Annotated in this window: 54 protein-coding genes (2 of these 54 cut by a window edge); 26 read left to right on the plus strand and 28 right to left on the minus strand. The window is 64.6% G+C overall.

Translation table 11 applies throughout. The features are described from left to right. The 5 genes from EP28_RS07385 to EP28_RS07405 form a co-directional block, all read right to left on the minus strand. On the minus strand, window positions 1-961 hold the 5' portion of the coding sequence (locus EP28_RS07385; RefSeq protein WP_049983346.1) for an ATP-NAD kinase family protein. Its footprint begins 182 nt before the window's first position; only the first 961 of its 1,143 coding nucleotides appear in the window; it begins with the start codon at window positions 959-961; the stop codon falls past the left edge of the window. A gap of 306 nt (window positions 962-1,267) precedes the next feature. Continuing rightward, complete coding sequence (locus EP28_RS07390; protein WP_049983347.1) at window positions 1,268-1,960, minus strand: competence/damage-inducible protein A; 693 nt, start codon at window positions 1,958-1,960, stop codon at window positions 1,268-1,270. Between the two features lie 94 nt (window positions 1,961-2,054). Beyond that, a complete protein-coding gene (locus EP28_RS07395; protein ID WP_049983348.1) occupies window positions 2,055-2,819 on the minus strand; it encodes a DUF5803 family protein in 765 nt (254 codons plus the stop codon). 14 nt (window positions 2,820-2,833) lie between these two features. After that, on the minus strand, window positions 2,834-3,529 hold the full coding sequence (locus EP28_RS07400) for a DUF2110 family protein (protein ID WP_049983349.1): 696 nt from the start codon (window positions 3,527-3,529) through the stop codon (window positions 2,834-2,836). Further along, window positions 3,529-4,053, minus strand: coding sequence for a transcription factor (locus tag EP28_RS07405; RefSeq protein ID WP_049983350.1), 525 nt, complete (start codon window positions 4,051-4,053; stop codon window positions 3,529-3,531). Before EP28_RS07405 ends, EP28_RS07400 begins: the two co-directional genes overlap by 1 nt. A gap of 202 nt (window positions 4,054-4,255) precedes the next feature. On the opposite strand from EP28_RS07405, the gene EP28_RS07410 reads away from it, so the two are divergent. Next, entirely contained in the window at window positions 4,256-5,233 is a 978-nt protein-coding gene (locus EP28_RS07410; RefSeq protein WP_049983351.1) for a hypothetical protein, read from the plus strand. Window positions 5,234-5,248: 15 nt separating this feature from the next. Here the strand turns inward: EP28_RS07410 and EP28_RS07415 are convergent, their stop codons facing one another. Continuing rightward, complete coding sequence (locus EP28_RS07415) at window positions 5,249-6,817, minus strand: PAS domain-containing protein (RefSeq protein WP_080506083.1); 1,569 nt, start codon at window positions 6,815-6,817, stop codon at window positions 5,249-5,251. Window positions 6,818-6,946: 129 nt separating this feature from the next. Next, window positions 6,947-7,582, minus strand: coding sequence for a tRNA (cytidine(56)-2'-O)-methyltransferase (locus tag EP28_RS07420; RefSeq protein ID WP_049983633.1), 636 nt, complete (start codon window positions 7,580-7,582; stop codon window positions 6,947-6,949). 206 nt (window positions 7,583-7,788) lie between these two features. On the opposite strand from EP28_RS07420, the gene EP28_RS07425 reads away from it, so the two are divergent. Continuing rightward, a complete protein-coding gene (locus EP28_RS07425) occupies window positions 7,789-8,880 on the plus strand; it encodes a phosphoribosylaminoimidazolesuccinocarboxamide synthase (RefSeq protein ID WP_049983352.1) in 1,092 nt (363 codons plus the stop codon). Window positions 8,881-8,899: 19 nt separating this feature from the next. On the opposite strand, the gene EP28_RS07430 is transcribed toward EP28_RS07425, so the two are convergent. After that, window positions 8,900-11,617, minus strand: a complete 2,718-nt coding sequence (locus tag EP28_RS07430; RefSeq protein WP_049983634.1) for an AAA domain-containing protein — start codon at window positions 11,615-11,617, stop codon at window positions 8,900-8,902. Between the two features lie 155 nt (window positions 11,618-11,772). Between EP28_RS07430 and EP28_RS07435 the strand changes: the two genes are divergently transcribed. Then, window positions 11,773-12,123, plus strand: coding sequence for a hypothetical protein (locus tag EP28_RS07435; protein ID WP_049983353.1), 351 nt, complete (start codon window positions 11,773-11,775; stop codon window positions 12,121-12,123). Between the two features lie 57 nt (window positions 12,124-12,180). On the opposite strand, the gene EP28_RS07440 is transcribed toward EP28_RS07435, so the two are convergent. Then, window positions 12,181-13,092: a 1,4-dihydroxy-2-naphthoyl-CoA synthase gene (locus tag EP28_RS07440; RefSeq protein WP_049983354.1), complete on the minus strand. Its 912-nt coding sequence runs from the start codon at window positions 13,090-13,092 to the stop codon at window positions 12,181-12,183. 227 nt (window positions 13,093-13,319) lie between these two features. Here EP28_RS07440 and EP28_RS07445 point away from each other — a divergent pair, with 227 nt between their 5' ends. The 3 genes from EP28_RS07445 to EP28_RS07455 are packed head-to-tail and all read left to right on the plus strand — an operon-like array spanning window position 13,320 to window position 16,020. Then, complete coding sequence (locus EP28_RS07445) at window positions 13,320-14,345, plus strand: ABC transporter substrate-binding protein (RefSeq protein WP_049983355.1); 1,026 nt, start codon at window positions 13,320-13,322, stop codon at window positions 14,343-14,345. Further along, a complete protein-coding gene (locus tag EP28_RS07450) occupies window positions 14,345-15,172 on the plus strand; it encodes an ABC transporter permease (protein ID WP_049983356.1) in 828 nt (275 codons plus the stop codon). Before EP28_RS07445 ends, EP28_RS07450 begins: the two co-directional genes overlap by 1 nt. Then, entirely contained in the window at window positions 15,160-16,020 is an 861-nt protein-coding gene (locus tag EP28_RS07455) for an ABC transporter ATP-binding protein (protein WP_049983357.1), read from the plus strand. Before EP28_RS07450 ends, EP28_RS07455 begins: the two co-directional genes overlap by 13 nt. A 65-nt stretch (window positions 16,021-16,085) precedes the next feature. On the opposite strand, the gene EP28_RS07460 is transcribed toward EP28_RS07455, so the two are convergent. Continuing rightward, complete coding sequence (locus tag EP28_RS07460) at window positions 16,086-16,268, minus strand: hypothetical protein (RefSeq protein ID WP_049983358.1); 183 nt, start codon at window positions 16,266-16,268, stop codon at window positions 16,086-16,088. 127 nt (window positions 16,269-16,395) lie between these two features. On the opposite strand from EP28_RS07460, the gene EP28_RS07465 reads away from it, so the two are divergent. From EP28_RS07465 to EP28_RS07500, 7 genes are all read left to right on the plus strand, one after another. Next, complete coding sequence (locus EP28_RS07465; RefSeq protein ID WP_080506096.1) at window positions 16,396-17,292, plus strand: universal stress protein; 897 nt, start codon at window positions 16,396-16,398, stop codon at window positions 17,290-17,292. Window positions 17,293-17,480: 188 nt separating this feature from the next. Continuing rightward, complete coding sequence (locus EP28_RS07470; protein WP_049983359.1) at window positions 17,481-17,879, plus strand: helix-turn-helix domain-containing protein; 399 nt, start codon at window positions 17,481-17,483, stop codon at window positions 17,877-17,879. A gap of 94 nt (window positions 17,880-17,973) precedes the next feature. Continuing rightward, entirely contained in the window at window positions 17,974-18,402 is a 429-nt protein-coding gene (locus tag EP28_RS07475; RefSeq protein WP_049983360.1) for a desampylase, read from the plus strand. A gap of 564 nt (window positions 18,403-18,966) precedes the next feature. Continuing rightward, window positions 18,967-19,266 (plus strand): sulfurtransferase TusA family protein, encoded by a 300-nt coding sequence (locus tag EP28_RS07485; RefSeq protein WP_049983362.1) that lies wholly within the window; start codon window positions 18,967-18,969, stop codon window positions 19,264-19,266. 2 nt (window positions 19,267-19,268) lie between these two features. Then, window positions 19,269-19,604 carry a rhodanese-like domain-containing protein gene (locus EP28_RS07490; protein ID WP_049983363.1) on the plus strand — a complete coding sequence of 112 codons (336 nt, stop codon included), beginning with the start codon at window positions 19,269-19,271 and terminating at the stop codon, window positions 19,602-19,604. Window positions 19,605-19,975: 371 nt separating this feature from the next. Continuing rightward, window positions 19,976-20,152 carry a hypothetical protein gene (locus EP28_RS14550; RefSeq protein WP_230455270.1) on the plus strand — a complete coding sequence of 59 codons (177 nt, stop codon included), beginning with the start codon at window positions 19,976-19,978 and terminating at the stop codon, window positions 20,150-20,152. 3 nt (window positions 20,153-20,155) lie between these two features. Next, window positions 20,156-20,677: a winged helix-turn-helix transcriptional regulator gene (locus EP28_RS07500; protein WP_049983365.1), complete on the plus strand. Its 522-nt coding sequence runs from the start codon at window positions 20,156-20,158 to the stop codon at window positions 20,675-20,677. On the opposite strand, the gene EP28_RS07505 is transcribed toward EP28_RS07500, so the two are convergent. The 6 genes from EP28_RS07505 to EP28_RS13695 all read right to left on the minus strand — a co-directional run bounded on the left by EP28_RS07505 (window position 20,674) and on the right by EP28_RS13695 (window position 26,864). After that, complete coding sequence (locus EP28_RS07505; protein WP_049983366.1) at window positions 20,674-21,216, minus strand: hypothetical protein; 543 nt, start codon at window positions 21,214-21,216, stop codon at window positions 20,674-20,676. The two genes, EP28_RS07500 and EP28_RS07505, sit on opposite strands and share 4 nt — an antisense overlap. Further along, window positions 21,216-21,503 (minus strand): hypothetical protein, encoded by a 288-nt coding sequence (locus tag EP28_RS07510; RefSeq protein WP_049983367.1) that lies wholly within the window; start codon window positions 21,501-21,503, stop codon window positions 21,216-21,218. The genes EP28_RS07505 and EP28_RS07510 overlap by 1 nt, the downstream gene beginning before the upstream one ends. Further along, on the minus strand, window positions 21,487-22,356 hold the full coding sequence (locus EP28_RS07515) for an FAD:protein FMN transferase (protein WP_049983636.1): 870 nt from the start codon (window positions 22,354-22,356) through the stop codon (window positions 21,487-21,489). The genes EP28_RS07510 and EP28_RS07515 overlap by 17 nt, the downstream gene beginning before the upstream one ends. A 5-nt stretch (window positions 22,357-22,361) precedes the next feature. After that, window positions 22,362-22,769: a hypothetical protein gene (locus tag EP28_RS07520; protein ID WP_049983368.1), complete on the minus strand. Its 408-nt coding sequence runs from the start codon at window positions 22,767-22,769 to the stop codon at window positions 22,362-22,364. Between the two features lie 273 nt (window positions 22,770-23,042). Then, window positions 23,043-25,544 (minus strand): heavy metal translocating P-type ATPase, encoded by a 2,502-nt coding sequence (locus EP28_RS07525; RefSeq protein WP_049983369.1) that lies wholly within the window; start codon window positions 25,542-25,544, stop codon window positions 23,043-23,045. 759 nt (window positions 25,545-26,303) lie between these two features. After that, complete coding sequence (locus EP28_RS13695; protein ID WP_080506084.1) at window positions 26,304-26,864, minus strand: DUF2703 domain-containing protein; 561 nt, start codon at window positions 26,862-26,864, stop codon at window positions 26,304-26,306. 134 nt (window positions 26,865-26,998) lie between these two features. Here EP28_RS13695 and EP28_RS07530 point away from each other — a divergent pair, with 134 nt between their 5' ends. Both EP28_RS07530 and EP28_RS14555 read left to right on the plus strand, forming a co-directional pair. Continuing rightward, entirely contained in the window at window positions 26,999-27,406 is a 408-nt protein-coding gene (locus EP28_RS07530; RefSeq protein ID WP_049983370.1) for a winged helix-turn-helix transcriptional regulator, read from the plus strand. Further along, window positions 27,382-27,606, plus strand: a complete 225-nt coding sequence (locus tag EP28_RS14555; RefSeq protein ID WP_230455273.1) for an enolase C-terminal domain-like protein — start codon at window positions 27,382-27,384, stop codon at window positions 27,604-27,606. Before EP28_RS07530 ends, EP28_RS14555 begins: the two co-directional genes overlap by 25 nt. A 314-nt stretch (window positions 27,607-27,920) precedes the next feature. On the opposite strand, the gene EP28_RS13700 is transcribed toward EP28_RS14555, so the two are convergent. Further along, a complete protein-coding gene (locus EP28_RS13700; RefSeq protein ID WP_080506085.1) occupies window positions 27,921-28,427 on the minus strand; it encodes a universal stress protein in 507 nt (168 codons plus the stop codon). Between the two features lie 185 nt (window positions 28,428-28,612). Here EP28_RS13700 and EP28_RS07540 point away from each other — a divergent pair, with 185 nt between their 5' ends. The 3 genes from EP28_RS07540 (at window position 28,613) to queC (ending at window position 30,652) form a co-directional block, all read left to right on the plus strand. Then, window positions 28,613-29,074, plus strand: a complete 462-nt coding sequence (locus EP28_RS07540) for a 6-pyruvoyl trahydropterin synthase family protein (RefSeq protein WP_049983371.1) — start codon at window positions 28,613-28,615, stop codon at window positions 29,072-29,074. Beyond that, the gene (locus tag EP28_RS07545) at window positions 29,074-29,850 is read left to right on the plus strand and encodes a 7-carboxy-7-deazaguanine synthase QueE (RefSeq protein ID WP_049983372.1); all 777 of its coding nucleotides are present in this window, start codon (window positions 29,074-29,076) and stop codon (window positions 29,848-29,850) included. Before EP28_RS07540 ends, EP28_RS07545 begins: the two co-directional genes overlap by 1 nt. A 112-nt stretch (window positions 29,851-29,962) precedes the next feature. Next, window positions 29,963-30,652: a 7-cyano-7-deazaguanine synthase QueC gene (gene queC / locus EP28_RS07550; protein ID WP_049983373.1), complete on the plus strand. Its 690-nt coding sequence runs from the start codon at window positions 29,963-29,965 to the stop codon at window positions 30,650-30,652. Window positions 30,653-30,799: 147 nt separating this feature from the next. On the opposite strand, the gene EP28_RS07555 is transcribed toward queC, so the two are convergent. Then, window positions 30,800-31,669 (minus strand): hypothetical protein, encoded by an 870-nt coding sequence (locus tag EP28_RS07555; RefSeq protein ID WP_230455274.1) that lies wholly within the window; start codon window positions 31,667-31,669, stop codon window positions 30,800-30,802. A gap of 184 nt (window positions 31,670-31,853) precedes the next feature. Between EP28_RS07555 and EP28_RS07560 the strand changes: the two genes are divergently transcribed. Further along, window positions 31,854-32,243, plus strand: a complete 390-nt coding sequence (locus EP28_RS07560) for a CopG family ribbon-helix-helix protein (protein WP_049983374.1) — start codon at window positions 31,854-31,856, stop codon at window positions 32,241-32,243. A 303-nt stretch (window positions 32,244-32,546) separates the two neighbouring features. Here the strand turns inward: EP28_RS07560 and EP28_RS07565 are convergent, their stop codons facing one another. From EP28_RS07565 to EP28_RS07575, 3 genes are read right to left on the minus strand one after another with little or no spacing between them, the layout of a single operon-like run. Continuing rightward, window positions 32,547-34,151, minus strand: coding sequence for a hypothetical protein (locus EP28_RS07565; protein WP_155118441.1), 1,605 nt, complete (start codon window positions 34,149-34,151; stop codon window positions 32,547-32,549). 2 nt (window positions 34,152-34,153) lie between these two features. Continuing rightward, window positions 34,154-36,367, minus strand: coding sequence for a type II secretion system F family protein (locus EP28_RS07570; RefSeq protein WP_049983376.1), 2,214 nt, complete (start codon window positions 36,365-36,367; stop codon window positions 34,154-34,156). Between the two features lie 3 nt (window positions 36,368-36,370). Next, the gene (locus EP28_RS07575; RefSeq protein WP_049983377.1) at window positions 36,371-38,203 is read right to left on the minus strand and encodes a type II/IV secretion system ATPase subunit; all 1,833 of its coding nucleotides are present in this window, start codon (window positions 38,201-38,203) and stop codon (window positions 36,371-36,373) included. A gap of 1,272 nt (window positions 38,204-39,475) precedes the next feature. Here EP28_RS07575 and EP28_RS07580 point away from each other — a divergent pair. From EP28_RS07580 to EP28_RS07600, 5 genes are all read left to right on the plus strand, one after another. After that, complete coding sequence (locus tag EP28_RS07580; RefSeq protein WP_049983378.1) at window positions 39,476-40,339, plus strand: MBL fold metallo-hydrolase; 864 nt, start codon at window positions 39,476-39,478, stop codon at window positions 40,337-40,339. A 668-nt stretch (window positions 40,340-41,007) separates the two neighbouring features. Continuing rightward, a complete protein-coding gene (locus EP28_RS07585) occupies window positions 41,008-42,177 on the plus strand; it encodes a sugar ABC transporter substrate-binding protein (protein WP_049983379.1) in 1,170 nt (389 codons plus the stop codon). 83 nt (window positions 42,178-42,260) lie between these two features. Further along, complete coding sequence (locus tag EP28_RS07590; protein ID WP_049983380.1) at window positions 42,261-43,853, plus strand: sugar ABC transporter ATP-binding protein; 1,593 nt, start codon at window positions 42,261-42,263, stop codon at window positions 43,851-43,853. Window positions 43,854-43,956: 103 nt separating this feature from the next. Then, complete coding sequence (locus EP28_RS07595; protein WP_049983638.1) at window positions 43,957-44,862, plus strand: ABC transporter permease; 906 nt, start codon at window positions 43,957-43,959, stop codon at window positions 44,860-44,862. 199 nt (window positions 44,863-45,061) lie between these two features. Then, window positions 45,062-45,781, plus strand: a complete 720-nt coding sequence (locus EP28_RS07600; protein WP_049983639.1) for a cyclase family protein — start codon at window positions 45,062-45,064, stop codon at window positions 45,779-45,781. Window positions 45,782-46,093: 312 nt separating this feature from the next. Here the strand turns inward: EP28_RS07600 and EP28_RS07605 are convergent, their stop codons facing one another. Both EP28_RS07605 and EP28_RS07610 read right to left on the minus strand, forming a co-directional pair. After that, window positions 46,094-47,536, minus strand: coding sequence for a 2,5-dioxovalerate dehydrogenase (locus EP28_RS07605; RefSeq protein WP_049983640.1), 1,443 nt, complete (start codon window positions 47,534-47,536; stop codon window positions 46,094-46,096). 366 nt (window positions 47,537-47,902) lie between these two features. Next, the gene (locus tag EP28_RS07610; RefSeq protein WP_049983381.1) at window positions 47,903-48,832 is read right to left on the minus strand and encodes an NAD-dependent epimerase/dehydratase family protein; all 930 of its coding nucleotides are present in this window, start codon (window positions 48,830-48,832) and stop codon (window positions 47,903-47,905) included. Window positions 48,833-49,056: 224 nt separating this feature from the next. On the opposite strand from EP28_RS07610, the gene EP28_RS07615 reads away from it, so the two are divergent. Further along, on the plus strand, window positions 49,057-49,818 hold the full coding sequence (locus EP28_RS07615; protein ID WP_049983382.1) for an SDR family oxidoreductase: 762 nt from the start codon (window positions 49,057-49,059) through the stop codon (window positions 49,816-49,818). Between the two features lie 37 nt (window positions 49,819-49,855). Here EP28_RS07615 and EP28_RS07620 read toward each other — a convergent pair whose 3' ends face one another. The 5 genes from EP28_RS07620 to EP28_RS07640 all read right to left on the minus strand — a co-directional run bounded on the left by EP28_RS07620 (window position 49,856) and on the right by EP28_RS07640 (window position 55,397). Next, entirely contained in the window at window positions 49,856-50,836 is a 981-nt protein-coding gene (locus EP28_RS07620) for a Gfo/Idh/MocA family protein (protein WP_049983383.1), read from the minus strand. Window positions 50,837-50,945: 109 nt separating this feature from the next. Beyond that, window positions 50,946-51,983 (minus strand): NAD(P)-dependent oxidoreductase, encoded by a 1,038-nt coding sequence (locus tag EP28_RS07625; RefSeq protein WP_049983384.1) that lies wholly within the window; start codon window positions 51,981-51,983, stop codon window positions 50,946-50,948. After that, entirely contained in the window at window positions 51,980-53,491 is a 1,512-nt protein-coding gene (locus EP28_RS07630) for an FGGY-family carbohydrate kinase (RefSeq protein ID WP_049983385.1), read from the minus strand. The genes EP28_RS07625 and EP28_RS07630 overlap by 4 nt, the downstream gene beginning before the upstream one ends. Then, a complete protein-coding gene (gene fba, locus EP28_RS07635; protein ID WP_049983386.1) occupies window positions 53,488-54,501 on the minus strand; it encodes a class II fructose-bisphosphate aldolase in 1,014 nt (337 codons plus the stop codon). Before fba ends, EP28_RS07630 begins: the two co-directional genes overlap by 4 nt. Window positions 54,502-54,587: 86 nt before the next feature. Then, a complete protein-coding gene (locus tag EP28_RS07640; RefSeq protein WP_049983387.1) occupies window positions 54,588-55,397 on the minus strand; it encodes an aldo/keto reductase in 810 nt (269 codons plus the stop codon). A 381-nt stretch (window positions 55,398-55,778) separates the two neighbouring features. Between EP28_RS07640 and xacR the strand changes: the two genes are divergently transcribed. Next, window positions 55,779-56,129, plus strand: partial view of an HTH-type transcriptional regulator XacR gene (gene xacR / locus EP28_RS07645; RefSeq protein ID WP_049983388.1) — the beginning only. It continues 405 nt past the right edge of the window; only the first 351 of its 756 coding nucleotides appear in the window; it begins with the start codon at window positions 55,779-55,781; its stop codon lies off the right edge, out of view.

Raw genomic sequence — 56,129 nt, forward strand, 5'->3', positions numbered from 1 at the left:
GGTTTCCTCGTCCGAAGACGAACCCCTGCCCGCCGATCGGCGAGACCACGATCACGTTCTCCTCGCCGAGCGCGGCGAGGATCTCGGACTCGGTTGCATCGCGGGCGACGACGTCGCCGTCGCGCCACACGTCGACGCCGATCGGCGACGGCTCGAACCCCAGCTCGGCTTTGATCGCGCCGACGGTCGACCCCGGTCCGAGCACGAAGGTGACGCCCTCGCCGTCGCGCGTCCGGATGTCGTCGGCGACGCCCTCGGCCAGCGACTCGACGGTCCCGCTCGCGGTCTGTTTCGACGACTGGAGGTCGTCGGCGACGGGGACGGACGCGACCGCCCGCAGCTCCGGGTGGACCTCGCCCTCGCGGTAGGCGTCCTCGTCGATGTCCATCACCTCGCGGCGCTCCGTCCGCGAAAACGTCGCCGCGACCTCCGCGGCGTCCTCCGGCGAGACCGCGAACACCGACGAGTACACCTTCACCCCGGCCGGGACACCGAGTATCGGCACATCGGTCCCCTCCAGTGCGGTCGCCACGTCCGTCGCGGTGCCGTCGCCGCCGACGAAGACGACGAGGTCGACGGGCGCGTCGCCCGCGTCTTCGTCGGCGGTGTCGGTGCCGGGTCCGGTCTCGCGTTCGAGGCCGGCGAACGCCCGCACGACGCGAGCCGTGTGGTCCGCGCTCGTCTCGGTCGGCTCCGGGGCGTCGCACTCGAACGGATCCACGACGCGCACGGGGTCGAAGCCGGCCTCGCGGACCAACCGCTCTCCCATCGGGTCGGCCGCGGTCGAAACGCGCGCCTCGGGGGCAACCTCGGCCAACCGCGTCAGCGCCCGCCGTGCGCGGTCCGGCGCGCGCGGCGTCGCCCCGCGCTCGACCGCCTCGGCGACCTTCCCGTCGGTGCCTTTGAGCCCGACGCGACCGCCCATCCCGGCGATCGGGTTCATCACGAATCCGACGTGCATATCCGACACTTCGCCGGCGAGAACTTAAACGAGGCGCGTCGGCCGGGGCGTCTCCACCGGGTCGCAGTCGGGGCGCGACGGACGAAGATCAATACTTAAGACGCCCCCAGAACAACCCCGATCCATGCTACTCGAAGCCGCCGTGACCGAACCGCTGCCGATCGACGCGACCGCGACCGCCGTGCTCGTCGCGAGTCTCGTCGTCACCGCCGCGTGGCTCGTGTACCTCTTCCGGTAGGCCGCCGGCGACGCCCGCGCGAAGCAGGTATCGCGCTCCGCGTCCGACCGATCGCGGCCGCCTCCCCCTCACGCCGAGTCGACCAGCGTCGACCGCGTCCGGATCCACTCGGCGGCGCGCTCGGCCTCGTCCGCGTTCGCGGCCGTGATCTTCACGCGCACGCTCTCGCCGGGATACGACCCGACGCTCACGTCGAACTGCGCTTCGAGCGCCGCGAACCGCTCCAACAGCGCGCTCTCCGGTTCGTCGACGTCGACGACGGTCGTGTGCGTCGGCGTCCCCTCGAACTCGTCGGCGACGGACTCGAACATCGCCTTCATCTCCCGGGGAACGCCCGGAAGCACGTACACGGACTCGACGACCGCGCCGGGCGCGACGCCCGCCTCGTTTTCGAGCGGCCGACAATCGGCGGGGAGGTGCGTCGTCTCCGCCGCGAGGTCGTCGGCGCTGTATCCCTCTTCGGCGAGCCACCCGGCAGCCCGGTCGTTCGCCTCCAGATCGCGGCCGAAGGCGGCCGCGACGGCGTCCATCGTCACGTCGTCGTGGGTCGGTCCGAGGCCGCCGGTGACGATCACGGCGTCGTACTCGGCGTGATACTCGTTGACGACTCTCGCGATCTCGCCGACCTCGTCCGGGACGACGGTCACGCGGCGGACCCGCACCCCGCGGGCGTCGAGCCGGTCACAGAGCCACGTCGCGTTCGTGTTCTCGGTGTCGCCGACGAGGAGCTCGTCCCCGACGGTGACGATTGCAGCGTTCATACCCGCACAAGGCGGGCGGGATAGAAAAGGACGCGGCCGGCGAGGGCCACCACGGGAGGCGGCGGCCGGTGCAGTCGGCGCTCGCGGTGACGCGTTACTCGTCGTCCTCGTACACGCCGAGTCCCATCTCCCGCCGTCGCTCGCGGAGGGCTTCGAGCTGTCGGCGGAAGTAGACCGTCCCGACGATCGCGGCGAGGATCGCGACGGCGAGGATGACGCCGAAGACGAGAAGATCTGTCTCGCGGTACGACTGCACAACGACGGAGCCGCTCGTCACGTCCTCCCAGACGATGCGGTCGCGGTCGCCGACCGTCTCGACGTCGTACCCCCGGGGAGAGACGTGGCCGACGACCGGGAACTCGGTGCTGAACCCGGGCGGCAGCGTCACGGCGTACGACCCCTCGACGTAGGTGAGCGTGGTGAACCGCCGCGGCGACCCAGTCGCCGAAAACGCCACCTGTCCGTCGGCCAGCCCGTCACCGAACCGGATCCACGTCTCGTCCGGCGTCCGCTCGACCTCGCCACCGCGGGCGCGGAACTCGGTGCCGTTCAGCACCTCGCCGTCGGTCGTCCGATAGCGGAACGCCTCGAACTCCAGCGGCTGGTCGCCCGCGTACGGCGTCTGGCGGTACAGGCGCAGCTCCTCCACGCCGGAGACGTCGTAGACGGCCGTGTACTGCGTTCCCGTCGAGAGGGTAAACGCGGCGTCACGGTCCGTCGCGAAGTCGTACTCGCGCGGCGGATCGGAATCGAGGGTCGCGTTCGCGACGTCGCCGCCGTCGTTGACGTAGGTGAGACAGCCGGCGCTGACGGCGAGGAGCGCGACGACGGCGACCGCGAGGGCGAAGCGTCGGTTCACGGGGTCAGATCACCTCAGACGACACACCGCATCTCCGCCGGGAGGTACGAGCCGATCGCGGCCAACAGTCCCGGCGGGTCCGTGTTCTCGGTACAGACGATGCTCTGTTCTAAGAGGCCGAGCCGCTCGACCGTGACGATGTCTTGGGCGTGGCCCGCGCGGTTCACCGTCGCGCGCACCTCGCCGCGGGTCGCCGAATTGACGTTCACGCGACCGTTCTCACGCTGCCAGTCGTACAGCCGATCGCGCTCGCTGTCGGCGAGGCGGCTCGGATCCGCGTCCGCGTCGCCCGCGTCCCCGCCGTAGACGAACGTCATGGGAAGGTGCTGGACCAGCCCGAACCGCTCGACGACCTGCTCCGGCGATCCGACCCCGAGGCCGAGCCCGTCGGCGGGAACGAGCACGTCCTCGCCCGCGTCGAGCACGAACCCGTCGTCGTCCCACGATTCGAGGGTCCCGACGTACGTCTCGCCGGGGACGAGGCCGGCGTCGTGTGCGACGATTTCGCCCCACGTCTCCGCGAGGACGTTGCGGGCGACCTCGGCGTCGTCGCCGGTCACGTCGACCTGCACGAAGCCGTCGTCGCGGACGCCGACCTGCCAGTCGACGTGGAGGTCTCCGACATCGTTCGCCACGAGCGAGCCCATGCCGTCGAGCGCGCGGTCGCGGGCGTCACCCTCCACGTAACACTTGGTTGCGAGGACGACCATCAGCCGGTCACATCCACGTTGAGTTCCTCGCGGAGCTCCTCGAGACGCCGACTCATCGCCTCGCGGAGCCGGTCGTTGTCCATCGATTCGAGCGGGGAACCGCACTCCGGACACTCGAAGCCGAAGTCCATCGCCTCGCCGAACTCGAACCGAATCGAACACACCTCACAGAGGTAGAACTCGTGGGTGCGCTCGTACTCTTCGCGCTCTTCTAGGGCGTCGAGCAGCCGGTACATCTCCTCTTGGAGGTTCTCCGGGATGTTGTCGTAGTGGAACGTCCACAGGTACGTGAGCCAGCCGGAGTCCTCGTCGCGCACCCGACGGTAGGTCGCGAGGTCGTTCTCGTACAGGATGAAAAGCGCGCGGCGGACGTCGTTGAGTTCGAGCCCCAACTCCTCGGCCAACTCCTCATCGGTGACCTCGCCATCGGGCGGCGCGGCCGCGACCGGCATCCCCGTCGGCCCCACCAACTCGTGGAGGTACTTTTGGATGACGGGGTCGTTCAGTAGATCCTCAAAAGCCATTACGGCGAACTGGTGGCGGAACGGGATTAAAACCTCCGAAAGCCCCACGATCCGCCGGCGAGACCGTCCTCGCAGTCCCGCGGTCTCGGGCGGCACGCCTCCGATTCACGGTCGTCGACGCGGCGGGATCTGACCGATACGGGCCGAGATACCCCGACGGCTCCGGCAAAGCTTTAGGTCGGCTGTGTCACCATTCATGCGTATGGCTCCGGGCGACGACGGAACGGGCGACCGACGCGGCCGCCGGGCGGTCGGCGCGCTCGCGTACCTCTCCGTCCCCGTGGTGCTCGTCGCGCTGCCGCTCGTCCCGCTCGCCGCCGTGCTCGGACCCGGCGGCCTCGGTCTGGCCGGACCGGGTGCCGCCGGCGGGCTCCTCGCGGCCGTCGTCGTCGGCCTCGGCGGGTCCGCGCTCGGCGGCCCGCTCCTCGTCGACCGCTGGATCGCGGGACTCCCGGAGGCGGACCTCGACGACCGCCCCGCGAACTTCGTCGCCGACCGGGTGTCGACGCTCGCAGACGATGTCGGAGTCGACGCCCCGGCGGTCACCGTCGTCCGGGCCGAGGCCGCGAACGTCGCCGTCACGGACGGCTACCGCGGCTCTCGGCTCGTCGTCTCCACGCGGCTGCTCTCGCTGCCGGAGGCCGACCGCGACGCGGCGCTCAGGCACGCGCTCGTTCGGCTCCGGACCCGCGATCCCCTGGTCGTCACCGCCGTCCTCCCCGCCGTGGCCGTCGTCGAGACGGTCGCGCTGCTCGCGACGCTCCTCGTCGGCCGCCGCGGCGAACGGACGGCCGGCGACCGCCGAGTCAACCGGATCCACGGGTACGAACCCGACCGCGATCGAGTTCCGGCGTGGGCGTACACGGTTGCCGGCGTGCTGTGCTGGGCGCTGCTCTCTCCCGCGTGGGTCCCCGCCGCCGTCGGCGACAGACTCACCGTTGCGGGCGGACGCCGCGACGCGGACGCCGCGGTGGCACGCGGCGGGGGAGACGAGCGGACCGGACTCGGGAACGCCGTCGCCTTCGCCAGCGACGCCGCGGGCGCGGCCGACTGGCCGCCGCTCCTCGATCGGCTCTCGTTCGTCTCGATGGCCGACGGCGAGACTGGCCGCGTTCGAGGAACGAGTCGACAGGAAGCCCGGATCAGGCTCGCCCGGCTCCGCTCGAAGCGGGCGCTCTGACCGAAGCCGCTCCGTTCAGGGGTGTGCGGGGACCTCGAGCCGGAGCAGCGTCCCCGTCTCCCCCGTGGTCACCGTGAACTTCCCGCCCGCCCGAGTCACGACCCAGTACATCAGCCAGATCCCGAGCCGGTCGGCGTGAGTGAGCGAGGTCTCCCCCCGTTCGAGGACCTGCGTCTCGTGGTCCGGAATCCCCGGGCCGTCGTCTTCGATCTCGACCCGGATCCAGCCCCGCGACAGCCGCTCGACGCGTATCGCCACCCACGGCGACGGCGTGTCGTTGTGTTTGACGGCGTTCACCGCGCCCTCCTCGATCGCGGTGAACAGGCCGACGACGGTCACAGTGATCGGGTCGTCGTCGGGCAACGACACCTCGATCGCCACCTCGGGGTAGCGGCTGTGAATTCGGTTCCGGAGTTCGATCAGCCGCTCGTGTAACGCAACCTGCGTCGGGTCGGTATCCGCGAGGGTCTCGTCTATCTTCTGTACCGCGCGAGCGATCCCCATCAGGTCGGCCGAAGTCTCAGTGATGACGTCGAGAGAGCGGCGGTGTGACTCGTCGTCGATGTCCGCCCGCAGGAGGTCGGCGTACCCCTCGATGAGGTTCATCTTGTTCCGGAGGTTGTGATTTAACACGCGGCCCATCACCTCCAGGCGGCGCTCCCGGATCTTCCGATCCGTAATGTCCGACTGAAACCCCACGTAGTGTGTCACCGTCCCCGTCTCGTCGCGGATCGGCGAAACGGTGAGCCGGTTCCAGAACTTCTGGTCGTTCGCGCGGTAGTTCAGGATGTCGACGGCGATCGGTCGCTCGGCGTCTATCGCCCGCCGCAGCCTCGCGCGCGTCTCGTCTGCGGTGTCGTCGCCCTGCAGGAACCGGCAGTCTTTTCCGAGCATCTCCGGGCCGTAGCCGGTGAGCGACTCGAACCCCTCGTTGCAGTACACGAGCGGGTTCTCTCCCTCTTCCGTCGCCAGCGCGAGGGTGATGCCGATCGGCGACTCGTCCATCGCCTGCTCTTTCAGCCGAAGGTCGTTGACGGTCTCTGCGAGCCGACGAGAGGTGGTCCGTCGCTGTATCAGGTTGTCGATCCGCGCGACGAGCATGCGCCGTTTCACCGGGAGTTCGATCACGTCGTCAACGCGGTTCCACGCGTCGGCCGGGGCGGTGCCGGACCGCTCGCTCACGACGAGCGCGAACGGCACGAAGACGGAACCGGCGGCCGCCCGCTTCGTCGAGATCGCGTCGGCGACGCGGTCGAAGGCCGCCTCGTCGAGCACGCAGCAGTCGAACGCGCGGTCGAGCGCTTCAGTGTCCGCCGCGGTCGCGGTGTCGACGCGGTACCGCCCGTCGAGCGCGTCGGCGACGAGGTCGCGGTCACGGCCGGGACACATGAGCAACAGGACGCGCGTGGGGTCGGCTGCGGGCGCTGAGCGGTCGCGATCGCCGGTCGCCGCGCGCGAGCGGATGCCCCGGGAACGGGAGGCCGCATCGGCGTTCGTCGACCGGTCGGTTTCGGGCTCCGTGTCGGCGTGCGCCGCTCTATCGGTGTCGTGTGAGTCACTCGACACCTCCGAGTCGGAGCCCATCTCTCTTTATTAGTGAATCTACGGTCACTAAGAGTTGTGCATTAGTATGACACTCTCGCGGTAATGTGAAAACATGACCGCCGGACGCGGATGGATGACGCGGCCTTCGACCGCGAGGAGGGCGTGCGGTCACTCGACAGTGCGGGCGTCGTCCGAGTCGTCCAGACCGTCAGATCCGCCGTCGCCGCGTTCGGCGTCGGTCTCGGTCGCGTCGACCACCGTCTTCCCGGTCGCTTCGGGGAGGACTCGGCGGTCTGCGCCGGTCCACTCGCGCTCCAGTTCCGCCCCTTCGAACAGCCTGTCGAGGAAGACGGCGAGCCCGGCGACCTCGGAGTGCGGCTGATTCGTCACGCCCACGTTGTAGTCCGCGCGCTCGTAGAGCGCCCACGGGACCTTCTCGCCCCCGACGACGACGAGGAGGTCCCGCGGCGCCCCCGCCTCTCCCGCAGCGCCGAGTCCGACCGCCTCGCGGACCTCACGTTCAACGTCTTGGACGCGCTCGCCGTACATGGTGAGGTGGACGACGACCCCCTCGAAGTCGCGGACGATCGCCGTCTGGTCTGCGCGGAGTTCGACGTCGAACGGTCCGCCGAACCGGTCCGTGATGTCTCGCACCGTCTCCGCCGACTGCCCGGCGTTGTCCGGGAAGACGACCCGGTCCGCGCCGAGCGCCCGGGCTGTGAGCCCCACATGCGTCGTCATGCGGTCGTCGCGTCCCGGCCGGTGGCCGTACCGGAGGACGACGACCTCGCGCGCCTCGTGCATACCGGAGCGTGCGCGGCGACGGGTGTGGTCCTTTCGATGCGGTCGCGCCGGGGGCGCGGTGTCGCGAGCGGCGTCGATGAGGCGATCGCAGACGCGCACGAATCTCTCGCGAGTAGATGCATGGTCGTGGATCGTTCGGTGAATCGACATCCAGAGGTGACCACGTAAATGAAAGATTCATGGGGGAGGCGGTCGCCGGGTGACGTATGACGAGCGTCAAGGAGTTCCGCGTCGACGAGTCCGCGACCGCCGACGCCACCGGGCGAGGCCGGTTCGTCTTCACGGACGCGTACTCGGTGTTCGACTGGGGGCAGATGCCCGACGCGATTCCGCACAAGGGAGCGAGCCTCTGTACGATGGGCGCGTGCAACTTCGAACTGCTGGAAGACGACGGGATCGAGACGCACTACCGAGGGGTCGTCGACCCGGACGGAGCCGGGGGATCCGAGGGCGTCCCGGACGGCGACGGAGACGCCGAGCCGGCGGCCGTCCCGCTCGCGGAGGCGACCGCGCCGCCGACGCAGATGGCGATTGAACTGACGCAGGTTCCGGACCTCCCCTACGAGGGGCCGCAGGCGGGCTACGACTACGACGCCTTCCACGCGGCCGGCGGCGACAACTACCTCGTCCCGCTCGAAGTGGTGTTCCGGAACCGCGTCCCGGTCGGCTCCAGCCTCCGGACGCGAACGGAGCCGAGCGAGTTCGGACTCGACGCGCTCGCGGGCCCGGACGGCGAGTGGCCGGACGAACCCGTCGACCTGCCGAAGCCCGTGGTGGAGTTCTCGACGAAGTACGAGGAGCAGGACCGCTACCTGACCCGGGCGGAGGCCGACCGGATCGCCGGCGCGGCCGATATCGAGGCGCTGGAGTCGCTCGCGCGCGACGTGAACCGCGTCGTCACCGAGCGCGCCGAGGCGGCCGGCTTCGTCCACGAGGACGGGAAAATCGAGTGTCTGTACGCCGACGGAGCGCTCCGCGTCGCGGACGTGGTCGGCACGTTCGACGAGAACCGCTTCTCGTACGACGGACGGGGGGTCTCGAAGGAGGTCGTCCGCCAGTGGTACAAGGCGAACGATCCCGAATGGGTCGCCGCTGTAAAAGAGGCGAAAGCCGCGATCGCGGACCGAGACATCGACGACTGGCGCGAGATCTGCGAGGAGTCGCCCGACCCGCTTCCCGCCGAGGTCGTCGACGCGGTCTCGACGATGTACGCGGCCGGAACGAACGCCTACACGGAGACGGCGTGGTTCGACGTCCCAGACGTCGAGGCGGCGCTCGCGGCGGTCGACGGGCTGTAGGTCGACCCGCGCGCCCGCCTCACCGCCGCGCCCAGTCGAGCAGCCGGGCGTAGAAGGGGTCCGAGGCGAGCGCGTCCGCGTCGCCGACGATCGTGAGCTGTTTTTTCGCGCGGGTGAGCGCGACGTTCACCCGGCGGTGGTCCTCGAAGATCGGCCCATCGAGGCCGCCGCTCGCGACGAGCGAGAGGACAATGACTTCCTTCGAGGAGCCCTGAAACCGGTCGACGGTGTCGACGGTGACCGCGGTCCGGCGGCCGATCTCCGCGACCTGCGCGCGGAACGGCGCGATCACGCCGATGTCGTCCGGGTCGACGCCGGCGGCGACGTAGGCGTCGACGATCCCCGCGACGCGTTCGGCCTCCCGGACGTTCCGGTTGCCGTCGCGCTCGCCGTCGGGATCGACGAAGCTCACGCCGCCGGTCAGCTCCGGAGCGAGCGCGTCGGGGTCGACGCCGAGGTCCGCGAGCGTCTGTGCGGCCACCTCGGGCGTCGCCGGACGGAGCGCGCCGTCGTAGAACTCAGTGGAGGCGAACGCCTGGATGCGCTGGCTCATCCGGTACTGGCGGGTGAGCATGACGCTCGCGTCGGGATACGTCTCGATGAGGCGCTCGAAAAGCGAGGTCTGCAGGTCGTTCTCCGCGCGGACGACCGGCGGGAGCTGTTCGTGGTCGCCCACGAGGACAAACCGGTCGGCGAGGGTGATCGCGGCGTGCGTGCCGGGCTCCGTAAGCTGTGAGGCCTCGTCGACGACGGCCACGTCGAACTCGCACTCGCGCACGACGCGGGAGCCGCAGGTCGCGGTGGTGGCGGCGACGACGGGCGCGTCACGCAGCTCGGCCGCCGTCTCGTTCGGATCGCCGCGCTGGACCAGCCGGACGTCCTGCATGTCGCCGCGGACGCCGGTCTTCGTGCCTACTCTGCACACCTCGTCGAATCCCTGATCGCGGAGCGCTTCGAGGGCGTTGTCGACCGCCCGGTTGGTGAACGCCGCGAGCAGCACGCGGTTCCCCGCCGCGACCAGCGCGCGGATCGTGCGGGCGATGGTGTACGTCTTCCCGGTGCCGGGCGGCCCGTGGATCAGCGCCAGATCCTCGGCGTCGACCGCGAGCGCGACCGCCTCGTTCTGGGCGTCGTTGTTGTCGATGTAGGCGTCCGGCGCGTCCGGGTCGGCGGTACCGGGGCGGCCCGGGGGGCGCGCTTCGGGGCCGCGGAACGCGGGATCGCGCCGGCCGAAGATCACGTCCTTGCGCCGCTCGGTCCCCTTCAAGACCGCGTCGTGGAGCGCGGTGAGCGAGCGGTCGACGGAGATTTCGGAGGGGTACACGTCGAGCCGCCGGAGGTCGACCGGCTCGTCGGTCTCGACTGTTATCTCGTCGCCCAGTTCGACGATCCGGCCGAGTTCGGCGTGGCCGGCCACGGGGTCGCCGTCGCTCGCGAGCGCCACGTCGCCCTCGCGGAGCTTCGAGACGGCGTCGTCAGGCTTCCGGGCGCGCAGCGCCCACCGGGCGTCGTCGATCTCAGTCTGCGAGACGGGGTCGAGGTCGATCAGCGCGCGGTCGTCCGCGGCCCGCTCTTCGGGGGATTGCTCCCAGAGCTTCCGGTACTCGGCGTGGGTCTCGCGGCGCTCCTCTTCGAGCGCTGTGTAGAAGCGGTCGAAGTAGTCGCGCTCCTCGTCGGGCACGGGCGTGCCGATCTGGCCGGCCTTCGACTCCTGATCGAGGCGGCCGGAGACGACCATGCAGGCGTCCTGTTCGAAGCAGTAACTGCAGTTCGCGTCCGCCTCGTAGCCCGTCGGGACCGTGGGCCGCTCGCCGGGGTCGTTGAGCGCGCGCCACTCCATCGCGGCGAGCGCGTTCCGCTCGCGGACGACGAACTCCAGGAACCCGCGCCCGACCGTGAACTCCTTCGCCGGCGCGAGGTCGCCGCTCTCCTCGCTGCGCTCTAAGGCGGTGTTTTTCGTGTACAGCAGGGTACCGATGTCGGGGTCGACGCCGCGCTCCTCCAGCATGAGCGCGTAACAGGCCGCCTGGACCTTATCGTGGAACCGCGGCTCTCGGTTGGTGTTTTTCCCGGTCTTCAGCTCGACCGGGGTCCCGCGTCGGAGCGCGTCGGCCCGTCCCTTCAACCCGAACGTCGGCGAGATGAGCGTGAACTCCGACCGCCACGTGTCCTCGTCGCCGAGAGTTCCCTGCGCGAGCCACCCCTCGATCGCGGCGGCGTTCCGGCGCACCTCGTCTTCGACCTCCGCGGGCTCGTACCCCAGCAGGCCGAGTTCGAGACCGGCCTCGGCGACGCGCTCCGTCACCGAGTCGTCGAGGTCCATTCCGCGAAGCAGGTCGCCGAACACCTCGTGGACGATCGTCCCCTTGACGACCGGGTAGTTGAGCGGGATCCCGGAGAGCTTGTTTAAGTAATACATGCGGGGGCACTGTACCCACGAGCGGATCCCGGTCACGTCGACGAGGAAGTCGGGTTCGAGCACGACCCACGAATCGCCCGTCGTCGCGTAGCCCGTCTCGCCGCCGAAGTCGTCCTCCTCGGCGTCGGTGACGAGAAGCTCCATCCCCGTCTCGGCGTGCTCGGCCGTCTCCGTCCACTTTCCCCACAGCGTCACGTCGACCGGGTCGCCCGCGCCGCGGTCGGGCCGGATCCGAACCTCGCGGAGGTCGCGCTCGCCGTACGACGTCGACACCGCCCGCGCCTCGCCGACGGAGCAGATCGGTCCCCGAACGTTCACGGGCGACATCTGCGGCGGCACCGAAAAACGCTGTCGGTGGGGGCGACCCCGTCACGCGCTGGCGGCCCCGTTACGCGCGGCGACCCTATCACACGCGGCGACCCGGAACGATCCTGTCGCGGACGGTTTATGGCTCCGGACGCGAATAGTCGCTCGTGGTCGACGCCCGAATCGGACGCTACGGTCGGCTCGCCGTCGCCGGAGCGGTGGTCCTGCTCGCGGTGCTTTCGGCGGCGAGCGGCTCCGCCCGCCTCGGTACGCAGGGAGCCGCCGCGGCCGGCGACGTAGTCGTCAGTCTCTACATCGCCGCGCTCGTGGTCTGGGGCGTCGTCGCCGAGGGGTTCCGGACCGACCGGTTCCGTGTCCTCGTGTCCCTCGGGCTCGTACTGTGGGGGGTCGTCGACGTCGCGGTCGGCGCGGCGACCGCCCGCTCGGTCGCCCTCCTCGTGATCGGTACGGCGCTTCTCGCTCGCGTCGGGTATCGACGCATTGCGGGCGACGGGTGACGGGAGTGCGGGGTGCGGCTGGTGACGCGGCGTGCGAGCGTCAGCGGCGGAGTGTGCTCAGTAGTGCCACGGGTACTCGCGGAACGCGGGCTCGCGCTTTTCGAGGAAGGCATCGCGACCCTCTTGGGCCTCTTCGGTCATGTACGCCAGCCGAGTCGCCTCGCCGGCGAACACCTGCTGGCCGACCATCCCGTCGTCGGTCATGTTGAACGCGTACTTCAGCATGCGCATCGCGGTCGGCGACTTCGTCGTCATCTCGTCGGCCCACTCGAGCGCCACGCTCTCGAGGTCTTCGTGGGGAACAGCCTCGTTCACCATGCCCATCTCTGCGGCCTCCTCGGCCGAGTAAGTCTTGCCGCGGAAAAACACCTCTCTAGCCTTCTTCTGGCCGATCTGCTTCGCGAGATACGCCGAGCCGAACCCGCCGTCGAAGGAGGCCACGTCGGGGTCCGTCTGGAGGAACTTCCCGTGCTCGTCGCTGGCGAGCGTGAGATCACAGACAACGTGGAGCGAGTGACCGCCGCCGACCGCCCAGCCTGGAACGACGGCGACCACGGGCTTCGGCATGAACCGTATCAGTCGCTGGACCTCCAGGATGTGAAGCCGACCGGCGCGCGCTTCGCGGACGAGCGGGTCGTCCTCCGCGCCGGCCTCGTCGTCGTCGCGGTACTCGTAGCCCGAGCCGCCCCGCACCGACTGGTCGCCGCCCGAACAGAACGCCCAGCCCCCGTCCGACTCGGAGGGGCCGTTGCCGGTGAGGAGCACGCAGCCGACGTCGGCCTGCTTGCGGGCGTGGTCGAGCGCGGCGTACAGCTCGTCGACGGTGCCGGGACGGAAGGCGTTGCGGACCTCGGGGCGGTCGAAAGCGATCCGGACGGCAGGCACGTCGACACCCCGGTGATAGGTGATGTCGTCGAACTCGTCCGTGACCGGTTCCCACGCGTCGGGGTCGAATATCTCCGAGACCATATCGTCCCGTGGGGTGCCGGGCTCATAAACGACGGCGAGTCGGCGGTTACCCGCCGCCGCACCAGCAAGTATTGCACGGATCGGCGACGCGCCCCCGATGACGAAGGGTCTGAAAACGCCTATTGGAGCGTCTCACCGGGGGCTATCGCCGAGATACCCGCGTCACTGGAATACGCGGTCGTTGCTGGTGGCGAGAGGGTGTTCCCTGCGGGGTCCACACAAGAGGTATGTACGAACACGCGTCTGCCTCCCGCCGGTCCGTTCTCGCGGCCGCGGGCGGGGCGGCGACCGTCGGCGTCGCCGGCTGTCTTGGCGGCGGTGGCGGCGGTGGCGTAGACGAGCTGACGGTCGCGCACATGCCGATCTATCCCGACCTCCAGTGGTACGTGATGGAAGGCGAGGGGTACGTCTCCGAGATCGACGCCGACGTCACGGGCGAGGAGTTCACCGACGGGCCGGCGATCGTGCAGGCGTTCGGCAGCGGCGAGATCGACGTCGCGATGTTCGGTATCGTGCCCGCGATGATCGTCATCGACCGCGGCATCCCGGCGCAGGTGACCGCGGCGAACATCCGCGAACCGATGGGGATCATGGCCGAGTCGTCGTTCCACGAGACGTTCGAGTCGGAGGGAGCGGACGCCTTCGCGACGTGGCGCGAGGAGCGGGGCCGCCCGTTCCGTTTCGGCACGTTCCCGCAGGGGAGCGTCCCCGACGTGTTGCTTCGTTACTGGCTACAGGAGACAGGAGTCGACCCGGCGACGAACGACGCCGTCGAGATCATCGAGATCAACGGCGCGAGCGCGGTCTGGCAGGCGATCGCCAACGACGAGATCGACGGTACCTCGATCATGGAACCCGTGCCGACGATCGCGGAGGCGGAGGGGTCGTCCGTCACGATGCTTCGGACTGCGGCTGAGATCCTCCCCGGCCAGCCCGCGGCCGTCACGCTGATGAGCGACGCGGTCCGCGACTCGCCCGTCGCCGCGCAGTTCCTCGAACAACATGTGCGCGCGACCGAGTTCATCGACGAGAATCCCGACGCGACCGCTCAGCACGTCGAGGCGGGAATCGGGATGCCCGCGGACCGGGCGCGACGCGCGCTCGACTCGCCGCTGTCGAACTTCATCTCCGACCCCGCGGCGATCACCGACGCGACGCAGGTGTTCTCCGAGTTCGCGGCCGAAAACGGGCAGATAGACGAACAGCTCTCGACGGACCAGATATTCGACCTCGACGTCTACGACTCGCTCTGATGGCGACTGACACCGGCGGACGGTTCGACGAGGCGGCCGGCGACGTGAGCGGCGCGACCGGGCTCCGCGCGGACCTCGGACTCGGCGACACTCGGCGGCTCCGACGCGGCGTTGGGGGCGTCGTCGGGTTCGTCGTCGTCTGGCACCTCGTGTCTCTCACGACGTCGCCGATCGTGTTGCCGTCGCCGGCCGCGGTCGCGGAGGCGTTCGTAGTCGAACTCGCCTCCGGGACGATGACCGCGGCGCTGGTTTCGAGCGTCCGCCACTGGATTCCGGGAACGGTCGTCGGCACGGGACTCGGCGTGGGAGCCGGCGTCGCATTCGGCTGGAGCCGCGTCCTCGACGACGTGACGGCTCCGCTGGTGCGCGCGCTCAGGCCCGTGCCGCCGCTCGCGCTTATCGGGTTCGCGATAGCGTGGTTCGGACTCAACCACGCGGGTGCCGCCTTCATCATCGCCGTGGGCGCGTTCTGGATCAACTTCTACGCGGCCTACGGTGCCGTCGAGGGCGTCTCTGAAGACCTCCTCGACGTGGGACGAACGCTCGGGGTTCGCGGCGACCTCGACATGATCCGGTCCGTCGTCCTCCCCGCCTCGCTCCCGGGGATCACGACCGGGATCCGGACGGGGCTCGGTCGCTGTTGGATGCTCGTCGTCGCCGCGGAGATATTCGGCGTTCCGGGCATCGGACGCGAGATACTCCGGGCGAGCAACAACCTGCTCGTCGACACGTCCATCGCGTACATCCTCGTATTGAGTCTGATGTACCTCGTCGTCGACGTGGCGTTCCGCGCGGCCCAGAGACGGGTGTTAGCATGGCAGGCGTGAACGGCGACGGCGTGCCGACCGACGGCGTCGGAGGGGCGGAAAACGGCGGCGCGACCGCGGCGACGGAAAACCGCGGCGCGACCGACGAAGGGGTCGCGATCGATCGCGTCGGCAAGACGTACGGCGGCTCCGGCTCCAGCTCTGGCGAGACCGCAGTCCGCGCGCTCGACGACGTCTCCTTCGGCGTCGAGCGCGGGGAGTTCGTCTGTCTCGTCGGCCCCTCCGGGTGTGGCAAGACGACGCTGTTCCGGATCATCGCCGGGCTCGTCGAGGCCACCGACGGGACGGTCCGGCTCGGCGGCACGCCCGTCACGGGACCGACCACCGACATGGGCGTGGTCTTTCAGGAGTACCACCTCTTCCCGTGGCTCACGGTCGAAGAGAACGTCAGGTTCGGCCTCGACCGCACCGACCAACCCGAGGCCGACAGGGACGCTCGGGTGACGGCGATGCTCGAACTCGTCGGTCTCGACGAGTTCCGCGACGCCTACCCGAAGTCGCTGTCGGGCGGCATGAAACAGCGCGTCGCCATCGCGCGGGCGCTCGCCGTCGACCCGGCGCTTCTGCTGATGGACGAGCCGTTCGGCGCGGTCGACGCACAGACCAGAGAGATGCTCCAGCGCGAACTCCTCGACGTGTGGCGGTCGACCGGGAAGACCGTGCTCTTCGTCACTCACGACGTTGCAGAGGCGGTGACGCTCGCCGATCGGATCGTGGTGATGGCGGCCGACCCGGGCCACGTTCGTGAGGTCGTCGACGTCGACGTCGACCGTCCTCGCGAACGCGACGATCCGGCCTTCGGCGAACACGTCGCCCGCGTCCGCGACCTGATCGGTGCCGGCGAGTAGCCCGATCGAGGCGGGACGTGACCGTCTGTTCTCCTCGTCCGCGGTCGGGCCGTCGCGTGTCTCTTTCAGCCGCTGTCGCTGTCGCCGTCGCTGTCCTCGTCCATCGCTCGGTCCAGTTCGTCCATCCGGGCCCGGATCACGGACAGCGTCGCGTCGGCGTCGGCGTATCCCTGCTCGTAGTCGTCCAGCGCGGACCCGGCCTCGGTGAGGAACTGCTCGATCGCCGCCTCGATCGGTTCGTCGCTCATGGCACGGCAGTTCGGCCCGGGGGTGGTTATATCTCCCGACCGGGGGGTTTATTATCACACCATGAGTATTGTACAGTATGAGAATTACTGACCGGGCGACGACAGCCAGGACTCGGGGGTGTCGGCGATGACGGGAGACGGAGCGAGCGCCGGTGCCTCGGCGTTCGACGGACCGGCGACACGCGGGAAGTCGGCGGTGCTCGCGACGGACCTTTCGACGGCCAGCGAGTCGATGATCGAGTCCGAGACGGGGCTGAACTGTCTCGCTCGGATCGGCGTCGACCGGATCCACCTCGTCACGGTCGTTCCCTCGAACGTGCACTCGGGGATGCCGGGAATGAAGTTCCAAGAACGGCGGAAGAACGCGCTCCAGCGCTATCAGTCGCGGGTCGAAGACGCGGGATTCACCGTCGAGACGCACGTCGTCCGAGGGACGCCACACCGGCGGATAAACGGGATCGCCGACTCGGTCGCCGCCGACCTGATCCTGGTGGGGTCACGGGGGAAGAGCCCGCTCGAAAACCGCGTCATCGGATCGACGGCGCGGAACCTCGCGCGGACGGCCGTCGTTCCGCTGCTCGTCGATCGGATCGAGCGCGGGGTCGACGATCCCGACACGATCCGGCGGCACCTGTTCGAGCGGACGCTGTTCGCCACCGACTTCTCCGAGAACGCCGAGCGCGCGTTTCGGGCGTTCGAGTACCTCCGGCACGCGACCGCCGAAGTGACGCTCGTGCACGTCGAGTCGCCGAAAGACGACGCCGGTGAGGACCCCGAATCACAGCTGTCAGAGCTGGCGACACGACTCGACGAGTGGGACATCGACACCCGAACCGAGGTCAGGCGCGGCGACCCGGCCGACGAGATACTCGCCGCCGAAGAAACGCACGACCCGAGTACCCTCCTCCTCGGATCGCGCGGGCAGAGCCGTCTCCGGCGGCTGCTTCTCGGCAGCGTCTCAGAGGAGGTGGTCGCGCGAGCAACCGGGAACGTGTTCCTCGTTCCGCCGCCGCGGTCCGCGTAGCGTCTCCCCCGCGGCGCATGCGATCGTCGATCCGCGTTGACGCGGTCTCCGATCAACGTTGACGCGGTCTCCCATCAGCGTCGATCCGGTCTCCCGTGTGCCGGACACACCGGTTATCAGAACGCAGCACAATTGTATTATTCACACACAAGCCTTTTACGCGCGTACGCCGTACTCATGGTAAGACAATGCCAGACTCTCTGTCCGAACAGCTCCAGAGCGACATGCGGTGTGAGGGGCTCTTGGAGTGTTTTCACGGGCTCAAACCGCTCGACCGAGAATGTTTCTCCGTGCTCGTCGAGAACGATGACCCCATGACCATCGACGCCGTCGCTGAGGCGGTCGACCGCGAGCGCTCGACCGCCTACCGCTCGGTCCAGCGGCTCTTACAGACCGGCTTCATCACCAAAGAGCAGATCAACTACGATCAGGGCGGCTACTACCACGTCTACTCGCCGACCGATCCCGAGAAGATCACGAACGAGATGCAGCGGATGCTCAACGACTGGTACGCGAAGATGGGCCAGCTCATCCGCGAGTTCGAAGAGAAGTACGACCAGGCCGAGCCGCCGCAGGCGTCGAGCTAGCGGCGGCCCGGACAACGCCTGCCGCTATCGCGGACGCGACACACCCTTTGCCGGCCGGGACGGACTTATTGAGCGGACGCCCCTCGCCTCGTGCATGATCGAACTCTCGCGTGGGGTCTACGACGACATCGTATATCACGCGTACAGCGGTGGAGCAGCCGAGATCTGCGGCATGCTCGCCGGCACACGCGGCGACGGCGACGAGCCGAGCGTCGTCACCGAGACCTACGAGGCGGAGAACGTCGCGGAGACGCCGGAGATACGGTACCTCATCGACCCCGAAGAGCAGCTCGAGCTGATCGAAGCGGTCGAAGCCGACGGCCACGATCTGGTCGGCTTCTACCACTCGCATCCGACGGGGCCGACGCACCCGAGCGAGACGGACGCGGCGCGGGCGACGTGGCCCGACCGCTCGTACGTCATCTGTGCGCTCGACGGTTACCCGTTCGTCGGCTCGTGGCGCTGGCGCGGCGACGATGAGGGGTTCGACCAGGAGATGGTCGCGGTGCGGGGCGAGCGGTAACGCGGAAACGGGTACGCCGGCTGGGTATCTCTCACCGAGCCGCTGCCCACTATACCAAGGGGCAGTCGCTCAGAACGACGTGAGCGACGCTTCGGCTGCCCCTTTGTGTCTCTCCCTGCACAGCACCGCAACCGCACCTCACGCCTCCCCAACCTCGTCGCTGACGGCAGCAGCCGCCAGCGACTCCCTCGTGCGGTGCCATTCGCGGCCACCCTCGGCGGCCGCTCACGGGCACGCGCCACCGCAATGGTTTACTTACGAACTGTCGCCGCTGACACTCTCGTTTCGTAGATGTGATATCACTCTCACCGATCGCGTGGGGAAACGCGGAAACGTCGAACGGTCCGAGCGTCGGGGCGCAGTCGCTCGCTTCGATCTCGGGGTCGGAGTCGTCGACGACGTACTCGCTCAGACGTCCCGTAGGTCACAGCCTGATGAGAATCCGACGGAAACGGCGGCCTCGGGAGTCGTCACGGGCGACGTCGGTCGGATCGACCGTCAGATATACGGGAGAACTCTGCCGGTCACGTAACCCGTTAACCGGCGAGCGGCCTATCGGAGCCCATGAGCCACCCCTCGTGGGACGACGTCGTCGAGACGCCGGACGAACTCGACGACGAGACGGCAGAGGCACTGCTCGAAGGAGCGACGGAGGTACAGGACCTGACCGGCGAGGCGTGTCCGTATCCGCAGGTCGAGGCGGAGAAAGCCGTCGCCGGGCTCTCTCCGGCCGACGTGCTCGTCCAGAAGACGGACTGCGTTCCGAACAGCGAGAACGTTTCGAAGGCGGTCAGCGACGACGCCACAGCGACGGTGTGGAAGTCGGGCGACGGTCGCTGCCGGAGCCTCCTGCGGAAGAACTGATCATGGTTGAGGAACTCACCCCCGACGAAGTCAACGAGCGCGTCCAGGCGGGCGATATCCGCGTCATCGACACGCGCTCGCCCGAGCAGTACGAGCGGGGCCACATCCCCGGCGCGATCAACGTTCCGCTTGGCGATCTCCCGTCGCGCATCTCCGACATCGACTGGGACGACACGGACGTGGTCTGTGCCTGCCCCGTCGGGCAGTCGTCGAAGCAGGCCGCGATGCTGATTCAGAGCTACGAGGGCGTCGAAGCGGACGTGCTCGTCGCGAGCATGGCCGGCGGGTACGAGGAGTGGGAGTTCGAGTTGGAGACTGGACCGGCCGCCGACGCGTGAGCGGCTCGCGGTGACGACCCCGCGCCGGCCTGCGATGGCACCGTGACCGTTCGGTGGCGACGTTGAGACTCCCCGGCTCAGGTATCCGTCTCGGCCGTTTCTGCTCAGCAGTTCACAGCTGGTTGCTCAGTCACCACGGTATTTCACGCGTGATTTGGATTCGACGGTTGAACGCCAACCGTTTTGCCCGCTACCTACCTCAATTGAAGTGTCTCGGTCGACGAGCACGTCGCACCGGCCGTGTGTACAGATAGTAACGCATGCCACTCGCTCAACTCCTCGAACAATACGTCAGCCTAGGCATCTTCGTCCTCGCTTCGGGGCTCAGTGTCCTCAGCTTCCTCGCATGGCGGCGAGAACGTGCTCGTCGTATGTGGATCGTTACGCTCGGGTACGCGATGTTCGCAGTCTACGGGCTCATCGTGTTTCTCGAGTATCCGCTGCTCCCGTATGTCCCGTACGCGACACTCGAACTGGTCGAACACGGGAGTGCAATCCTGATACTCGGTGGCCTCATGGCGTTTTTCGTCGCTTTGACCCGGGACTGAGCAATGTCGGACCCGGATCTCGAATTGGCCTCTCGGCGGGAAATCTACCAGCGAATAGCCGATACGCCCGGGATTCACTTTCGCGCGCTCCTTGACGATCTTGCGTACGCACAGGGGACGCTCCAGTACCAGCTCAGATGGCTCGCCGACGAGGATCTGATCGACGTCTCGGACGACGGCAAGTATACGCGATACTATCCGGCTGCCGAGTTCGACGACGCCGATCGAACAGTGATGAACGCGCTGCGCCGGGAATACAGTCGCCGCATCCTCGCACACCTTCTCACGGACGGTCCGCTCTCGACGACCGAACTCAGCGACCGGCTCGACAAGGCGCAATCGACGGTCTCGTGGCATCTATCTACACTCGCCGAGGCCGACCTCGTCACGAAAGAGCGGGACGGCCGGAGCGTCGTCTACGAGGTCAGCGATCCCGATCGAGTCAGATACCTCTACACGGTTCACCGGCGCTCGTTTACAGACAGGGCTGTCGACCGCATCCTAGGCCTCTGGGACAGCTACTAACCCGAAGTCGGGTTCGGCGAGTCTCTTCGAAGCACCAGCAGGCGCAACAGGAGCACGTACACGAGAAACGCCACCGAGGGGCCCAGCAGTGGACGGACGAGTCCCGTCAGATCAGTCCCGATTGCGGCTGCGTGAATTGTCCCGAAGGCGAATCCGACGTACGCGAACGAGTGGACGACGCGCGGGCCCCAGGGGCGCTGGAAGCGTTTTGCGTCAGTAAAGCCCAGCACCGCGACGACGAGCACAAGTAGCGCCCCCGCACCCACGGCGACGCCCCCGAGAAAGTACGGCATCGAGTATGCCGGCGCTGGAACCTGTCCGGTGACGACGAACCACGCATCGAGTACACCGAGCCCCGCGTGTAGCAGCGTGACGATCATCGCGAATGCGGACAGTTCGATGTGGACACGTCGGGCAGCCTCGTGGAGCACGCCGAACGACTCCGTGTTATAGAACATGCCCGTGAGAACCGCCAGATACAACGCCGGATACGTCACGAGTGCGGCACCTCGATCGAGGAGCCAAACGAGCTGTGACATTACGATGCCCCCGTCGTTTCGACGACGTCGGGACAGCCGTCCGCGTCTTGGAACCCGTTCGCCGCTTCCGGTCGTGTCGGACACCTATCGTCAGCGTCAGTGATGCCATCTCCATCGTAATCGGCAGGGGCCTGTCGCGTCGAAACGGTTTGATCGACGAGGTCGCTTTGTTTTTGTTCGGTCGCTTGGGCGGCACGCACGTCTCCGATCTGCCAGAGAGCAGGGACGACCACCACTAAGACGACGATCGCCACGACGGTGATTCGTTGCTTATGTGTCCAAGACATGTGTCTCAAAGCCATCTGTCGTATGAAAAACGCCATCGTGGATGATGAGCGCCTCCAGACCCTCCCATTCTGACGCTACTTCGCGTGCCTCGGCAAGCGGGAGTGCTGCGAGGGTCGTCGCTACGGCGTCGGCTTCCATGCAGTCTCGGCGCGCCACGACGGTGACGGATTCGTGACGTGACCCGAGTGATTCGGTCGTCGGATCGTAGACGTGGTCAGTGCCGTTTCGCGACCGTCGGTATCCGCCCGATGTTGCGACGTACCAGTCCGTGTCTAGGATCTTCAGCGGCGTGTCGCTACCGTACGGGCTCTCAATGGCGACCGGACCCGTCGGTGGAGACATATCCCCACCACCGCTGACGAACCCGCGTCGACCACCACCGCCGAGTGCCTCGCTGGCTTGGTCGACAATGTACCCCTTAGCGAGGCCATTGAGGTCAACTTCGACGTTGGTAGTTACGTGTGATCCGCTGATTCGGACAGTTCCGGTCGCGAACTCTCTTGGTGGTGTGTCGCGGTCACCGCACAGGAACGTTTTGAGGTCGTGTTCGACGCGGCCTTGACGAATATCGAACACCCCGTCGGTCCGATCGTTGTATTCGAGCCCTCGGCGGACGATACGCGCGATGTGGTCGTCCGCGACCTCTCCGTCGCGGTTGAGCTGGCTGACGGCACTCGCCTCATCGAACGCGTTCAGATGTCCTTCGAGTGATTCAGCCGTTTCTCTGGCCGCGGTTGTCGCAGTCTCAGCTCGGATCCCCGTCGCCTGAATCCGAAACGTCGTATCACAACACTCGAACTCGCGGTGTGAGTTCCCGAACCGTTCGTACGCCGAGGCGAGCGATCCCATCATTCCGGTCACTCGTCCTCTTCGTATTCTTCCTCGTACTCCTCGTCGTCTTCATACTCCTCGTCGTCTGCATCTTCGTACTCCTCGTCGTCTTCATACTCCTCGTCGTCTGCATCTTCGTACTCCCCGTCATCTGCATCTTCGTACTCCTCGTCGTCTTCATACTCCCCGTGTTCCTCACTCTCGTAGCCGGACTGGGTCTGGACTGCCGGCGTGAACTCCTGATTCGGTGTCGGCGCATCCGCAGCGGCCTGTTGTGCGGCGTCCGACGCCGTCGAACCGGGTGAGTCAGGTTGCTCGCCAGCCTGCGCGAGGCCGCCACCGGGCAACACAAGCGCCCCGACGACACCGGCCGTAAGGAGTGCACCGACGAGCGTGAAGGCGACGAGTTTGTTCTTGGGGACCGGAACGCGCATAACTAGCTACCCCTCGGGTTAGAACCGCTATCTTCGACGAGTCGATCGTTGCATTCTGCCATTACAGATGGAGGGTTGAGACAGCCGTAGTAAGCCGTTCGCGTCCAACCCTCGAATCTTCGTACAGCTATCGAATCGGTTCTGAGTGTGAGGTGAGTTCTGCGTGTGTCTGTGACGTCGGTATGAATTGTCAGAAGCACCCCTCAGCGGTCGGCTGTGTCACATCCACCACCCACAGGACGACTCGGATCCGGGTTCGGGGGCTGTACCTCGCTACCCGAGGAGTGTCCGCCGAGTGTTTATCGTGATCAATCCACCGCTGGCAATGACCGCGGCCGCCGCCGTCAGCGGATTGAAGAATCCGACGGCCAACGCCGCGAGCGCGATACCGTTGTAGGAGAACGCGAGGAGATTGTTCTGTTTCACGCGACGGCGAGCCGCCCCCGCGAGGTCGAAGGCGGTTTCTACGGAGCGGATGTCGTTGTCGACGATCGCGATATCGGCGGCGTCGGCGGCCAACTCCGTCCCGCCGCCCAGCGAGATGCCGAGGTCGGCGGCGGCGAGCGCCGGTGCGTCGTTGGTGCCGTCACCCACCATCGCGACTTGATCCTCTGATTTGAGCCGCCGGATCGTCGCCGTCTTCCCCTCCGGCGGAACCGTCGCGAAGACATGCGTCACGGCGTCGTGTCGCTTGAAGAAGTCCGTCGCTTCCTCGTCGTCGCCGGTCAGGACGACGACCTCCGTGCCGCGTTCCCCGAGCCGAGAGACGGTGTCGTTCCAGCCGTCCCGCGGCTCGTCGCCGACGACGATCAGCCCCTCTGCCGCCCCGTCGCGACCGATCACGACCGGCAGCTGACCGAATCCCCGGGCGTCGGCGACCCGCGACCGGATGTCGTCGTCGACGGTCCACCCCTGTTCCGCGAACAGATCGAGGTTCCCGACGAGATACGACGTATCGCCGATCACGCCTTCGATACCGGATCGGTGGTTCGTGAACTCGCGTATCCGATCGCCGCCGTCCGTTCCGATATCGTCAGCCGCCGAGTCCGACTGATCCCCTGTGTCGTCGCCTCCGTCTCTGCCGGCGAACGCCGTCACAATCGCGTTCGCGGCGGGGTGTGACGCCCGCTGTTCGAGCGCGGCGACGGCGTCGAGCAGCTCCGCGGGCGCGTCCGCTTCGATCACTTCCATCGCCCCGGTCGTGAGCGTCCCCGTCTTATCGAAGACGACGATGTCGACGTCGCGGAGCCGTTCGAAGACCGTTTCGTCGAAGATGATGATCCCGCGCCGGAGCGCACTGGAGAGGCTCTTCGCGACCGACAACGGCGTCGCGAGTCCGAGCGCCCACGGCGAGCCGGCGAGGAGGACCGACAGCGCGAGGAGGGCGGCGTTCGGCGGGGCCAGTCCGAACGCGAGCGCACTAACACCGCCGACCGCGACGGCGGCTCCGACGACGAGGAACACGGCGTACGACGCGAGTTGGTCGGCATGCCGCTGGACCCCGTGCGTCGCGCTCTGTAAGTCCCAGACTGCGGTCGTTATTCGGTCGATGCTACTCGTCACGCCCGGATCGACACGGACCAACGCAGCGCCGTCGGTAACGATCGACCCCCCGATCACGTCGTCGCCGGCGGGTTTCGACACCGGAAGCGACTCACCGGTCACGATCGCTTCGTCGACGGTACAGCGGTCTTCGACGAGTTCGCCGTCGACCGGCACGCGTTCCCCCTGTCGAACGAGGACGACGTCGCCCGCTTCGAGGTCCTCGACGCGAACCTCTCGGGTGGTCCCGTCTGCGTCGTACGTCCGCGCCCGCTCGACCTGCGATATCGTGAGTTCGGTGAGCCGATCGAGTGCGCGCTGTTTGATCGACGACTCGTAGAACACCGATGCGGTGACCGCGGCCGTCACGACGATCGCGAGGTCGTAGAAGATGTCGTTCCGTCCGAGGATGACGGCGACCGTACTGTACAGATACGCGCTCACCGCGGTGATCGCGACCAACAGGTCGGTGTTCGGACGACGCATTTTCAGACTGATGTACGCACCCCGCAACACCGGAAGCCCGGTGAAGACGAGGATGAGTCCGGTCATCACGAAGTACAGCCGGAGGAACACGAACGCGCCCTCGCTGTTCAACTGGAACGCGCCCTCGAATATCGCGAGCGCTTGCCAGTCGAATATCGACGCGAGGTGTGCGGGATACAGAATCGCGACGTACGGGACCAACAGGAACGCGCCGAAGAGGAAACCGACGGAGTATCGCATCCCCAAGAGCTGGTCGTCTCGCCGCTTCCGAATCCCGTCCATCTCCCGTGATCGGCGCGTCGTCCCGCCCGACTCATCCGCCTCCGTCGAGGCGTCGTCACGGAGGTACGCCGTGTACCCGAGCGTACTCAACGCGTCACGCAGTGTCTCCTTCGAAACGGCAGCCGGATCGTGGTCAATTCGGATCGTCTCGGTAACGTAACTCGCCTCGGCGGAGATCACTCCCGGCTGGGCCTCGGCGAGCGACTCGAGATACGCTTCACACGTCGCGGAGTACATCCCGTCGATCCGCAGAAACGTCTGCGAACCGTCCGGATCGGGAAGCACCGCGTCTCCCTCCCGTGTCCTCTCGTTCTCAGGTGGGGACTGAGCGACGTCAGGGGAATCGGCATCTCCGAGCGTCGTATACACGTCGTGACATCCGCTCGAACAGAACGCGCGCTCGCCGGGTTCCGGAACGGAGGACGACTGAATCGATCGACCACACAAGGAACACTTGTTACTCATATTACGGCGGGTGTGATTCGTTTCCACAGCCGGATGGCACGCGGACTCAAGTGGCCGCCACTGTACATGTTTCTGTACTGGGAGCTGCAAGGCTAAAACCCCGCCTTTCCGGGCGGCGAAGATGTCAAGCGGTGATCGCTATCTATCGAACAGAGCTCCGTCCTAAGCTCGATCTGGGGTCAGCCGATTGTGTCAACAATCATATTGTACATCCGGTAGTATGCAACCACTAACCTCCCTCACTACTCGTCTTCTGTGAGTCGTTCGTCGCACCAGTCATGGACGACGGCGCGACCGAGATGGAACTCTGAGACGGACGGTGCCCGTTGCTCGGCACCGGACGAATTCACTGGCCCGTAGCGTCACCCGTTCGATCGTTGAGTTCGTTCGCCCGACTGATCGCGTCGATCACGTCTCGATCGACGTCGTCGAGGTCGTTCGATCCATGCACGCAGTCGGAATCGAAGTCTCGGGACGGACGCCGCGGGAGATCACGTTCGAGGAAACACAGGAAAACGAGTGCGTCATCACGATGGGTGTTCGGCCGGCGATGTCTGTCCCGCGAGACGGACAGGTGAGAACCGTGATTGGAATCTCGACGACCTGGACCGGAAGTCGACTACTGAGGTTGGTCACATCCGCGACAAGATCGAGCGACTCACGAACGACCGCTTCGACGAAGTTGAAAACTCAAATAGATTATCGACCACGACGTGTCAGCCGAGACAAGGGCAAAACGCGTTTAAAACGAACCGCAGCTTAGCAACCACACCCACAGTCCGATTCGGCGCTGTTCGACCCTTCGAAAAAGTCCCGAACGTTCGACGAAAGCTGATAGGCTTGGCTCTCGCTTGGTTCACTAGACCGCATCACGTCCGGTGCAATAGCTTGCACTAACGACTCGACGAGGAGTCCGACAGGTGCTGTCGAGTATTCCTCGCCGCGGTACTGCCAGAGGCGACAATCAACGTCACCCTCACACTCACAGAGGTCTCCACACGATTCGCAGGTGTTTTCAATGTAATCGGATTGGACATCCCGGCCATTGATACGGATCGTCGGTGACACGGCGAGTTGGGTCGCTTCAGCAGCTTCTAGCGTCGAGACATGGATATCTCTGACAGTAATACCAACGTCTAGGGCACCGAGAACCGGTTCGATCCTCTCAAGTGCTGCTTCGAGTGCGTCTTCAGACCCCATACATCGGTCGCAGGATTCGTTGTCCAGATAGAGGAAATCGACAGTAACCGTCCGTCGTGTGTACTCTTCGGCTGCTGGCTGAACAATCGATACCATCTTGCTGTCTGTGGGATCATCCATCACATTTCACCATATGACTTGCTGGCTGTTATACCGTTCAGTAATTAGACACGAACGTGGTTAGTGTATTGAAACCACATAGAGTGGGGAGAGATACCGAACGTATATCTCGGTATAGCGGCTGATACTGGGTAATGAGCAAGCGCGAGCAGTGGCAGGCAAAATGGCACGGATTACAAGATATTCTCGGACCGAAGTGGACGCTGCACATCCTCCGTCTCCTGTCAGAAGGGCCTCAAGGATTCAACGCTATTCAGCGCGAACTCGACGGCTTGACCGCACCGATGCTCTCTCAGCGGCTCAAAGAGCTTCGATGTCACGGCCTCGTCGATCGGGTGGTGGCAGATACGACACCTCCGACGACGACGTACTCGCTGACTGAACAGGGAACTGAGATCGCCGCTCAGCTTCGAGAACTGGAACCGCTCGTCGAGTTGCACGGTTGGGGAGACGATCCCGAAACCGATGGCTGTTCGTCCACCTCTCAGGAGTGTCGCGACGAGGCGCTCACAACCGGATGCGTGACATCCTCCCCGCGCTGAAGCGCGAGGCGTTCTCCTCGATTTCCCGAATGGCCAACGTCACCCAGAGGGTCGACATGCCAGTCGCAACGGACGAACGTATCTACAACGATGAAACCATGGGATACTTCGTCCGAAAGCAGGCGTGTGACATCATCCAGCCGGACGTGACCAGCTACGGAGGTCTCCAACAGGTTCAGCATGCGCGGACTCAATGGTGAGATCACGGTATATGACTGTTGCACCCCAAACCCGAACGCCGGCGTCAGAACGGCCGCATCGGTCCACCTCCGTGGCGGTCTCGAGGATCTCGTGGTCCTCGAACGCATGAGTCGAGACGCCGGGTGGGCCGACGAGATCATCGAACACGATTCCACCGTCAAAGATGGAGTTATCGAGGCCCAAGATGAACCGGAGCTCGGGGTGACATTCGATCCGGACACCGCCCGTGAATATCCCGAGGAACCAACAGATAGTCACAGTCTCTTCGATGAAAAAGAGACGCTCAAACGTCCATGTCCCGTTCAGATCAAGCTTAGGGGAGATAGAAATCCGACTTCGAGGTTTTGTGCGGCGAGGCGTCTTTGAGTTTGGCAATCTTGGTTGGGCTCCGATTACGAACGATGACGACATCGTAGTCCTCGTCTGTAGCAACGGTCGGTCCTACGCTACTCAATGCGGAAACGAGATGTCCGGCATTTTCGCTACCGAGAAAGACCATTGAGGCGTTTTCTTCCCGTGCAACCTTCCGCAGACGGGTTGATATCGATCCGGATGGAGCGTACCGATCTACAACTTTATGTCGGAAATCGGCACTTGGACACAAGTCGGTCACCTGTTCGTGTAACGTTGAGACAACTAATTCCAAATCAAACTCTTCGTCCGGTCCGATCCAGCCGTGTTCTCTGGCATAGGTCGTGTTTCCCTTCGGGATGACACTCACAGCCAGCACGTCTTCGTTAAATACGTTCCCGAACTCGGTTGCCCTGACGAGTGCCGCTTCAGCGAGCTCAGACCCATCGAACGGAACGACCAGTGTCATACGTCACCGTCTCAGACGACACCGAAAATGTCTCGGGTTTTTATTTAAATAGTGACATAACGCGAGCGAGAATGGTGCTCGTAGCTGACAACCGACTGGCCTGCTTGCGAACCGATCTGAAAGGCCAGAAATCGACCGGGCCGACGAAACTCAATGCTTATGTCTCTACTGTGTATTCTTCGAGTATGTCTCAGAGCATATCACAAGATGATTCTGCGGTAGCGACTGTGGCCGATACGGGCAAACGAACGCTCCACATCGGAGCAGATAACCCAATTCGGATCAGTTCGGGCCATCGGATTCGCCATCACGACGGGAAGTGCTCGCGACCGCACGGCCACAACTACGAGATCACCGTCGAGGTGACCGGTGAACTCACCGAAGAGGGGTGGGTCGTCGACAAAGGCGACGTCACAGACGTCATCGACGCGTGGGATCACCGGTTCCTCGTCGAAGAAGGCGATCCGCTCGTCGACGCGTTCGAAGCGTCGGGCGACGGCGACGCGCTCGTCGTCTTGGAGCATCCACCAACGGCCGAGGTGATGAGCGTCCTCCTCGAACAGCGGATGCTCGACGCGTTCCCAGCCACCGTCTCGAAAGTCTCGGTGTCGGTGAGAGAAACCGGCGAGCTCTGTGCGACCTACTGATGCCAGTCGCGAGCGATATCGAGGACTCCGGAACGACTGGTGACGCGGCCGGCGAGGGGCTTCCTATCAACGAGGTGTTCTACTCGCTGCAGGGTGAGGGAACACTCGCGGGCGTCCCCTCCGTCTTCGTCCGGACCGCAGGGTGTAACCTTCGCTGTTGGTTCTGTGATTCGTACCATACGTCGTGGGAGCCGACCGGGGCGTGGCGCGACGTCGATTCGATCGTCGAGGAAGTGCAGTCACACGAGCGGGCCACCCACGTCGTGCTCACGGGCGGAGAGCCACTCATTCACGAGGCGTCGGTCGAACTCGTAGAGCGACTGGCCGCAGAGGGGTATCACACGACGGTGGAGACGAACGGAACGATCTACCGAGACGCGCCGATCGATCTTGCGAGTATCAGCCCGAAGCTCGCGAGCAGTACGCCGACGCCGAATCGTGACCCGAAAGGCGACGGCGAATTCGAAAAGCAACACGAACAGGATCGGATCGACGTGGCCGCGCTGGCCCGCATGGTCGATGCGTACGAGACACAGCTCAAGTTCGTCGTGACGGACGAAACGGATCTGTCAGAGATCACGGAGCTAGTTGAGCGGGTGCGAGCGGCGACGACGGCGACCGTCGCGGACGACGACGTGTTGGTGATGCCGGAAGGCATGACGCGTGCGCAACTCGACGGGACGCGAAGCGAGGTCGCCGAGCTGGCGATGGAGTACGGATTCCGGTACACGCCGCGACTCCATGTGGACCTATGGGACGACGCGCCGGGAACATGACAGTTACCCTGAGACAGTTCGGTCGGTGCAGTGCGGCGCTGCGAGTGTGGTGTTGCCGTCGGAGTCGGAGCGGTGTACAGCGTGACAACCAATTCGATACAACTGAGCAGATATGAGCAACAAAAGCGCGGTGATTCTGGTGTCAGGCGGGATGGATAGCGCAACGGCAGTCTACGAGGCGATAGAGCGGGGGTACGAGCCGTACTTTCTCCACACGTCGTACGGGCAGCGCACGGAGGACAAAGAGTACGAGTGTGCGAACGCGCTCGCTGAAGAGGTTGACGCGGCTGACTTCCTCCATATCGAAACCGGGCATCTCTCCCAGATCGGTGCGTCGAGCCTGACTGACGAGGAGATGGACGTGGCTGACGCGGACCTCGAGAGTGACGAGATACCGACCTCGTACGTTCCGTTCCGGAACGCAAACCTGTTGTCGATGGCCACGTCGTACGCGGAAGCAACAGGGTCATCCGCGCTGTTCATCGGTGCGCACTCGGAGGATTTCTCCGGATATCCTGACTGTCAGCCCGCCTTTTTCGACGCCTTTCAGAACGTGATCGACGTCGGGACGAAACCGGAGACGGAGATCGAGCTGAAAGCGCCGTTCGTGGAGTGGTCGAAAACGGAGATTGCGGAGCACGGATTGGAACTCGGGGTGCCCTACGACAGAACGTGGTCGTGTTACCGGGATGAGGCTCCCGCGTGTGGGACGTGTGATGCGTGTGCGTTCCGACTTGAGGCGTTCCGGAATGCCGGAGCGCGCGACCCGATCGCGTACGCTGAGCGGCCGAAGTTTTCGTGACGGTCGTCTATCGGGTGGACCCGTCGAACCGGCAGCTGCGTTCTCCGGGAGCGGACTCATCGAAGGTGCGGATCAGGTGCTCGTTTCTGTGAGAGTTGGCGAGCGAGTTCCAGAGTCACCCGTCACGAGTGACGCCCCGTCAGTCGCTTACAACACGCCGACGATGAATCCAACACCCATGCCGATGAGAATCACAGCGGAGAAGATCGGGAAGTACGGCGCATACCGCTTGACCCTCTCTTCGTGGTGCTGATAGCCCGCGACCAGTAACATCGTCAGTCCCACGATACCGATGATGACGGTAATTGCGTACGCACTCATCAGTTCGAGACAGTAGTTCGACCCGGCACACAGGGCGATAATCTCGAACTCTTCCTCGTGAGCGAATCCGAGCAGGAAAGCGAACCAAGCGATTCCGAACAAGCCCCTCTCGGCGACGTCGTCCGACCCCTCGTCCGTATGCGTGTGGCCTCCGAAGAACGGGACGGTGCGTTTCAGGCGGGAACCGAGTCCCTCGTCGTTCTGTGAATTTGGATGGTCGTGATCGTGACTATCTCCGTGGTCGTGACTATCTCCGTGGGTGTGACCGTGTGCGGAGTGATTCGTCAACTCGCGGCCGCGAGTTTCGTGCGGGCGAGGGTGGGTGCTATCGGGACTGTCATGTGCGTGGCCGTGGCGGTACTCGCGGACGCCAAGGCCAATTAACAGCACGCCCGCAACCAGGCTGACCGGACCACCGATCTGGATACCATTGAGAACGGTGACTGGCTCGTTGAGTTGGACGAGGCTGAAGTAGGATTTCGCGTAAAAGAACACGCCGACCATCGTGAGACTACTGATGAGGTGGCCAACACCGATGATGAACCCCGCGGTAAAGCCGTAGAGCCACTTGTTCGTCTGATCCAAGGCGTACGAGGCGGCGACCGGCCAGCCATGACCGGGCTCGACCCCGTGGACAGCCCCGAGTGCGACTGCACCGAGCAGTAGGCCGAACGTGTCACCAGCGATCACCGTCATACGTTGAACACGGCGAGAGCGCCGAATAACGGTTGTTAATACCCGATTGGGGGAACCATCATATTCCCACCGCTCCCTAGCGTCGGGAACCCGAAACGTGACGGCGGCGACCGGCCTGTCAACCGACGGGGCTGGGAGGTTGTCAAACTCGGGAGTCTTGTGTCTGGACACCGAACGCGACCGCATGCGAACGAGTTTCAACATCCCGGACGCGGTAGTCGACGAGTTTGATCAGGTCTGGCAGGACGAGGGAATTGATAACCGATCCCGGGCGGTCCGTGAAGCAATGCAGGAGTACATCGAATCACACACTCGGCTCGAAGCGATCAGCGAAGACGTCATCGCGCTCGTCGCATTCGACTACCGCCATCACGACGTGATCGGAGCGCTCCACGGCGTCCAACACGAATATCAGGACGTAATCCTCAACACGAGTCACACACACCAAGGAGAGTGGTGTCTCGAGTCGTTGTTCTGCCAAGGGAACGGTAAACGCGTCCGAAAGCTGACCTACCGACTTCGGGATTTCGACGGCGTAAACCGAGTGAAAATCATGGTGATTCGAGATGACTGATCGGGACAGATGCCCGTGAACTCGGTCGGGCAGTCTGCTGCGTTACCGTGTGTTCTGCCGGCTCGGACGGCGAGTTCAACTGAAGCGGTACGCGAGTCCAATTTTCAACGAGCGGGCGAAGTCGTCGGAGTTCGCTCCGCTCGTGGCAGTCGTCCCTCGGTCGGCGTGTTCACCGCCTTCTCACGAACGGCGATCGTCCGCTCCACGCTGGTGACGACCGATAGACGCGCGCACATGGTGTCGCGCATCTCGACGACAGACCGTCTCGCCGACTCACACCCGGTGACTAGACCGGCACGCGAGTCAGGATCCGGTCCCGGACACCGCTCGGTCGTCGCTCCCCGTATTGCCTGCGCTGTCGGCCGTGGTCGCGACGATCCGGTATTCGTCGGCGCGGTCACCACCGTCTGCGGTAAGTCGCTCAGTCGCGCTGTCGGCCCCGCCGCTGGCGCTCGCAGTCGCAGAGTCGATGACGGTTCCCGTCTCCGGATCGCGAAGGGCAAACTCGATGCGGTCCAAGTCGCCGTCCGAATCAGTCGCGTCGACGCTGACCCGGAAGCGGTCCCGCGCGCCTGCCGTGTTTGCGTCGACGTTCGTGATCGTCGTTTCTGGCGCCGCCCCGTTTCCAGCGCTGGTGCCCCCGCTTCCGGATCCGCCAGTGTCCATTACGCGGACCGAGAAGGCGGCTTCCTGACGTGGTTGGTCGCTTCCGAACGCGAGTGTGACCGTCACGTCTCGACTCCCGTCGACGGACTCGGGAGCCTCGTAGACGAATGCCGCCCGGCCATCGACCCCGGTGGTGGCGTCGACGGATCTGAGAGTTCCGTCACCGTCTACATCCCCAGTTACCGTGACCCCGCTGGCGGGGTTATCGAAGCGATCACGGGCCTCGACGACGAGTTTCTGACCCCCGTTTTCGGGGATCGCCGTCGCGTTTCCCGAGACATCGGTGAGATACGTCGCGGGTGGTTCGGGAACCTCGCCGGCGACAGCGACGGCGGCAAGCCGGAGTTCGTACGTCGCGCCCGGTTCGAGCGTGAGCGTGAGGCGACCACACGGCGTCGGCGGATCCTGCTGGCAGTCGACACTGGTCACGTACCGATCGTTGTCCGGATCGCTGGCCGGATCGAGTTCCGCGGCGAGGAGGTCGTCCCATTCATCTTCGGTGAGTTCTGTCGGGATCGTTATCCGCATCGGGTCGTCGTCAGCCCGAACGGTCACCGTGCGAGCCGGCGCACTCGTCGGTTCGACGCCGATCGAGAGGCGGTCGGTTCGAGATGTAGTGCGCTCTCCACGAAGCGTCGTTAACGTGAGGCGGCGACCATCGACGAGGTCTTGCTCCGTGATCGCCAGTCGAGCCTCCTCGAACCGATTGTACACGACCCACGGTTCGACGACCGTGTCCGGGGCGTTGGCGTACTCGTTGTAGCTCGGCGCGTACACGACCGCCCGCGTCTCGAACGACTTCTCCGCCCCGTCCCAGTAGTCGGCCGTCTCACCCGTCGCGTGACCGTTGACGACATCGATGGTCGCGGCGTCGGTCGTCCGGACGGTCCCGCTGGCTGGCGGCGGATTGACGAAGAACATCCGCGGCGGATAGCGGAGCCCTGCGCTGACCGAGCCCGTCTCATCGGAACCCGTCGCCGCGACCCGCCCGAGAACGGTTTCGAGTTCGGCCATCTCGTCTTGCGTCTGCTCGTTGTGCTGGAATTCGAGCTGTTCGTTGAGTGCAGGCACCGCCGTCGTCTGGAGGATGGCCAGCAGCGCGAGCGCCAAGGCGAACATCAGGATTGCGCCGATAACCGGCGAGACGGCGCGGTCAGCAGCCCGGTGTGTCTGGCGGTCGGTGCGACACTCCGTGAACCGTGGCGGCCGTGAACGCCGAGGAGAGGTGGATGAGTCAGACATGGTTACACCAAGAGGAAGAACACCACGACCGTGAGCACGACAAGCCCCAGTCCGTATTTCAGTCCACTCAGTGCGTCATTTTCGGCGAGCTTTCCCGCGATGAGCCCGCTCCCGAAGCCCTGAATCAGAGCCGAGTGTAGGAACAGCAGTCGGTAGGTCTCGACCGAAATTGACCCCAGCGACACCGCTCCGTGGCCGCCACCGTCTCCGGAACTGGCCGCGATCTCGCCGATCGGGGTAAGGTAACTCGCACTCACCATGACGATGACCAACAGGTAGACGAGAAACCCGACGACGACGATGGCGACGTACGACCCGACCTCACGGCGGCGCGCCCGAGCTAACTTCTCCCGGGATCGCGTATCGGCGGCTGCGATCTCCAACAGTCCGGCGATATCACCGCTCGATCGGCTCCCCTCGGCAATCAGCGTCATCGTCCGGCTCAGCTGTGGCACGTTCAGTCGGTCGGCAAAATCCAGGAGTGCCCGTGTCAGGTCGTGGTTCCAAGCGATATCGTTGCGAACCTTCTCGAGTTCGGTGGCGAGGGTCCCGCTGGCCCACCGTGTCACTAACTCGAAGGCGTCGACGATGTCGACGCCCATCTGGTTCGCACTCGCGAGGATGTTCAACACGTCGGGGAACCGTTCGGTGATAGTCTGTGTTCGGCGGCGTTCGCGCTCGTGAAGCACCATCACCGGTGCCGTCGTTGCGATCAGCGGCCCGACGAGGAGCCCGACCGTCGTCCGAAGCGGCGTCGCGAGGAATCCCGAGACGCTGGGTGACACAATTCCCGTCCAGATGGCGACCCCGACGACGACGCCACCGAGCGGGATAGTGATCCCGAGCGAAAGCGACGGTCGTCGTCGGATCGCCCGGAACGGATCGGCCAGAAACGCACGGAGTCCGGTCTCCCGTTTCGTCCGCTGGTAGGCCGGAAAGCGTGGATCGTCCGCAACTTGCTCGGTGACAATCATCCGCTCGTCCTCGATCGAGAGATTCGCGGTCGGCTCCTCGTAGGGGCGCGAGAGCAGATCGACGACGAGGAGGAACCCGGCCATCGCCAGCGGAAAGACGAGATACACGAGCGCGGCGATGAGGTCGACGGTGTCGGCCCCGAGAAAACTCACCACCATCAACACGACGATGAGAAACAGCGGTGCGGCGACGAACCCGATGACGAACACCTCGCTCAGCCCGCCGAGGGTGTCGATGAACGACTCCTGTTCTTCGAGTGCGCTGTCGAGGTACTCCTCGGCTTCCTCTTCGAGGAACGTCTCGAGGTCACCGCCGGATTCGAGCACCCCCAGGAGGTCGTCGAGGAACCGGCGCAGATCGTCGCTCGGCGTCAGCTGTCGGAGGTTGCTGAGCGCCTGCAACAGGTCGTTTCCGAACAGGTCGATTTCCCGGACAACGACATCGAACTCGTTGGCAACCTCCCCGTACACCTGTTCGTTGTCGCCAAGCTGTCGACAGATCTCATCAAACGTCATTCCACCGCTGGAAAGGGCGTACATGAACGTGATCGCATACGGCAGGTTCAGCGAGATGCTTCGACGGCGAGCGGCGACGACGCTACGTGGATAATAGTAGTTGCGCCCCATCCATACCGCCCCCGCAGCGGTGACGGAGGCCAGAAACGGCACAACGAAGACGGCACCGATCAGCGGCTTGGCAACAAACACCCCCCGAAGCGGTCCCGTGACACCCAACAGTGGTTCGAGGACATCGAGTCCCGTCGTCAGCGCGATCCCCCCTACGACGGCGGCGACTACAATCCCTGCGACGAACCCAGCGACCACCGCAGCCTTGACGCTATCGGTCAGGTACTCGTCGTAGGTATCCCTGACACGCGCCTGTTTAAGGCGTCGCTGGAGGCCCCGATAGCGGGTGGGCCGGGCTTTGAAGAACGCCCGGACGTATCCGTAGGCCTCACGGAGCGTCGCCTGTTCAGCCTCGCCGAGCTGGCGCTCTTCGGTGAGCGGATCGCTGATCGCTTCTTCCGGCTCCGGTTCGGGCTCCGACTCCTCATCCGGTCCCCCCGGGTCGGTGTCGATCGCGGAGCCGTCCGCATCGTGGCCACCGTCGTCAAAGGCGTCGTCGAGAACGGCTTCAGCGGTCGCCTCGTCGAGGCCAGGCTCACGGAAGGCCGGGTCGGCGGCCTCCGAAGAGTCAGCCTCGGGCGAAGAGTCAGCCTCGGACGTATCACGTCCGGTCACGGGTCAATCGTCGTCCTCCATGACCGCGATATCGTCGGGATCGAGTTCGCCGGCTCGCACCTCGTCAAGGATGTACTGTCGATCCCGGATGAATCCCTGTATTACCTGTGCGACATCCTCGTAGGCCGTGATGTCCTCTGTAAGTAGATAGTCAAGCACCTCTTCCCGTCGGTCCAGCGCGGTTTCGATCCGCCCCGGCGTCCAGCCCCGCTCGGCGGCGATCTGCCCGAGGACGTTCGAACTGTTCTCCTGGCTGAACGTGTCTGTGCTCGGATCCCGACGAAACACCTCGTGTGTGTCGACGCTGGTCGGATCGTCTGGGTCGCGAGCTAACTCGACGAGTCCTCGGTTCCGTCGGACGCGCGTCCCGTCTTGGGTCGTCTGTTGCTGGATCGAGACGATGTCGAGGTTGCTCAGCATCTGTGCCGGGACGTTCAGCGGTTCGTTCTCCAGTCGACTCAACAGGCCTTGCACCGAGTCGGCGTGGAACGTGGTGTAGGCCGTGTGGCCGGTTGCGATCGACTGGAAGAACGTGAGCGCAACTTCCGGCTCCGTTCGGATTTCACCGACGACGAGGTATTCGGGGCGCTGCCGGAGTGCCGACTGCAGGAGGTCGAACATTCCGACTGAGCCGCGGCCGCCGGCCGTCACGCCCTCGCGAGTCACATTCTGTATCCAGTTGTCGTGCGGGAGCGTGATTTCGGGAGTGTCCTCGATGGAAACGACCTTGCTCTCAGGTGGGACGAACATCGAAACGGCGTTGAGACTTGTCGTCTTCCCCGACCCGGTGCCGCCGGCGAACAACAGCGAGGCGTTGTTTTCGACGGCGACCCAGAGATACGCCATCTGTTCGAGTGAGAACGTCCCCCAGTTGATGAGGTCGATGGGCGTGAACGGCACCTCCGCGAACTTCCGCACCGTGAAATTCGACCCCCTCGTCGTGACTTCGCCGCCGAGCGTTAACTGTACCCGGGAGCCGTCCGGGAGCGACGCGTCGGCAAGCGGGTCGGCGACAGAGAGGTGCTTGCCGGCGCGCTGAGCCAGTCGGACGACGTACGCGCTCAGGCGCTCCTCGCCGAAGGAGAGATTCGTCCGCAGGTCGCGGTAGCCGTGATGGTAGACGAACACTGGCATCCCCGCGCCGTCACAGGAGATGTCCTCGATGTGGCGATCGCGCATGATCGGGTCGATCTTGCCGTAGTTCACGAAGTCGCGTCGCAGATAGTAGAGCAATTGTTGGAGGGAGCCGTCCGCGATGGTCGCGGCGTGGTCCTCCATCACGCGGGGCACTTCCGCGTCGAAGACGGCCGCACGATCGCTTGTGTCCTCGAACTCTTTGTACATGAGGTCGCTCCGGAGCGCTCGGATGAGGTCCTCCCGGACGTACTCCTCGAACTCGTCGAGGTCGGGTTCGACCACATGGTAGCGGTTCGTATTGGTATCCTCGTCGTAAAGAATCGTTACGTACGCAAACGGTCGGTTCACCCAGTACCGCTCGATCTCCTCGTACTCGTCAAGATACCTGAAATCAAAAAACTCCTCCTCGATAAACTCCTCAGACGGGCGCCCCGGATAGGCGTCTTCGGCAAGCTGCGCGAACGAGGTTTTGACCGCCGCTAGAATCTCAGTACTAATCTCTGCCTTCGAGTCGGGATCGGTCGGGGCGATTGCCGACGACTGTTCGGTCGCGTCGTCTGTCTCGACTGGTTCGACACTACCGTCTTGAGCAGCCGCCGCATTCGGCTCAGTCGAGAGCGCGGTGGTTTCGCCGTCGGCATCAGGGACGATGGAGTTCACCGTCTCGCCCTGGTGTTCCGGATCCTGACTGTCACGCATCGGATAGGTACCGGGTATACTGGGGCTGTCGGTAAAGTAGCTTGGTTCGACCCTCGTGGTGTTGAGAATGGTGGGATCGAGTCAGTCGTCCACGACTTCACCGTGGGCTCGTCAGTGGTTGCCCTTCTGGCGTCGAACTGATAGACGCGATGCGTTCGTCGTGCAGGTTCGGCATAACGGTAGCGCACACTGTCAGGGGAACCTCCGATCTCCATCCGAAGACATCAACTCCAGTGGAGACGTTTGAGACGGTTCCGAACGGTGTTCTCGTTTGTTGCTTGCTATTAACTCAGATGAGTGCGATCAAAAAAGTTTGAAATCTGAGTATTCTATTAATGTATAGTATATCATATGATTGTTTTGCATTCCCGGTTTGCACGGTGCCGTCGTTGGACCGGAAACGCGTTTGTGATAACACGTTCACTGACGCACCGTCGCTCCGTTGGCTAACCTGCGCATCAGCCACTCGCATTTATAAACAAATTCGAAAAACACCGATACTTTCGGCTTTTTGCTGGCGTACGTTGCCGGCAGATGCGTTGGGTGACGTCCTCCCCGCGCTGAACCGCGAGACGGTCGTCTCGAATCTGCCGCACCGCGGCTCGATCGTCGAATAGTATCCGGCTATAGACCGGAGCTGATCGGCACTATATAACAGAATTCAAAATTGTATGTGGAAACGATACGTATTCGACTGTTGGTTTCCAATCGAAACACCATCGTGGACTACGTTGACCACATCCCGACTTCGGGATCGATCGAGACGGTCTGGAAAGGGAGCGGAATTCGATTTCTGCGGGCGAATATATTGACTCCGTTGATTGGTGTCCCTCTCAGACAGGCGCGTTGCACGCTGGTTGTCGTGAGATACTGTCGGGCGGACTGACGGCGAACCGGACGGAGATGAGACACGTCGAGTTTCGGTCGACGGGGCGACCCCAGCGTGACAGATCAGTAGTTCATATACACCGTCTCACCGGTCGTGTTGAATCGCTGGAAGGCAAAGAGATCACTGTGTGACGAAACGCGTGATGTACAGACGACACACATCAGCGCGACTTCGCGAAACTCGCGGACCCACGCCTCGCTGCGGTAGTTCTCTGTCCGGTGAATCGAGTCCGGAACAGTACCGAACGGAAGACGATCACGACCGAGCGATGTTCGTGTTCCGCGGGGGTATAGATGGCTTGCAGACTCAAACAGCTCACGCCGACCGACCCAAAATACTCAATGTGTTTCGTGGGAACACTTCTGAGCGGGCGATTGAACTCTATGACGGAAGAGACGATCCACTCGACCTGGGAAGACTGGCTCGTGACTGAAATCGAGCGGACCGCCCCCGAGGGGGTCGCGGTCTGGTACCTCGGTTGCAACGGCTTCGTCGTTCGTTCAACGACGACGACACTGTACATCGATCCGTATTTCGCCGACGCGAACCCGCCGGGTCTCGTTCGGATGATCCCCGTCCCGATGAATCCCGACGATGCGACGGAATGTGACGGAGTCCTCATCACGCACGAACACATAGACCATATGCATCCGCCTTCGTTCGGCCCGCTGCTCGACGATGGCGGCACGCTCTATGCGCCGAGCGCGTCGTACGAGTCACCGGACTACGACGGCGATCTGCGGGTCGACAGCGACCGTCGGGAGGTCGTCGCCGCCGGAGACGAGTTCTCCGTCGGTGACTTCACGGTCCACGTCCGAAGCGCGAACGACGGCGACGCGATCGAGCCCGTGTCTTACGTTATCGAGCACGACTCGGGAGTATTCTTCCACGGCGGCGACAGCAAGCCGGCGACGGAATTCACCGCGATCGGCGAAGAATTCGACATCGACCTCGGCGTCCTCGCAGTCGGCACCACCGGGCGCGTCCACCACGCTGCTGAGGACGAAACCCGCCCTACAAAGTGGTATATGACGCCGGACGAGGCCGTCGAGGCGGCGAACGCACTCCAGCTCGATCGGTATCTCCCGTCACACTACGATATGTGGAAGGGCGTCCTGGCCGACCCGAAGTCGATCCACGAATCGGCCACATCTTACGAGCACCCGCACAGCCTCGAAGTCGTGCGCATCGGCGACCGGGTCGACGTGTCATCACCCGGCGTCGTGCCACCGTCGTCCCACCGGTGATCTGTCGTTTTTAAAACCGTTCATGATTTCGGTCGTCGGCACGGCACCCCATCCGAGCGGCCGCGTCCAACGATGACTTGGAGCCGGTCGCGTCGAGTGTATCTACGGGTATCGACGACCTCTGCTGCCTCGAAGGGGGTCGGACTGACGACGAACACCGCGTTGTCCGCGAGTCCGAGCGCTGCGTGCCTCGATGTCGCGTTCCCTGTCCTTATTCGCGATCCGACCGCGGTCCTCGCAGTCGACCCCGAGGGACCGCACAGTGTCACCAACGTCGTCCGCCCGGCGACCGGCGTGAGAGAACGCTTTCGGCGCACCCATAAGATATAATCTCTCACCAGAACGGAGAGAGTTCCCCTCAGACCGGCGGACTGCGACGTCTCTGGATACTGACCACAACACCGACGAACGAATATTATAATAAATGACCCCAAACGTTTTGTGAAGTGGTCAAAAAGCTGTGAGTGCCTATGGCACAAAATAGCGAAGGCGATGGTATCCGACACCGACGTCGGAGGTACCTGAAGGCCGTCGGAGGTGCTATCGGGACGACGACCGTTACGTCGCTCGCTGGTTGCTCCGGCACTTCCAATAACGGGTCCGGCGACGATGGAACGACAACCAGCAGTGGTGACGGCGGATATGAAGGATCAATCGACCAGGCGTTCATGTCCCCAGACAGCCTGAAAATTGACCTTTGGAAAGCCTTCCTCAACGGGATGGAGGAGGCAGCGCAGGACTTCGGGCTGACAGCGAACGCACAGGATCACGGGGGGCAACTGAGCAAACAGATCTCCCAGATCGAGGGTGCTATCACGAGCGGTGCAGATATGGTTGCGGCGACAGCACCGAGCGACTCCGGCGTCCAATCGCTCGCCGAAACGGCCGTGGAGAACGGCATCCCCTTCTTCGAGTATTGGTCGATGGGCAAGTGGCTAGTGCCCTCGTCCGTCGGTCCGGAGTTCGTCCAATACCAGATTCCGGAGACGTACCACGCGGGAGCGATCCCCGCTAAAATTCTCTTCGAGGAGATGGGCGGATCGGGGAACGTCGTGGTCATTCTCGGTCCGAAGGGCCACATCGGGTCGTACCGCTACGAAGGCTTCAAGCAAGCGGCCGCGGAGTACCCCGATATCAACGTCTTGGCTCGCCAGTACTCCGGCGGGTGGACGCGCAAGAAAGGGCGCGAAGTGATGTCGGCGTTCGTCTCGAACTACGGCGACGACATCGACGGCGTCTACTGCAACAACGGCACTCTGGGACTCGGTGCGGCGTCGATCCTTTCCGAGAACGATATGGCGATCCCGTTCACCGGGTTCGACGGGGCGCTCTCGAACATCGAGTACCTCCAGAACAACGGTCCGGACTCCGGAGAACCGTACCAGGTCCAAGAACAGGCCGCACCGCCCTTCTGGCAGGGCGGCTGGGCGGTCGCCAAGGGATGGGACTGGCTCCACGGGTGGCGGCCGAAGGTTCCGGAACGAATGATGTGGGTGCGGACGCTGACGGTCCTCAACCCCGAGTTGGATCAATCGAAGTTCTCCGACCTCGAAACCCGATTCTCCACGCCGGAAAAATACCTGTCCGTGGCGTATTCCGACGGGCACTCTCCGTACGACTGGAAGGCGATGTCAGTCCACGAGAGCGGCGACGACTGGGACCCCCAGCATCGACTCGTCCCCATTCGGAAGTCCGAGTGGGAGCAGCTCAAGTGGACCGAGTCCAACCGCCCGTCCAACCTCGAGATCCCGGACGCCTACGACAATCAAGAACTCTTCGACCAGGTCGACCAGAACTACCGTCAGCGGAACCAGAACGGTAAGAATCCGTACCTATAAGCGCCGCCGTTGCGGCATTTTCTTGAACACAGTATGATAACAACACACACAACATCGGACGTCATCTCGCTCCGACTCAGATTATGAGTGCGAACGTCGATACGGCCGAACAGGACGCCATAACGGATTCGGACTCTCCGGTGCGATTCCGGGTCGAAAACATCAGGAAGGAATTCACGAACGTGGTCGCGCTTGACGATGTCGAGTTCGAATTGCGGACCGGCGAGGTCGTCGGCCTCGTGGGCGAGAACGGCGCTGGCAAGAGCACCCTGTTGAACATCCTCAGCGGCATCTACCAGCAGGACCGCGGTCATATCTACGTCGACGGCGACGAGGTGTCTATAACGAGCCCTCGTGAGGCGTCCCAACACGGGATTGCCATCGTTCATCAGGAACACAACGTCATTCCGAACCTCTCGGGCTACGAGAACCTCTTCTTGGAGCAGTTCCCCGACTACGCGACCGCGGGCATCCTTGACTCCGGGACGCTCAAACGCGACGGCGCAGAAATTCTGGACACGCTCGGGATCGATCTGGATCTGGAAAAGCGCGTCGCGAATTACTCGTTCAGCGACAGACAGATGCTGAGTATCGCGAAGGCGTTCACGGAGACGGTCCACACCGACCACCCGATAATCCTCCTTGACGAACCGACCGCGGGACTCGAAGAGGATGGTCGCGACCTCCTTTTCGACCGCATCGAAGACCTCCGTGATCAGGCCTCGTTTGTGTTCGTCTCTCACGAACTTGACGAGGTACTCGAGGTCAGCGACCGAATCTACGTCCTCCGGGACGGCGAAGTCGTCAATCACCTCCAGCGGGAAGCCGCCACCGAGGACAAACTCCAACAGAGTATGGTCGGCCGTGAGGTCTCCGAGGAGTACTATCAAGTCTCTGACCAGCACAGCGTCAAGAACAACGAATCCGTCTTCTCGGTGTCGAACCTCGGCAGCGAGGGCCACTTCGAGGACATCTCGTTCGAGCTGCGCGAGGGCGAGATATTCGGCATCTGTGGCGTGATGGGGAGCGGGAAGAGTGCTCTCGGTCGCGTCCTGAGCGGTGTCAAAGGGGCCGAAACGGGAACGATCGCCGTCAACGGATCCGCCGTCGAGACGGGATCTGTCCACCGGATGGTCGATCACGGGATCGGCTACGTACCGAAAGAGCGCCAGTCTGAGGGAACGCTCCTCTACCAGCCGTTGCGTGTCAACGTATCACTACCGAGCATCGGTACGGAACTCGTCGCCGACAAAGTGCCGGGGGTGGGGACGGTCCCGTGGCTCATCGACTTCGAAAAGGAAGACGAGATGGCAACCGACGTCATTGAGCAGCTTAACGTCAAAACACCCAGCATCGAGACGCCGCTCATCCAACTCAGCGGCGGCAACCAACAGAAAGTTGTCCTCGGAAAGAACCTCCAGCGCGAGGTGTCCGTCCTTGTGATGGACAACGTGACCCGCGGCATTGACGTGGGGGCCAAAGAGGAGGTGTATCGTATCCTCCGCCAACTGGCCGAGGATGGCGTCTCGATGGTGTTCATCGCGGACGAACTTCCCGAACTCATCGGCTTGAGTAACCGCATCGGCGTGATGCAAGAAGGTGAGATGGTCGATATCGTTGACGCACCCCCTGAGGACAAGCCGACGGAATCGGAACTAATCAAAAAGATGATTTAACATGTCAGGGAAAACTACAGACAACCCAGTCGTCGATCGGATCAGACAGTATCGAGAGAACCGTTCAGTCGCAGACATTCTCATAGACCTCGGCCCGTTCCTGATGTTGTTCATTCTGATGGGCGTGTTCACTGCTACCTCGGACGTGTTTCTAACCTACGACAACCTAGTCGGGAACGTGATGATGAATAGTATGATCCTGCTGTTCGTCGCTCTCGCCGGCACCTTTCCCATCCTTCAGCAGAGCATCGACCTGTCGGTCGCCTCGATCGTCTCGCTGTCTGGCGTCGTCACGGCGTTGCTCATCAACAATTACCAGTTCGGATTGCTCGCGCTCCCGGTGGGCGTCCTCGCGGGGACGGGTGTAGGCGTCCTGAACGGCGTGGTGTTCGCGAAGGGGAAGATTCCCTCCTTCTTGGTCACGCTCGGTTCGCTGTCCGTCTTCAGCGGATCTGCCTTGCTGATGACCGGCGGCTACTCCGTGCCGTTCAACGCGCAGGGAATCCGGCAGATCGCCATTGGCCGCACCATTCCCCAAGTGCCGAACCTCGTCGTTTGGGGGCTTGTCGTGTACGTGTTGGTGTCCCTGTTGGCGTGGAAAACGACGTTCGGTCGCTACACTTACGCCCTCGGGGAAAACGAGCGGGTCGCGGACTTCTCCGGAGTGAAAGTCGACCGCTACAAGATCGGTGCGTTCGTGGTCTCCGGGACGCTCTGTGGTCTCGCCGGTGTCCTGCTGGCCGCACGCATCTCCTCGGCGACGCCGGGGATGGGCAGCGGGCTGCTCCTCCAGTCCATCGCGGCCATCGTGATGGGTGGCACCGCACTGACCGGCGGTGTCGGCGGTCCACACCGAACAATTCTCGGCGTCCTCGTCATCGGCGTCCTGACGAACGGGATGAATCTTTTGAGCGTCCAGTCGTTCGTGCAGGAAATCATCCTAGGATTCGTCGTCATCTTTGCCGTCGCAATGTCGATGGACCGTGACAAGATTGACATCGTGAAATGATGGATCGATCCTCCGAACCACCCGTTTGCTTGCAAGTGCGTCCGTCCGTGGGCCAACGGTCCATGGGGGAGACTGCAAGCGGAGGCGACGACTCACAACGACTTCCAATGGAGACGAGACAAACACCCATGTCGGAACACAGCAACCAAGTGACAGAACCGAACGCGGAGCCGAGTGCGATCCCGTGGGATGGTCGTCGATGAGCGACGACACGGGGATCTCGGAGGCGGTTGGCGCGCTCGTCGACGGGGAGGTCGTCGATCTCTCCCAGACGCTCGAAGAGGGTATCCCCGCCGTTCCAACACACGCCCGGTACGGCCACACGCTGTATGAGTCCTACGAGCGGGGCGACGTCGCCTGCCACTACCGGCTGACGCTCGGCGAGCATACCGGGACCCATATCGACGCCCCTCTCCACTTCATCCCCGAGGGTGATGCACACTACGATATCGCGTCCGTCCCGCTTGAGCGCCTTATCGGTCGGGCGGCCACCATCGACGTCACCGACATCGAGGAGAATTCGACAGTCTCGGCCGAACGCATCGCGGAGTGGGAAGAAAACCACGGGGAACTCGAAGAGGGCGACCGCGTCCTCTTTCAGTTCGGGTGGGACCAGCGCTGGGATACAGGCCCCGACGGTGACCAGTATCTAGCCGACTGGCCGGGGCTCTCGGAAGAGGCGGCAACGTATCTCACCGATGCGGGAGTCGCCCTCGTCGGGTGTGACACCGCCGCCATCGACGTGGCACACGACGAGTCGTTTCCCGCCCACTACGAATTATTGGGGAACGAGACGTACATCGTCGAGAATCTCACGAACCTAGCAGATCTGCCGCCGTTCTCCCTGCTCGTGACTCTGCCCCTCAAAATCGAGGACGGTTCCGGCTCTCCCATCCGAGCTGTCGCCGTCGTCGACTGATACTGATTGTGCTTCACCGTTTTCGGCTCGAAGGCATCCACAGCTACCGTGAAATGCCGAATCGAATGACGTACCTAGCTCAAGTTCGTGACACTCGCGACTGAAATCGAGACGACATCTCCGATCACACCACGCTCTACAAGTCGTTTGATTGGCTGGATACGTGATACGGGGGCGCTACTGTGTGTTTCTACACAGCAGCACTCGAAGTCTGTCACACTGCTCTCGACAGCTCGTTCTTCGAGCGCTGACGTGCGTCATCGTACTTATGCCAGCGGGCTGGTCGAACGATAGAGACCCCAGCGTGACAGATCAGTAGTTCATGTACACCGTCTTCGAGATGGTGTAGAAGTCGAGCCCGGCGTCACCCTGTTCGCGGTAGGTCTCGCTAGAGGAGTCTTTCACGCCGCCGAACGGGACGTGTAGCTCCAGTCCGGTGGTCTTCTCGTTGACTTTCACCACGCCGGAGTCGACGTCCTCGACGAACCGATTTGCCTCGGAGAGGTCCTGTGTGACGATGCTGGCCGAGAGACCGTAGCGAACGCCGTTTGCGACATCGACTGCCTCCTCGTAGCTTCCGACCGGAATGACGGCTAGCACCGGGCCGAAGACCTCCTCCTGTGCGATCCGCATATCGGGCTCGACGTCGGAGAACACCGCGGGTTCGACGAAGAATCCGTCGCCGGCGTCGACCTCGTCGCCACCGGTTTCGAGCGTCGCTCCCTCGTCGACGCCGATGTCGACGTACTCGAGGGTACTGTCGAGTTCGCTTTCACTGACCTGTGGCCCCATCTCGGCTCCGTCTAGGCCCGGACCGACCTCGATGGCCTCGGCCGCCGCGACGGCACCCTCGACGAACTCCTCGTAGACGTCCTCGTGGACGATGGCCCGTGAGGTGGCCGTACAGGCCTGTCCGGTGACGCCGAAGGCACCGCTGACGGCGATGTCGACGGCCTCGTCGACGTCGGCGCTTGGCATCACGACCGCGGGGTTCTTGCCGCCCATCTCAAGTTGGACCCGCTTGCCGGTCTCGTTTGCCTGCTCGCCGACAGTGTCACCGACCGCCGAACTGCCCGTGAACGAAACGGCGTCGACCGCCTCGTGTGTCGAGAAGGTCTTGCCGACCTTGCTCCCGGGACCGGTGACGTAGTTGAGGACGCCGTCGGGCAGTCCGGCTTCGTCGAGACACTCGACGAGCTTCCGCGAGACGCCGGGGGCTTGCGAGGCCGGCTTGAAGACGATCGTATTACCGGTCGCCAGCGCCGGCGCGATCTTCCACGCCGGGATAGCGATCGGATAGTTCCACGGAGTGATGAGCCCTGCAACACCGACCGGTTCGTTCACCGTATACAGGCGCGTGTCCTCGCTGCTTGAGGACTTAACCGTGCCTCCGATGTCGCTCGCCTTCGCGGCGTAGTACGCGAAGATGTCGATGGCACGCTGGACCTCGCCGGCGGCCTCGGGCCGGGCTTTTCCTTCCTCGCGGACGAGCGTCTCGGTGAGTTCGTCCTTGCGGTCCGCGAGGTTTTGTCCGGCGGCCCGCAGTACACGGCCCCGTTCGGGCCCGGGCGTGCCGGCCCACGCCTCACTGGCCTCGGCAGCGGCTTCGACGGCCGCCTCGGCGTCTGCGGTCCCCGACTCTTGGAACTCGCCGGCGACGTCCGAGCGGTCGGCGGGATTGTGTACTGCAAAGGTCTCTCCGGTGTCGGCGGCGATCCATTCGCCATCGACGTAGTTGTAGTGGGTTTCCGTCATCATCCGTATCGATGGGGTCGACGTACGAGAAGCTTTGGGACGACCGCCGGAATCGACAACTCGCAGCCCGCCGAAGCAGATGAAGTGAACCACCCTCCGCCCGAATGCGGAAGCATCCCGAGCGGCGGGTGTTTCGGTTGTTTTTGCCAGCAGGGAGTCGCTACCCCTCGTCGGCGACGACGAACCGGTGGAGATGACGACGGCGTGCGTCGACACCCGCGAAACAAACGGCACGGGCGCGGGAACCGCTACCGCGTGGATATTGGTGTGACCGGTCGGCCCGAGTTCCGCTCCGCAATCGACCGCTGACCGGTGTTGTGCGCGTTGTCGTAGACATCCAGCTACCGCCGTGGACCGAGTCCGATCTCAGACGAAGCTCGGGCCGGCGACGGACTCGTCTTCGGCCTCGTGCCAGGAGTGTTCGGGCTCCCAGTCGAGGACCTCGCGAGCGTTCTTGTAATCGATCGCCGACTGGTCACCCTCGATGTCGACCTCGGGCGGGAGGGTACCGTACGTGGCTTCGACGGCGTCGACGGTATCCACGCCGAGCAGATTCTCCGCTGCGACGGCCATGAACGGCTCGTGTCCGTCGAAATCAACCTCCATCGCGCGCTCGGTCAGAGAGACCACGTCGCGGATGTCGACGTAGGAGAAGAAGTTCCCGGCCGCGTTGTGGAAGGTGACACCGAAGTCGTCGTCGAGGCTCGCGGTCTCCATATCGAAGTTCTCCCGGATCGTCGCCGCGTCGTAGCTTCCGGGATAGTTGATCCACGACGGGCGGATCGAGGCGACGGACACATCGTGACGCCGAGTCACCATCTTTGCGATCTCCTCGCCGGTGACCTTGGAGGTCCCGTACGGGTCCTCGGGCCGCATCGGATGGTCAGTGTCGATCGGGAAGTAGTCCGGGAGGAAGGACGGGTCCGCGAAAACGGTTCCGTACACCGTCTCGCTGGAGGCCCAGACGATGTCCGCACCGGCGTTTCCCGCGCCTGTGAGGACGTTGTACGTGCTGATCGTGTTGTTCTCGTAGACGTGTGCGCCCCCGTGCCCAAGTGGGTTCGGATACGCCGCGAAATGGATGACGTAGTCGGGATCAAACTCCGAGATCAGTTCCCAGGTCTGTCCCTGTTCCGTCAAGTCCGCCGCGCGGAAGTCGACGTTTGCGGGCCCTGCGCCCGGATCGCTCGGGCGTCGAAAGTCGATGCTCCGCACGTCCCAGCCCCGGTCTGCGAGCGAAGAGACGACCCAACTCGCCGCGCCACCGAGACCGCCAGTAACGACTGCTCGTGACATTCGTCCGGACGGACGGAAGCATCCAGTATATATGTTCTGTTGTGAGGAAACGAACAGAAATCCGCTCTCAAAGAACCGCTTCGACACCGGTGTGTTTGCCCGCCGATCGTCGCTCGGATGCTGCTGAATATCGTCGCGCCGATCCTCTCGGAAACGGTACCCATGCGAACAGTCTCCGGCGACCAGGGGAAACACATACCATTGCGTGGTCCGCAGAGCTAGGTATGACGGAACGACCGAGTCAACAGACGGACCCATTGGACGGACAGGCGGCAGTCGTGACCGGCGCGAGTTCCGGTATCGGCGCCGAGATTGCGCGCGTTCTCGCCGAGGACGGCGCTGACGTGGCTATCGCGGCCCGGCGCACGGAGAAACTGGAGTCGGTCGCGGAGACGATCAGGTCGGAGACGGACGCCGAAGTCGAAGTCGTCACGACTGACGTGACCGACTCCGACGCCGTTGCGGCGCTCGTCGAGGCCACGGTCGAACGCTTCGGTCGGCTCGACGTCGCGGTGTGTAACGCCGGCCTTGCGGTCGACGAGCCGGTCGCCGAACTGACCGACGAGGAGTACGGGCTGATGCGCGGCGTCAACGTCGACGGGATGTTTTACACCGCGCGCGAGGCGATCCCTCACCTGAAGGAGACGGCCGGACACCTCGTGTTCATGGGAAGCATGTCGGGCAACCATCCACGACCGGCCAACCCGGTCTACGCCGCGACGAAGTGGTGGACACGCGGCTTCGCGATCAGTCTCCAAGCCAGCCTCGGCGAGGATGACGTCGCAGTCTCCTCGATCAACCCGACCGAGGTCCGAACGGAGTTCGGCTCCGAAAGCGGAACGCCCTCGAAGGAGGCGTTCGAGCCCGGCGAGGTCACCGAAGCCATCGAGGTGGCCGACGCCGTGGCCTACGCCGTCCGTCAGGAGTCGCCGAACTCGATCACGTCGTTGGACCTCTATCGGCGCGACAAGATCTCGCACTTCTGAGTCGCCGGCGAAAATCAGGTCCGACGTTTTCCGCGCCTCAGTCGTCGAGCGACACGGGTTCGCGGTCCGCGGCGCTCTGGAAGACGGCGTCGAGGACCCGAGCGTGGTTCACGCTCTCCTCGCGGTCGAGTCGCGGCGTCTCGCCGCGCTCGACGCAGTCCGCGAAGTGTTCGACCTCCAGTCGGTAGTGATCGGCGGGGTCGAACGTCTCCGTGACTTCCCGGCCGTCGACGCTGTAGGTCAAGGAGGTCTCGCCTTCGACGTCGACGTCGAAGGTCGGCTCGGCCGTCAGCCAGCCGTCGGTCGTCTCGACCCGGTAGTACTGGGTGAGCGGTGTCTCGAAGCCCGATTGGACGCGAGCGCTGGCACCGGAGTCGTATTCGAGAACGCCTGCCATCTCGGTGTCGACGCCGCAGTCACGACCGTCGTGGGTGCGGGCGTAGACGCGGTCGGGTTCGCCGAGGAACATGCGCGCGGCACCGATGGCATACGTTCCCACGTCGTACACCGACCCGCCATCGAGATCGGGATCGAGGCGGATGTCCTCGGCACCGTCGGGCATTCGGAAAGTGAACGCCGACGTGACCGCACGGATGTCGCCCAACTCGTCTTCGACGACTTCGACCGCGCGCTCCGTGAGCGGGTGGAAGCGGTACATGAACCCTTCCATGAGTGTGACGCCGCGCTCCTCGCAGTAGTCGAAGACCGCCTCTGTCTCTTCGGCGCTCCCCGTCAGCGGCTTCTCACAGAGGACGTGTAGCCCCGCGTCGGCGGCTGCGCGGGTCCACTCCGCGTGGAGGCCGTTCGGGAGCGGGATGTACACGGCGTCGAGTTCGGCCTCGTCGAACATCGATTCGTACCCGTCATACGCCGCTTCGACGCCGAACTGGTCGGCCAGCGCGGACGCGGCCGCGCCGTCGCGTGACGCGATGGCCGCCACCTCGTGTTCGCTCGCGGCAATCGCGGGGATGACCGATTCGACACCGATGTTCGCAGTGCTTACAATTCCAAATCGCATGTTGGAGGGGACATGCGGAACCCACATAAAACCGCGGTCGCTCCGAGGAAATCGCAGGGCGGAGTGCGGCACACTCCACGGCAGAGTCGCCGGCCGCACCGAGGGGCCATCAGTCGACCGTGTTGACGAGGTCGTCGCCGTCGAGCCACCGGGCCAAGTCCGCGGAGACGATACGCGGACCGCCGAGGACGGCGTCGCGGGTTGACCCGGCGACGTGCGGCGTCAGCACGACGTTGTCGCAGTCGAACAGGGGGTGGCCGTCGGGGAGCGGTTCTTCGCGAAAGACGTCGAGTGCGGCACCGGCCAGCTCGTCGGCGTCGAGCGCGTCGAGCAGTGCGGCTTCGTCGACGAGCCCCCCGCGCGCAGTGTTGACGAGGAACGCCGTGGACCGCATCCGCTCGAACTCCGCGGCTCCGAGCAACCCCGCCGTCGCCTCGGAGAGGCGAACGTGTAGCGTCACGGCGTCGGCCCGTTCGAGAAGCTCGTCTAACCCGACGGGCTCCGCTCCGGCGTCGGCGATCGCTTCGTCGTCGACGTATGGGTCGTGAGCAAGCACCGTCGGATCGAATCCCGAGAGTCGGCGGGCGACGCCCCGGCCGATGTTCCCGAAGCCGACGACGCCGATATTCGTCGTCTTGATGTCCGGCGGGAGCCGGTCGGGGTCGAACACCTGATCCCACTCGCCGTCGGAGAGCGCGGCGTGGTTGAACGGGATCGCTCGAACGAACGAGAGGAGCATCGCGACGGCGTAGTCCGCCACCGCGTCGCGGTTTCGCCCCGGCGCGTGGAGGACCGTGACCCCGCGGTCGCGGCAGGCCGCGACGTCGACGTTCTCGGTGCCGCCGCGGGCAGCGGCGACGAGTTCGAGGGAGTCCGCGGAGTCGACGAGATCGCGCGAGACCGGTGCCTTATGCACCACGAGTACGTCGACGCCGTCGATCCGCGCGGCGATGTCGCCGTCGTCGAACGACCCCGGCCCCTCGGCTTCCATGCTCATCGTCTCGTCGCGGAAGGCCGTCGGAGAGGCGTCGCCGAGCCAGTCCATTCGCTCGAACTCGACGCCCCGGTCCTCGAGGTGGCCGAGCGCCTCGTACATGTACTCGCTCGGTTGCTGGGGATCGCCACACAGTAGCACAGTCGTGCTCATTCGTCCACACCTTCCCGAGAAACACTCATTAGTGTTCCCCACGCCGCGCCGAGGCCGTCCTGTGCCTGCTCAAAGGCGTCGGCGATCGCCCGATACCGTTCGACCCGCACTCTCTCGGGCTCGTGCGTCCGTTCGATCGTGACCGCCTCGTCGACGGCGTCGGCCGGAGAGCGGTATACGCCCGCGGCGATGCCGCCACAGATCGCCGCACCGCGGGCGCCCATCTCGGTCCCGTCGGGGACCGACACGGTGTCGTCGAACAGGTCGGCGAAGATCTGCATCCAGAGCGAACTCCGGGCTCCGCCGCCGCTGACGCGCAGATCGGAGACCGGCACCTCGAGGTCGCGGACCCCGAGCGCGAGCGCCGTCGCGACTCCCTCGTACACCGCCCGGAGCATCGTCTCGCTGCTCGTCGCCAGATCCAAGCCGTAGAAGCCGCCTCGGGCGTCTGGACGGTCCGTCGACCCGTTGAGATACGGGTGAAAGAGCACGCCGTTCGACCCGGCGGGAACGCTTGCCGCGCGCGCTTCGTACACCTCGTAGGGATCGACGCCGCGTTCGTTCGCCTCTGTGCGCCACTCCGCGCCGAACCGGTCGACGAACCAGTCGAGACAGGCCGCACCGGCACGGATCCCGCGATAGCGGAGGTAGCCGCCGAGGTATCGTCGAGGGAGGCCGCCCGTCCCCTCGTCGGGTCCCCCAGTCACGACGACGCTTTGCCCCCATGTGCCGAGGATGACGGTCGCATCTCCCGGCACGGTGACGCCGGCACCGAGCGCGCAGGCGCCGACGTCGTGGAGCCCGGCGGCGACCGGGGTTCCCGCTCTGAGTCCGGTCTCGACGGCCGCTTCCGGCGTTACCCGCCCGCATTCGGCGGTGCTGTCGACCAGTTCCGGAACGACGTGCGCGTAGTCGCCCAGTCCGAGCGCGTCGAAGACCGCATCCGCCTCCCCGTCCGGCGGAACCAGCGCGGAGCCGTCCATCGTGTCCGTGGTCAGACTCCCGGTGAGTCGGTGTTTCAGCACGTCTTTACAGAACAGCACGGTGTCGATGCGCTCGGCGAGCGCCGGCCGTTCCCGGTCGAACCACCCGAGCAGACTGTACGGGTCCGCGCCGAACGGCCGCCAACCCAGCAGCTCCGCGGCCGCGTCGAGCCGACCGTCCGACTCCCACTCGTCCAACACGCCGATCCCGCGGTCGTCCGTCGATTGTACGCCGCAGACGGGATCGCCCGCGTCGTCCAGCGCGTAGAGGCCGTGACCGTGACCGGCGATGCCGACCCCCCGGATCGTTCCGGCGTCGACCGCGTCTGCACTCAGTACGTCGCCGATCACGTCGACCGTCGTGGCCCAGAGATCGTCGTGGTCCTGTTCGTTCCGTCCCGGCTCGGGCGAGTGGCCCGGCGTCTCGGTCATCGCGCTCGCGACGGCCGCACCCGTCCGGTCGAAGACCACCGCTTTCACGTTCGTCAGCCCGGCGTCGATCCCGAGCAGATGTGGTCCACTCATCGGTCGATATAGCGGCTCTGGCCGGCGCTTCCGGTGGCTTCGGACAGATCCGCCATCACGTCCGCGAGGCGGTCGCGGACCGCCTCGCCGACGACGTGCGGATGGAAGGATGTCTTCTCAGGCGACCAGTCCGCCCCGGCGAACATCGACCCCCTGTCGTCGTCGACGCCCTCGGGAGGTCGGATCGCGTCGGCGTGCTCGTGGTAGAAATCGGCCGCCGTTCGGGCGTATTCGTACTGGTAGCGAGTGTTTTTGTTGAACTTCGGGACACCCGCGCCGAGGAGGGCCTCGACCTGCTCGTCAGAGAGGCCGGACGCTCCGTGGACGACCAGCGGGACGTCGTGGCCGGCGTCGCGCAGGGCTTCGTCTACGTCACGCGCGACGTCGGGGCGGACGTCGAGGTCCCTGCCCGACGCCACGCCGTGTCGCGTGCCTACGGAGACGGCGAGCAGGTCGACGCCCGTCCGTTCGACGAACTCGACGGCCCGCTCTGGATCGGTGTAGAAGGCGTCCTCAGCCACCGTCTCGACGCCGCTCTCCGTGCCGGCCACGCGACCGAGCTCCGCCTCGACGAGCATCTCGCGGTCGCCGTCGCGGACTCGGGCGACGGCCTCGCTCACTCGCTCGACGTTCTCCTCGAAGGGTCGGTCCGAGGCGTCGACCATCACGGACGACGCGACGCCCGACTCGACCACGGCGTCGAGAAAGTCGCGCTGGTCCGGGAGGTGGACGTGGTCGACGTTGCAGAACACGCCGACGTTGGTCCGCTCGGCGAACCTATCGAGATACGCGCAGAAAGCTTCGAGGCCGACCGCCGGGTCACCGTCGCCGTAGAAGGCGGCAGAGTCGCGGCTCACTTGGAGGACCGCGTCGGCGCTGACGCGGTCGGCCCCGCGAAGGAGGCCGAGGAGGATGTCGAAGTGCGTGACGTTGCTCGCGAAGAAGCCGTAGCCCCCGTCGCGAGCGGCCGAGTAGACTGTCGAGAGCGCCGCCCCGTCGTCGTATGGCATGGCTACACAGTAGCCTCCCAGCTACCTATAAAGGGATCGTCGGGTGCGGAGACCGGCGCGCGAACTGACGGGTGCTGTCCGTTGTCTTACGTCCAGGGCGCGCCCTCGCGCTCGACGAATCGCTTCCGCGCTTCGACGGCGTCGATGCGGTCGACATCTTCCGGATCGAGTTCCAGATCGGCGGCGGCGAGGTTGTCCGCTAAGTGGTCGCTTCCGGTCGCCTTCGGCACGGCGACGACGTTTTCAGGATGAGTGACCCACGCGAGACAGGCCTGCGCCGGCGAGACGCCGTGTTTCTCTGCCACGGTCTCGACGGCGGGCAGATCGAGCGCCTCGACGCGGCCGAGCGGCGAGTACGCGACGAGGTAGTAGTCGTGTTCCTGCGCGTGAGCGACGAGGTCGTCCCGCGGCAACATCGGATGGCGTTCGACCTGATTCGCGAAGAGCGGCGCGTCGAGCGCGTCGCGGGCCTCGGTGAGCAGTTCGGTATCGAAGTTCGAGACGCCGACGTGGCGGGCGAGTCCGTCGTCCACGAGATCGTCGAACGCCGACAGCGTCTCCGCGGCGTCGTAGTTGCCGACCGGCCAGTGGACGTAGACGAGGTCGAGCGCGTCGACCCCGAGGAGCGAGAGGCTCTCCTCGATGCCGTCGTACACTTCGTCGTAGGCGAGTCCCTCGGCCATCGGATGGAGTTTCGACGCGAGGAAGACGTCCTCACGGGGCACGTCGGCGGCGGCGATTCCGTCGCCGACGGCCGCTTCGTTCCCGTAGAAACGCGCCGTGTCGACGTGTCGATACCCCATCTCAAGAGCCGTCGCGACGGTTTCGGCGCACTGTTCGGGGTCGTCGTTCTGCCAGGTGCCGAGTCCGATCGGGGGGAGCGGTTCGGTCGTCATGGCGTAACACAGTGACTAGCCCGTGGTAGTTCATTCGGTCTCGGACGCTATCGGCACTGCCGGTTGGAGGCCGACGCCGCCCGAACACGCCCAAGACAGGTCGCGATCACGCGAGAGGGCGTTCGACCGCTCTCGGTGGAGACGGCTTCGAATCAGCCGATCCGTCGCAGGCGCACACCCCTTCGCCGCATACGAACCGCCTCGTTCTCAGGGGAACCACATGAGCACTCGGACGAATCGCCACGGAACAGCATCACCGTCACTTTCGCGGGGTCGCACTCGGAACCGTCGGGGGTGATCCGTCTCGGTACCGCTCACGCAGTAACGGCGGTGTTCTGATACCCAGAACACTTATGTCTCAGACAGCCGAACCACACTTGTATGGATGCCAAACACCCAGTCCGAACGACCGAGAAAACGCTCACGCTGATCGAGGAACTGAAGCGGCGAGGTCCCGCCGGCGTCACGGAGTTAGCCGAGGGCATCGATATGGGAAAAAGCGCGGTTCACAACCATCTGAGCACCCTTCAGGACCACGGCTACGTCTTGAAGACGGGGAACAAGTACCAGCTCGGGTTGAAATTCCTCGAGATCGGGGGGTCGATCCGAAAGTCGATGGAGTTCTATCAGGTGGCCGAACCCGAAGTCAAATCCCTTGCGGACGACACGGGTGAACTCGCCAATCTGCTCGTCGAAGAGCAGGGGTTCGGTGTGTATCTGATGCGCTCAAAG

Origin of the sequence: Halorubrum sp. BV1 (genome assembly GCF_000746205.1) — an archaeon.
GTDB lineage: Archaea > Halobacteriota > Halobacteria > Halobacteriales > Haloferacaceae > Halorubrum.

Excerpts from the sequence above, each read along its gene's own strand:
- EP28_RS07555 (WP_230455274.1), bottom strand. The coding sequence starts at position 31,669 with ATGACGGTGATCGCTGGTGACACGTTCGGCCTACTGCTCGGTGCAGTC.
- queC (WP_049983373.1), top strand. The coding sequence starts at position 29,963 with ATGAGCAACAAAAGCGCGGTGATTCTGGTGTCAGGCGGGATGGATAGC.
- EP28_RS07625 (WP_049983384.1), bottom strand. The coding sequence starts at position 51,983 with ATGAGCACGACTGTGCTACTGTGTGGCGATCCCCAGCAACCGAGCGAG.
- EP28_RS07585 (WP_049983379.1), top strand. The coding sequence starts at position 41,008 with ATGTCCCCAGACAGCCTGAAAATTGACCTTTGGAAAGCCTTCCTCAAC.
- EP28_RS07425 (WP_049983352.1), top strand. The coding sequence starts at position 7,789 with ATGACGAGCGTCAAGGAGTTCCGCGTCGACGAGTCCGCGACCGCCGAC.
- EP28_RS07575 (WP_049983377.1), bottom strand. The coding sequence starts at position 38,203 with ATGCGTGACAGTCAGGATCCGGAACACCAGGGCGAGACGGTGAACTCC.
- EP28_RS07400 (WP_049983349.1), bottom strand. The coding sequence starts at position 3,529 with ATGGTCGTCCTCGCAACCAAGTGTTACGTGGAGGGTGACGCCCGCGAC.
- EP28_RS07445 (WP_049983355.1), top strand. The coding sequence starts at position 13,320 with ATGTACGAACACGCGTCTGCCTCCCGCCGGTCCGTTCTCGCGGCCGCG.
- EP28_RS07520 (WP_049983368.1), bottom strand. The coding sequence starts at position 22,769 with ATGCGCGTTCCGGTCCCCAAGAACAAACTCGTCGCCTTCACGCTCGTC.
- EP28_RS13695 (WP_080506084.1), bottom strand. The coding sequence starts at position 26,864 with ATGGATGATCCCACAGACAGCAAGATGGTATCGATTGTTCAGCCAGCA.
- EP28_RS07540 (WP_049983371.1), top strand. The coding sequence starts at position 28,613 with ATGTCTCAGAGCATATCACAAGATGATTCTGCGGTAGCGACTGTGGCC.
- EP28_RS07475 (WP_049983360.1), top strand. The coding sequence starts at position 17,974 with ATGATCGAACTCTCGCGTGGGGTCTACGACGACATCGTATATCACGCG.
- EP28_RS07620 (WP_049983383.1), bottom strand. The coding sequence starts at position 50,836 with ATGCGATTTGGAATTGTAAGCACTGCGAACATCGGTGTCGAATCGGTC.
- EP28_RS07600 (WP_049983639.1), top strand. The coding sequence starts at position 45,062 with ATGAGCGACGACACGGGGATCTCGGAGGCGGTTGGCGCGCTCGTCGAC.
- EP28_RS07500 (WP_049983365.1), top strand. The coding sequence starts at position 20,156 with ATGTCGGACCCGGATCTCGAATTGGCCTCTCGGCGGGAAATCTACCAG.
- EP28_RS07455 (WP_049983357.1), top strand. The coding sequence starts at position 15,160 with ATGGCAGGCGTGAACGGCGACGGCGTGCCGACCGACGGCGTCGGAGGG.
- EP28_RS07470 (WP_049983359.1), top strand. The coding sequence starts at position 17,481 with ATGCCAGACTCTCTGTCCGAACAGCTCCAGAGCGACATGCGGTGTGAG.
- EP28_RS07580 (WP_049983378.1), top strand. The coding sequence starts at position 39,476 with ATGACGGAAGAGACGATCCACTCGACCTGGGAAGACTGGCTCGTGACT.
- EP28_RS07615 (WP_049983382.1), top strand. The coding sequence starts at position 49,057 with ATGACGGAACGACCGAGTCAACAGACGGACCCATTGGACGGACAGGCG.
- EP28_RS07525 (WP_049983369.1), bottom strand. The coding sequence starts at position 25,544 with ATGAGTAACAAGTGTTCCTTGTGTGGTCGATCGATTCAGTCGTCCTCC.
- EP28_RS07530 (WP_049983370.1), top strand. The coding sequence starts at position 26,999 with ATGAGCAAGCGCGAGCAGTGGCAGGCAAAATGGCACGGATTACAAGAT.
- EP28_RS07560 (WP_049983374.1), top strand. The coding sequence starts at position 31,854 with ATGCGAACGAGTTTCAACATCCCGGACGCGGTAGTCGACGAGTTTGAT.
- EP28_RS07465 (WP_080506096.1), top strand. The coding sequence starts at position 16,396 with ATGACGGGAGACGGAGCGAGCGCCGGTGCCTCGGCGTTCGACGGACCG.
- EP28_RS07490 (WP_049983363.1), top strand. The coding sequence starts at position 19,269 with ATGGTTGAGGAACTCACCCCCGACGAAGTCAACGAGCGCGTCCAGGCG.
- EP28_RS07605 (WP_049983640.1), bottom strand. The coding sequence starts at position 47,536 with ATGACGGAAACCCACTACAACTACGTCGATGGCGAATGGATCGCCGCC.
- EP28_RS07595 (WP_049983638.1), top strand. The coding sequence starts at position 43,957 with ATGTTGTTCATTCTGATGGGCGTGTTCACTGCTACCTCGGACGTGTTT.
- EP28_RS07505 (WP_049983366.1), bottom strand. The coding sequence starts at position 21,216 with ATGTCACAGCTCGTTTGGCTCCTCGATCGAGGTGCCGCACTCGTGACG.
- EP28_RS13700 (WP_080506085.1), bottom strand. The coding sequence starts at position 28,427 with ATGACACTGGTCGTTCCGTTCGATGGGTCTGAGCTCGCTGAAGCGGCA.
- EP28_RS07640 (WP_049983387.1), bottom strand. The coding sequence starts at position 55,397 with ATGACGACCGAACCGCTCCCCCCGATCGGACTCGGCACCTGGCAGAAC.
- EP28_RS07450 (WP_049983356.1), top strand. The coding sequence starts at position 14,345 with ATGGCGACTGACACCGGCGGACGGTTCGACGAGGCGGCCGGCGACGTG.
- EP28_RS07410 (WP_049983351.1), top strand. The coding sequence starts at position 4,256 with ATGGCTCCGGGCGACGACGGAACGGGCGACCGACGCGGCCGCCGGGCG.
- EP28_RS07390 (WP_049983347.1), bottom strand. The coding sequence starts at position 1,960 with ATGAACGCTGCAATCGTCACCGTCGGGGACGAGCTCCTCGTCGGCGAC.
- EP28_RS07485 (WP_049983362.1), top strand. The coding sequence starts at position 18,967 with ATGAGCCACCCCTCGTGGGACGACGTCGTCGAGACGCCGGACGAACTC.
- EP28_RS07405 (WP_049983350.1), bottom strand. The coding sequence starts at position 4,053 with ATGGCTTTTGAGGATCTACTGAACGACCCCGTCATCCAAAAGTACCTC.
- EP28_RS14555 (WP_230455273.1), top strand. The coding sequence starts at position 27,382 with ATGCGTGACATCCTCCCCGCGCTGAAGCGCGAGGCGTTCTCCTCGATT.
- EP28_RS14550 (WP_230455270.1), top strand. The coding sequence starts at position 19,976 with ATGTGGATCGTTACGCTCGGGTACGCGATGTTCGCAGTCTACGGGCTC.
- EP28_RS07415 (WP_080506083.1), bottom strand. The coding sequence starts at position 6,817 with ATGGGCTCCGACTCGGAGGTGTCGAGTGACTCACACGACACCGATAGA.
- EP28_RS07515 (WP_049983636.1), bottom strand. The coding sequence starts at position 22,356 with ATGATGGGATCGCTCGCCTCGGCGTACGAACGGTTCGGGAACTCACAC.
- EP28_RS07440 (WP_049983354.1), bottom strand. The coding sequence starts at position 13,092 with ATGGTCTCGGAGATATTCGACCCCGACGCGTGGGAACCGGTCACGGAC.
- EP28_RS07610 (WP_049983381.1), bottom strand. The coding sequence starts at position 48,832 with ATGTCACGAGCAGTCGTTACTGGCGGTCTCGGTGGCGCGGCGAGTTGG.
- EP28_RS07565 (WP_155118441.1), bottom strand. The coding sequence starts at position 34,151 with ATGTCTGACTCATCCACCTCTCCTCGGCGTTCACGGCCGCCACGGTTC.
- EP28_RS07460 (WP_049983358.1), bottom strand. The coding sequence starts at position 16,268 with ATGAGCGACGAACCGATCGAGGCGGCGATCGAGCAGTTCCTCACCGAG.
- EP28_RS07630 (WP_049983385.1), bottom strand. The coding sequence starts at position 53,491 with ATGAGTGGACCACATCTGCTCGGGATCGACGCCGGGCTGACGAACGTG.
- EP28_RS07420 (WP_049983633.1), bottom strand. The coding sequence starts at position 7,582 with ATGCACGAGGCGCGCGAGGTCGTCGTCCTCCGGTACGGCCACCGGCCG.
- fba (WP_049983386.1), bottom strand. The coding sequence starts at position 54,501 with ATGCCATACGACGACGGGGCGGCGCTCTCGACAGTCTACTCGGCCGCT.
- EP28_RS07590 (WP_049983380.1), top strand. The coding sequence starts at position 42,261 with ATGAGTGCGAACGTCGATACGGCCGAACAGGACGCCATAACGGATTCG.
- EP28_RS07510 (WP_049983367.1), bottom strand. The coding sequence starts at position 21,503 with ATGTCTTGGACACATAAGCAACGAATCACCGTCGTGGCGATCGTCGTC.
- EP28_RS07545 (WP_049983372.1), top strand. The coding sequence starts at position 29,074 with ATGCCAGTCGCGAGCGATATCGAGGACTCCGGAACGACTGGTGACGCG.